Here is a 57,391-nt window from a genome sequence, read left to right on the forward strand (position 1 = left end):
GGGCGGCGATCTCGTTGTTGGCCAGCCCCTCGGCCACCAGCCGCGCGACGTCGCGCTCGGTCGGAGTGAGGGAGGCCCAGCCGCTCGTCGGGCGCTTGCGCTCCCCGCGACCGCGACGCGCGTAGGCGATGGCCTCGTCGAGGGACAGCCCGGCTCCCTCCGCCCATGCGCTGTCGAACTCCTGCTCGCCCATGGCGTCGCGCAGCGCGGCGACCGACCGCTCGTGGTCCGCGTCGTGGATGCGGAACCGCACCACGCCGATTCGCCGGCGGATCTGGTCGGCGGCGCCGTACAGGCGCGCCGCGTCGCGATGGCTCAGGCCGTCCGCGGCCAGCCGCCCGAGGCACTCGAGGATGTCGGGGACGGCCAGGTGCGCCTGGCGCTCCGCCGCGCAGCCGAGGGCCTTGTGCGCGTCGCGATCCGCTTGGTCGGGTTCGCCTTTGGCGATCGAGATGCGCGCCCGCGTGGTGAGCGCCCGGGCCAGGTGCCAGCCCGCCGACGCCGCGACCTGTTGGTCGGCCCAGCGCCGGGCCTCGACGAGATCGCCGCGGGCCAGGGCCACGTCGGCCATCGGGTTCACAATCGCGGCGCCGAGCTCGCCCTGCGCGCTCAGGCGTTGTTGGGCCGCCTCGATCGCCTCGGTCGCCGCCGCGAGGTCGCCGGCGGCCGCCGCCGCGGTGACCAGGACCGCATAGCTGAATCCCTCGTTATATGGCCACAGATCGGCGGCCGCATCCAGTGATGCGTGGGCGGTGGCGGTGGCCGCGCTGGTGTCGCCCCGGAAGGCGAGTGCGAGGCTGAGGCTCAGCCGGGCGCCCCACCGGAACAAGACGTCGTGCGCCGCGTCCGCATCGGCGGTCACCGCCTCGAATTGCTCGACGGCCCGGGCCAGATCGCCCTTCATCATCTGCGCCAAGCCCAGGGTCCAGCGGCACGAGCGCGCGTCGAATCGGTCGCCGATCGCATCGGCGAGCTCGCACCCCTCTCGGGAGGCCTCTTCGGCGGCGATCGGGTCGCCCGCGTAGAACGCGCCGTTGGCCTGCCAGGTCAGGATCTGGGTCAGCCGCCACTGGTCGTCGAGCGAGCGGGCGATGCCGATCGCCTCGTCCAGGTACGGCCGGGCCGCGGCGGCGCTGTAGGAAGCGATCGCGCCGCAGGCGGTGAGCGCGCGCGCCAGCAGCGCGGGGTCGTCGATCTCGCGGGCGATCGCCACGGCTTGCTGCGCCTGCTCCAGGTTGTCGCCGATGCTGCGCGACGCGTCGAGGACCGCCTTGTCGGCCAGCGCGCGCCCGCGCACCACCGCGGAGACGTCGGAGTGCCGCGCGCCGGGCTCGGCGAGAATGGCGTCGAACCAGGCCAGGCCCTCCTGGATGCGGCCCCGCGTCTGCCACAGCGGTTGCAGCGACGACGTCAGCTCCAGCGCCCGCTCGATGTCGCCGGTTCGGCGGCTCCACGCGAACGCCGCCCGCAGGTTGTCGATCTCGATCTCGACCTGTTCGATGCGGCGCTGGTGGTCGGCGTCAGCGGCGCTGTCCAGCAGGGCGGCCAGCGCCGCGTAGTAGTCGCGGTGCCGCGCGTGCACCTCGTCGGCTTCCCCGGATTCGGCCAGCTTTGCCGCCGCGTAGTGGCGCACGGTCTCGAGCAGCCGGAAGCGCGTGCGATCGCCGGCGTAATCGGCCACCACCAACGACTTGTCCACCAGCTGGGCGAGCCGGTCGAGCACCTGATGCTGCTGCACCGGATCGCCGTCGCCGATGACCCGCGCGGCATCGAGGTCGAAGCCCGCCCGGAAAACCGCGAGCCGCCGGAACAGGATGCGCTCCGGCTCGTTCAGCAGCGCGTGCGACCAGTCGACCGACTCGCCCAGGGTCTTCTTGCGCCGTGTCCCGGCCGCCGCGCCGGTCACCAGCCGGAACCGGTTGCGCAGGCCGTCGAGGATCTCGGTCAGCGACATCATCCGCACCCGCGCCGCGGCGAGCTCGATGCCCAGGGGCAGGCCGTCCACGCGAGCGCAGATCTCGCGCACGGCGGCGCTGTCGTCGACGGCGATGCTGAAATCGGGCCGGGCCAAGCGCGCACGGTCGACGAAGAGCTCGATCGCCTCGTCGGCCAGCGACAGCGACGGCACCCGCCAGGTCAGCTCGCCGGCCACCCCGATCGGCTCGCGGCTGGTCGTCAGGATCGTCAGCTGCGGGCAGGCGCCCAGGAGCGCGACGGTCAGTCGGGCGCACTCGTCGATCAGGTGCTCGCAGTTGTCCAGAACGAGGAGGACCGGGCGGTCACCGAGGAACCGCACCAGTGTTTCCGTCGCCGAGCGGCCCGGCTGGTCGGGGAGGCCGAGCGCCCGCATCGCCGCGACCGGCACCATCTCCGGGTCGGTGACCGGCGTCAGGTCGACAAACCACACGTCGCCGTCGAACTCGGCCGCCGCCTGGGCGGCGACCTGCACCCCCAGCCGCGTCTTACCGACACCACCGGCGCCGGCCAGGGTCACCAGCCGGTTCTCGTACAGCGCCTTGACGACGTCGTTCGTCAGCGTGACGCGACCCACGAACCGCGTCAGCTGCACAGGGAGGCCGTGCGGGACGACGCTTCCGGTGGTGCGCAGCGGCGGGAATTCGGCGTCCAGGTCGGAGTGGCAGAGCTGCGCCAACCGCTCGGGGCGGGGAAGGTCGCCGAGCTGATGGGTGCCGAGATCGGTCAGCCAGGTGTCGGCCGGCAATTGGTCGATGACCAGGTCGCGCGTGACGCCCGAGAGGAGAATCTGTCCGCCGTGCGCCAGCTCGCGCAGGGCGCCGGCCCGCTCGGGGGTCGAGCCGACATACTCGCCCCCATCGCCCAGCTGAACCTCGCCGGTATGCACGCCGACGCGCAGCCGGATGGGCGCCAGCTGCGCCCGCTGCAACGCCACAGCACACGCCACCGCATCCGTCGCGTGGGCGAAGGCGGCCATGAAGCCGTTGCCCGCGCCCGGTCCGGCCGCCAGCACGCCATCGTGGGCGGGAACGATCTCGGAGGCGGCGCGATCCAGCCGCGCCAACGCGGCCGTCGTTTGCTCCCCCTGGCTCTCCCACAGTCGTTCGGCGCCCTCGAAATCGGCGAGCAGCAGGGTCACGGTTCCTGTGGGCATCGGCTCCCTCACGCGATGGCCATGCCTCTTACATGACCGTAAATCCCCGCGCACACCAGTTTCGCTCATGCCAGCCACCGAGGGTCGAATACCAACCGAAAACTATTGAGGTCATCGGAGTGGTGAGGCCTGCCGGCGGCCGCCCCGGGCACCTGGGTCGACCATTTGCCGGGGGTGGTCCTACGACCCCGCACCTCGCCGCATTTACGACCCCTCATGCTGAGTATCTACGCGATTCGACCGACGTTAGTTCGACGTCGGACCCCGCATATTTGACCCGCTTGGAACTACAAGCCGGGACCGGGATCGCAATTCGCTGCGTTTCCACCGATCGTCCGGACGGCTTGGGAGCGGGAGGACGGCGATGTCGTACCTGATAGCGGCCCCGGTGGCGGTGGCGGTGGCGTCAGCGCATCCGGCGGACGTCCGTTCGGCGCCGAACGCGGCAAACGCGGCGGCCCCGACTGACGGCGAAGGACGGGTGTGATGAATTTCTTGGTGTTGCCGCCGGAGGTCAATTCGGCGCGGATTTATCTGGGTGCGGGGCCGGGCCCGATGCTGGCGGCGGCGGCGGCCTGGGAGGGGTTGGCCGGTGAGCTGGGTTCGGCAGCGAGCTCGTTCGGGTCGGTGACGTCAGGCTTGGTGGGGGCGGCGTGGCAGGGTCCGGCCGCGGTGGCGATGGTGGGCGCGGCGGCGCCGTATCAGGGGTGGCTGTCGGCGGCGGCGGCGCAGGCGCAGGGGGCGGCGGGGCAGGCGCGGGCGGCGGCAGCGGCGTTCGAAGCGGCGGCCTCCGCGACGGTGCATCCGGCGGCGGTGGCGGCCAATCGCAGCCAGTTCGTGTCGTTGGTGCGGTCAAACCTGTTGGGGCTCAATGCGCCGGCGATCGCGGCGGCCGAGGCGCAGTACGAACAGATGTGGGCTGCCGACGTGTCGGCGATGGTGGGCTATCACGGCGGGGCGTCGGCGGTGGCCGCGCAGCTGAAGCCCGTGGCGCAAACCCTGTCCGGGCCACTCGGTCCAGTGCAGGCGGCCCTCGCGAACTTCAACCTGGGCGCGGGCAACTCGGGTAGCGGCAACGTGGGCGGCGGCAATACCGGCAACCAAAACCTGGGCGGTGGCAACATCGGCAGCCAGAACGTGGGCGGCGGCAACATCGGCAGCGCCAACGTCGGCAATGGCAACAACGGCGTCGGCAACATCGGCGGCGGCAACCGCGGCAACCAAAACCTGGGCAGCGGGAACGCGGGCAACAACAACACCGGCTTCGGGAACGCGGGCCTCGGGAACATGGGCAGCGGAAACCTCGGCAACACCAACGTCGGCAACGGAAACCTGGGCAGCGGCAACGTCGGCAGCGGGAACCGGGGCGACTCCAACATGGGCGTCGGGAACCGCGGCAGCAACAACGTCGGCATCGCGAACACCGGCAACCACAACTTCGGCCTCGGCAATACGGGCAACAACGACATCGGCTTCGGGCTCACCGGCGACAACCAGATCGGCTTCGGCGCACTGAACTCGGGGACCGGAAACATCGGCTTCGGCAACTCGGGCACCGGCAACATCGGCTTCTTCAACTCCGGCAACCACAGCTTCGGTGTCGAGAACTCGGGCAGCTTCAACACCGGCTTCACGAATTCGGGGCAGGGCAACACCGGCTTTTTGAACAGCGGTTTCAGCAACTTCGGGGTCGGCAACGGCGGGGCCAACAACATGGGGATGCTGAACGGCGGTTCCCAGAATTTCGGGATGGGGAACTCCGGCTTCCAGAACACCGGCAGCGGAAACGCGGGCTCTCTCAACACCGGCGACTTCAACGCGGGCTCCATCAATACCGGTTTGGGCAACTCGGGCGCCAGCAACACGGGCGGCTTCGACTCCGGGAACTTGAACACCGGCTTTGGCAGCACGGTCACCCCGGTCGGCGTCAAGAACTCCGGCTTCGGCACCACCGGCCTGGACTCGTCGGGCTTCTTCAACTCCGGCGGCGACACCTCCGGCTTCCAGAACACCGGACTCGCGTTCGAGTCGGGCTTCGGCAACTCGGGCAACGGCAACAACGCCGGGATCAACAACACGGGCAGCTTCCTGGCCGGCATCGGAAACACGGGGTTCGACAACATCGGCATCGGCAACTCGAACGTCTTCAACTCCGGAATTGGCAACTCCGGCAACGACGACTCGGGCTTCTTCAACAGGCGCGACGCGCAGGCGGGTTTCTTCCAATAAGGAGCTTCTTCCAAAAGGATTGTGATGTCAGACTTTTCGTTGTTGCCGCCGGAGATCAACTCGGCGCGGATGTACGCCGGCGCCGGGGCCGGACCGTTGTTCACGGCGGCGACGGCCTGGGACGGGTTGGCGGCCGACGTGCGGGCGTCGGCCTCGTCGTTTGACTCGGTGATCTCGGGTCTGATCGGCGGCCCGTGGTCGGGCCCGGCCTCCGAGGCGATGGTGCGCGCCGCGGCGCCGTACGCATCGTGGCTGTCGGAGTCGGCCGCACAGGCCGAGGCGGCGGCGGCGCAGGCGCGGGCGGCGGCGACGGCGTTCGAGGCGGCGCAGACCTTGACCGTGCATCCGGCCGCAGTCGCGGCCAATCGCACGCAACTGATGGCGTTGGTGGCGACCAACTTTCTGGGCCAGAACACGCCGGCGATCGCGGCCACCGAGTTCCACTACGGCCAGATGTGGGCCCAGGACGTCGCCGCGATGGCCGGCTACCACGCCGGGGCGATGTCGGTGGCGGCGGCGCTGACGCCGTTCGCGGCGCCGCCAATCAGCCTGGCAGGCTTGGTGTCTCCCGCCATGCAGGGAGCCGCGGATGTAGTGACCGCCTTGCAGTCGCTGCTTTCCGGGGCGCCGCTGCAGTCGCTGTCGTCGCTTGCGCAAGTCGCGACGCTGCCGATCAGCATGCTGATGTCACCGATCATGTCGCTGGCGCAGGGCGCGAACGCCGGCACCGCGGGGCTGGCCGATGCCACGGCGGTCGGCGCGGACGTCCCGAAGTTTGTCAGCAGCGCCGCCCCGGCGATGACACCGTTGGGCGGAGGAGCGGGCCTCGGGCCGGCCATGTCGGCGGGCTTGGGCAAGGCCCGGCTGGTGGGCTCGATGTCGGTGCCCCCGACATGGCAGGGATCGATGCCGGCCCGCGTGGTCAGCGCGGCCACGTCCGCGCTGGGCGGCGAAACGCCCGCCGCCGCGGCGGGAGTCGGGGCCGGCATGGGCGGCATGCCGATGATGCCGATGCCGATGGGCGGCATGGGCGCCGGAGCGCCCGCCGGGATGCTGGGCCGGGGCGGGGCGAGTCCGCATGTGCTGCAGTCGCGGCCCACCGTGGTGCCGCGTGTCGGGGTCGGATAGGGCGGGGGTGAGCGGCCGGGCTTTGCGGACTCGCCGCCGAACGTGATGCGGCGGCAAGTGATCAGACACCAACAATCAATTGGGAGACGTCCTGCGCTCCAAGGAGGATAGATATGACGGTGCGGGACGGCATGGCCAATGGTCATGGCGCCGTTGGTTACGTGTTGTCCTGCCTCGCACTGCTGTACGGGATCGGCTTCACCGGAAACGTCGCGGTTCCGCGAAGCATGGACCACGCGGTGGCGGCCCCCCGGGGCAACGCGATCCTGGTCGATCTGGCCCTGCTTGCCCTGTTCGTGCTTGCGCAGAGCGTCATCCGGGATCCGGGGCACAGCCGGTGGCTGTTCGCGAGCCTTGCGTTGTGCCCGCTGTACTGGCAATGGCGCACCCTGCCAACGGTCGTCTGGAACGTGCCATCGCCGGTGGGCCGGCTGGGCCTGCACGCCTTGTTCTGGCTGGCATGGGCGATCGTCGTGTTCGCAGCGATCGGCATCCGGCGCATCGCCTGCTTCGAGCTACGGATCCGGTGGTTCCTGTGGCGTGAAAAACGCAGTGCCAACCGGGGATTCGGCCAATGGCGGGCGTATTCGCCGGTGCGGCACCCGATCGTGGCGGGCTTGGTCGTCGCGCTGTGGGCTACGCCGGCGATGACGGCAGGGCACCTGCTCCTCGCGGCCGCCGCCACCGGCTATGTCGTGGTGGTCGTGCGGGAGGAAGAACACGTTTCGCGGCGACAGTCGGCGTTGATCACCACGGTCATCGGCGAGCTGTCGGGAACCGTGTTTCCCGCGCTGCGGCAGGCAACGGTCTTTTCGGGCCCCCCGTCAGCTTTGCATCGCCGCCGCAGCCGTCTCGGCCGACATCACCTCGGCCGCCGCGCGCTCGCCGGAGCGGATCGCGCCATCGATCCACCCGCACATGATCGCCGAGCTTTCCGTCCCGGCCCAGTGGACGCGACCACAGGGCTCGCGCAGGGTGTAGCCGAATTGCGTGAGCACCCCGGTCGGTGCGTGGCTGATCATCCCGCCACCGGAGTGGCGATCGGTAGTCCAGTTCTGCTCGTGGAAGTCCAGCGGCGCGTTCGCCTTGCCGCCGAACCGGTCGACGAGCTCGCCGATGAGCACCGCTTTGCGTTCGGTGTCGTCGAGCCGCGTCAGCCGGCGCGCCGCGGGCCCCTCGGTGATGATGCACATGATCCCGGGGTTGGGGGTGTCGGTGCAGGCGTCGATGGTGAGGGTGGCCGGGGACCCCGGGGCGGCCGACTGGCCGGACAGCCCGTCGGCCCGCCAGAAGGGTTCGTCGTAGACGACCGAGGTCTTGATGACGGCGCCGCCGGGCATGCGCCGGTGCAGAAACGCGCGGTCCACCGGCAGCATCGGCTCGTAGACGATCGAGTCGGCGATCGCCAAGGGGATCGCGACGATGACGCGCCGGGCCCGCACCGTCATTTTGTCCGCGGTGATCGTCACGCCGCCGGCGTCCTGGGTGATCTGCCGAACGGGCTGCGAAAGATGCAGCGTCGCACCGAGTTCCGCGGCGATCGGGCCGTAGATGGCGCCCATCCCGCCCACCGGCCGCGCGTCCTGGGCGCCGCCCTTGCCCGAGATGACGAAGGTGGCACCGCCCCCGGATGACCCCATCTGCGTCAGCACCCACAGCAGTGACGTCTCCGAGGCCGCCGACGTGTAGGTTCCGGCCAGGGCCATGTCCAGCATCTCCCGCGCCGGACGGGACATTGTGTTCTTGTCGAGCCATTCCCCCAGGCTGATCCGGTCCCACTCCTCGGCCTTCTTCGCCTCCCACGGCGCTTCGCGCGGAATCGTCTTGCACATCTGGTCCACCTCGAGCAGACCGGCGCCGAGGTTGGCCACCGCCCACGGGCTCATGCTCCACGGGATGGTGCCGCCGTAGCGGTGCTTCTTGCCGTCGACGATCATCATGGCGTCGCCGTCGTGGTTCTGCTTGTATTCGGGCACGCCGAATTCGGTCATGAGGGCGTGAATCCGGTCCTGCCCCGGGCCGACCCACGCGCCGCCGCGGTCGACCCACGACCCGTCCGGGCGATACTCGGTGAACGTCCGGCCGCCGACCCGGTCGCGCGCCTCCAGCAAGGCCACCGTTCGGCCCGCTCGTTGCAATCGCAGGGCGGCCGTCAAACCTGCGAATCCCGCGCCGACCACGCAGTAATCGACCTCCGACACGACAGGCTCCTTCACCTGGTCCGCCCCAGCAGCAAACTACACCGCTCGCGGTAGCGGCAGAAGTGTGTTCACCCGGAATTCGCGGGCGATTCAAAGCCATCCATCCGCCAGTGACGGCAAACCCCTTGTGGCCCTTGGCTACTCAGAGATGATGGGCCTGGTTGCCGCCGCGGCGTTTGGCGGTGTACATCGCGCTGTCTGCGACCTCGACGAGTTTCTCGATGAGCCCCGGGATGTCGAAAGTGCCCGTGGGCGGCAGGTCGGCGGTGGCCGTACCGACGCTGGCGGTCAATCCCTGAGGAAGCGCGGCGATCGCAGCGCCCAACCGCGCCGAAATTTCCTCGGCGTTCGGCGACGGACCGGTCGCGGCGACGAGGAACTCTTCGCCGCCCGCGCGACAGAGCACCGCCGTCGGCGGCAGCTGCTGCCGCAGCACGTCGGCGACAGCGATCAGCGCGCGGTCACCCGCGGCATGACCGAAGGTGTCGTTGATGCGTTTGAACGCATCGAGGTCGATCATGATCATCATCAGGTGGGTGTCGTCGGCGTCCGGATCGCCGAGCATCCGGGTGAGGGCGGCGATGAACCCTCGGCGATTGAAGAGCCCGGTCAGCGCGTCTTCGTCGGCGCGCACCGCGTAGGTCCCCAGGGCCCGCGACATCCCTCGCATCGCCAGCGGGAAGGACAGGTTGAGAATGGTGATCACCCAGAACGCGGCGAGCCCGGTCCCCAAGTCGAACTCGCGGGCCAGATGCGCCGCGGTCGCGACGGACACGGTGACCGCCAGGGCGGCGCTGAAGACCAGGAGCCTGTTGCCGTGGAAGAGGGCCACATAGCCGCTGTTGGTGGCCATCGCGCAGCAGCCGACGGCCGCCAGGGCGGCGGTCGACTGGGTCAGGCTCCATCCCGCGATGCACGTCGCGGCGACCACCCCGAAGATCTCCGATTGGACCCGGGTCGGCCAGTGCGTCAGCCAGAACACGCTCACCGCCACGACGAAGATCGCCGCCATTGCGTCGACCAGCACCACCTCGGCCGTCGGGTGACGCGCGCTGAGCATGGTGGTCACCGGGACGAGCGCCGATATCGACGAGATGGCCGCCAGGGTCCACTGGGCCGCGCGAAGCACTCCGCGCTCGCGCAAGATATCCGTAATCCAATCGAACTGGTCGGGCTGACCCAGCCACGACCCGAATCGGGGCACGCCGCGCACCTCCTTTCAGGAGATAGCTCAGTATCCAACAGCCATTGACGGCGCACATGTGCGAAATCGACGAACCTTGCGGGGTTCGGTGCGGCCGCGCCGCCAGCTTGCCTAGGGTGCGCAGCATGTTGGTGCATGTGGTGCGGGCGCGGCGCAGTGCCGAACACTTCCCCCGCAGCGAACACCTGGCGTGGAAGATCGCGCAGGTCGCGGCCGACCCGGTCGCCGTGCCCGCGGACACGGCGGCGATGGTGATCGACCGCATCATCGACAATGCCGCCGTTTCGGCCGCCTCGGTCATCCGTCGTCCGGTGGCGGCCGCGCGGGCTCAGGCCCTGGCGCACCGCGGACCGGGGCGCGGGGCGAAGGTGTTCGGCGTCGAGGGCGACTATTCGCCGGAATGGGCGGCCTGGGCCAACGGCGTCGCGGTGCGCGAGTTGGACTTCCATGACACGTTTCTTGCCGCCGACTACTCCCATCCGGGCGACAACATCCCCGCCCTGGTGGCCGTTGCCCAGCATCTCGGGATCGGTGGCGCGGACCTGATCCGGGGCATCGCCACCGGCTACGAGATCCAGATCGACCTGGTCAAGGGCATCTGCCTGCACGAACACCAGATCGATCACGTCGCACACCTGGGCCCGTCGGTGGCGGCGGGCCTGGGCGCCATGCTGCGTCTCGAACCGGAGACGATCTATCACGCGATCGGTCAGGCTCTGCACCTGACGACGGCGACGCGCCAGTCGCGCAAGGGCCTGATCTCCAGCTGGAAGGCCTTCGCTCCGGCCTGGGCCGGCAAGGTCGCGATCGAGGCCGTCGACCGCGCCATGCGCGGGGAAGGCTCACCCGCGCCGATCTGGGAGGGCGAGGACGGGGTGATCGCCCGGTTGCTCTCGGGTTTCGAGCGCAGCTATCACGTTCCGTTGCCGGAGCCGGGTGAGCCCAAGCGGGCCATCCTGGAGAGCTACACCAAGGAGCACTCGGCGGAGTATCAGTGCCAGGCCCTGATCGACCTGGCGCGCCGGGTGCGCGGCCGAATCGGCGACCCGGGCGAAGTCGCGACGATCGTGCTGCACACCAGCCATCACACCCACCACGTGATCGGCACCGGATCCAACGACCCGCAGAAGATGGACCCGGACGCGTCCCGGGAGACGCTCGACCACTCGGCGATGTACGTCTTCGCGGTCGCGTTGCAGGACGGCGCGTGGCATCACGAGCGGTCCTACGCGCCGCAGCGCGCGCACCGCCCCGACACCGTCGAGCTTTGGCACAAGATCTCCACCGTCGAGGATCCCGAATGGACCCGGCGCTACCACTCCGCCGATCCGGCGGAAAAGGCGTTCGGCGCCCGCGCGGTGATCACCATGAACAACGGCGACGTGATCATCGACGAGATCGCCTTCGCCGACGCGCATCCGTTGGGGGCCAGGCCGTTTGAGCGCCCGCAGTACATCGGGAAGTTCACCGGGCTGGCCGAGGGCGTCGTCGGCCACGCCGAGCGGCGGCGGTTCCTCTCGGCGGTCGACGCGCTTCCGGGCCTGCCGCCCGGCGCTCTGGGTGCGCTCAACATCACGGTCGGGCCGCATGTGCTCGACGCGGCGCCGACCATCCCGCCTGGGATCTTCTGACGGGCGGCGGACGGGCTTCGACATCGGGACCCCGACAGCGCATTTCGTGATGCGCCGGCGCATGCCGCCGGCTCAGCGAGTATGTCGGGCCGCCGCGACGCTCTATCGTGATTAGCGTGTTAGCGAAAGTCCTGGTCGCCAATCGCGGGGAGATCGCGATCCGCGCGTTCCGCGCGGCCTACGAACTGGAAATGGCCACCGTGGCGGTCTACCCGTACGAGGACCGCAACTCTGTGCATCGGTTGAAGGCCGACGAGTCGTACCAGATCGGTGAGCCGGGGCATCCGGTGCGGGCCTACCTTTCCATCGACGAGATCGTCGAGACGGCGCTGGCCTGCGGCGCGGACGCGATCTACCCCGGCTACGGCTTTCTGTCGGAAAACCCCGACCTGGCGGCGGCGTGCGCGGCGGCGGGTGTGACGTTCGTCGGCCCGAGGGCCGAGGTGTTGGAGCTGACGGGCAACAAGTCGCGGGCGATCGCGGCGGCGCGGGCGGCGGGCCTTCCGGTGCTGAGCTCATCGCCGCCCTCGACGTCGGTGGACGAGCTGGTGGCCGCCGCCGAGTCGATGGCGTTTCCGTTGTTCGTCAAGGCGGTCGCCGGTGGCGGCGGCCGGGGAATGCGGCGGGTCAGCGAGCCGTCGGGCCTGGCCGAGGCGATCGAGGCGGCCAGCCGCGAGGCCGAGTCCGCGTTCGGGGACGCCGCGGTGTTCCTCGAGCAGGCGGTGCTCAACCCGCGCCACATCGAAGTGCAGGTGCTGGCCGACAACCACGGCAACGTGATCCACCTCTACGAGCGGGACTGCAGCGTGCAGCGGCGGCACCAGAAGGTGATCGAAATCGCCCCGGCGCCCAACCTGGATCCCGAACTGCGCGAACGGATCTGCTCGGACGCGGTGGCCTTCGCGCGCAGCATCGGCTACACGTGTGCGGGCACAGTCGAATTCCTGCTCGACGAGCGCGGCAATCACGTGTTCATCGAGATGAACCCCCGCATCCAGGTCGAGCACACCGTCACCGAGGAGATCACCGACGTCGACCTGGTGTCGGCGCAGCTGCGGATCGCGGGCGGGCAGACCTTGGAAGACATTGGTTTGAGCCAAGATTCGATCACTCCGCACGGCGCGGCGCTGCAGTGCCGGATCACCACCGAGGATCCGGCCAACGGTTTCCGCCCGGACACCGGCCGCATCACCGCCTACCGCACCCCCGGCGGGGCGGGAATCCGGCTGGACGGCGGCACGACGCTGGGCGCCGAGATCAGCGCGCATTTCGACTCGATGCTGATCAAGCTGACGTGCCGAGGGCGCGACTTCGCGACGGCCGTGCGCCGGGCCAGGCGTGCGGTGGCGGAGTTCCGCATCCGCGGTGTCTCAACGAACATTCCGTTCCTGCAGGCGGTGCTGGACGACGAAGATTTCCAGGCCGGCCGTGTCACGACGTCGTTCATCGAGCAGCGGCCGCAGCTGCTCACCGCGCGCAGTTCGGCCGACCGCGGCACCAAGATCCTGAACTACCTTGCCGACGTCACGGTCAACAAGCCGCACGGTGAGCGTCCGTCCACGGTGTATCCCCACGACAAGCTGCCCGACATCGACCTGTCGGGGACCCCGCCCGCGGGCTCCAAGCAGCGCCTGGCCGAACTGGGGCCGGAGCGATTCGCGGCGTGGCTCCGCGAGTCGCGGCGCGTCGGCGTCACCGACACCACATTCCGCGACGCGCACCAGTCCTTGCTGGCCACCCGGGTCCGCACCAGCGGGCTGGTCAAGGTCGCGCCCTACATCGCGCGGATGATGCCGCAGCTGTTGTCGGTGGAATGCTGGGGCGGGGCGACATACGATGTGGCGCTGCGGTTTTTGAAGGAAGACCCCTGGGAGCGGTTGGCGGCGCTGCGCGAGGCGATGCCCAACATCTGTTTGCAGATGCTGCTGCGGGGCCGAAACACGGTGGGGTACACGCCTTATCCCGAAACCGTGACGGCGGCATTCGTCGAGGAGGCCACCGGCACGGGAATCGACATCTTCCGGATCTTCGACGCCCTGAACAACGTCGAATCGATGCGGCCGGCGATCGACGCCGTGCGGGAAACCGGGACGGCGGTGGCCGAGGTCGCGATGTCCTACACCGGCGATCTGAGCGATCCGTCCGAGAACCTCTACACGCTCGATTACTACTTGAAGCTCGCCGAGCAGATCGTCATGGCGGGCGCGCACGTGCTCGCGATCAAGGACATGGCGGGACTGCTTCGCGCGCCGGCCGCCACGACGCTGGTGTCCGCGCTCAAGGCGCGCTTCGACCTGCCGGTGCATGTGCATACGCACGACACGCCGGGCGGCCAACTCGCCACCTACGTGGCCGCGTGGCACGCGGGAGCGGACGCCGTCGACGGCGCCGCCGCACCGCTCGCGGGCACCACGAGCCAGCCGGCACTGTCGTCGATCGTGGCCGCCGCGGCCCACAGCGCCTACGACACCGGGTTGTCGCTGACCGCGGTGTGCGACCTGGAGCCGTACTGGGAGGCGCTGCGCAGGGTGTACGCGCCGTTCGAATCCGGGCTGCCGGCCCCGACCGGCCGGGTGTACCACCACGAGATCCCCGGCGGGCAGTTGTCGAACCTGCGGCAGCAGGCCATCGCGCTCGGCCTCGGGGACCGGTTCGAGGACATCGAAAACGCTTATGCCGGCGCCGATGCCATCCTCGGGCGCCTCGTCAAGGTCACCCCGTCGAGCAAGGTGGTCGGGGACTTGGCGCTGGCCCTGGTCGGGGCGGGCATCACCGCCCGGGACTTCGCCGACGACCCGGCGCGTTACGACATCCCGGACTCGGTCATCGGCTTCCTGCGCGGTGAACTCGGCGATCCGCCCGGGGGATGGCCGGAGCCCTTGCGCACCAAGGCATTACAGGGTCGCGGCCCGGCGAGGCCGGAGCAGCAGCTTTCGGCCGGCGATGAGTTGGCGCTGGCCGCGCCCGGCGCCGAGCGCCAGGCAACGCTGAATCGGCTGCTGTTCCCGGGGCCCACCAAGGAACTCGAGGACCACCGTGAGCGATACGGCGACACCTCCCGGCTGAGCGCCAATCAGTTCTTCTACGGGTTGCGGCAGGGCGACGAACACCGCGTCGAACTGGAGCGCGGTGTGGAGTTGCTGATCGGCCTGGAGGCGATCTCCGATCCCGACGAACGTGGCCTGCGCACCGTGATGTGCATCCTCAACGGGCAGTTGCGGCCGGTGTTGGTGCGCGACCGCAGCATCGCCGCCGACGTGCCCGCGGCCGAAAAGGCCGACCGCACCAACCCCGACCACATCGCGGCCCCCTTCGCCGGTGTCGTCACCGTCACCAGCGACGTGGGGGAGGAGGTCGAAGCCGGCCAGACGATCGCCACCATCGAAGCGATGAAGATGGAGGCCGCCGTCACCACTCCCAAAGCCGGGAAGGTCGCGCGGGTCGCGGTCGCCCAGACCGCCCAGGTCGAGGGCGGCGACCTCCTGGTGGTGATCAGCTGACGGCGCCGACGTCGATCAGGGCGTGGAAGTTCTCCTGGCGACTTGACGGTATCCGGCGCTTAACTCGCGGGCAAAGGATTCTTTGCCCCAACCCAAGCCGCGCGCCTAGAACGCGTTCTAATCTGTCAAACCATGGGATTTCTCAAACCCGACCTGCCCCAGCTCGACATGGCGGAGTGGAACAAGGGCACCCGCAGCGAGAAGATCCGTCCGATGGCCCGGCACTGGGCGGAGGTGGGCTTCGGCACGCCGGTCGCGCTGCACCTGTTCTACGTCCTGAAAATCCTGCTCTACATCCTGGGCGGCTGGCTGTTCGCCTCGGCCACCAAGGGACTGGGCGGATTCACGAACGTCGCGCACTGGTGGTCCGAGCCGATCGTCTTCGAGAAGGTCGTGCTCTACACGATGCTGTTCGAGGTGATCGGGCTGGGCTGCGGCTTCGGCCCGCTGAACAACCGCTTCTTCCCGCCGATGGGCTCGATCCTGTACTGGATGCGGTTCGGCACCATCCGACTGCCACCGTGGCCGGACCGCGTTCCGTTCACCAAGGGCACCGCCCGCAGGCCGGTGGACGTCTTCCTGTACGCGGCGCTGCTGGTGCTGACGCTGTGGGCGTTGTTCTCCGACGGCACCGGCCCGGTGCCGGAGCTGGGCACCAAAGTGGGGCTGCTGCCGACGTGGGAGATCGTGTGGATCCTGCTGATCCTCGCCGCGGCCGGGCTGCGCGACAAGGTGATCTTCCTGGCCGCCCGCGGGGAGGTGTATGCGGCGATGGCCGTGACCTTCCTGTTCGGCGGCCCCGACATGATCGTCGGGTCCAAGGTGGTGTTCCTGGTGATCTGGATGGGCGCGGCCACCTCGAAGCTCAACAAGCACTTCCCGTTCGTGATCTCCACGATGATGTCCAACAACCCGCTGGTGCGCCCCCGGTGGCTCAAGCGGCGCTTCTTCGAAAAGTTCCCCGACGACCTGCGGCCCGGGCGGCTGTCCCGGCTCCTGGCCCACGTCAGCACCGCCATCGAGATGCTGGTGCCACTGCCGCTGTTCTTCTGCCACGGCGGCTGGCCGACGACGGTGGCCGCGATCGTGATGGTGTGCTTCCACCTGGGCATCCTGGTGTCGATCCCGATGGGCGTGCCGCTGGAGTGGAACGTCTTCATGATCTTCGGCGTGCTGTCGTTGTTCGTCGCGCACGCCAACCTGGGGCTCAGCGACCTGAGGCATCCGGTGCTGGTCGCGATCCTGTTCGTCGTCATCGCCGGAATCGTCGTGCTGGGCAACATGTTTCCGCGCAAGATCTCGTTCCTGCCGGGCATGCGCTACTACGCCGGCAACTGGGACACCACGCTGTGGTGCATCAAGCCGTCGGCCAACGAGAAGATCGGCCGGGGCATCATTGCGATCGCCAGCATGCCGCAGGCCCAGCTGGAGCGGTTCTACGGCAGCCCGGAGGCCGCGCAGATCCCCATCTACATGGGGTATGCGTTCCGCGGGTTCAACACCCACGGCCGGGCCCTGTTCACGCTGGCCCACCGCGCCATGGCCGGGCACAACGAGGACGACTACGTCATCACCGACGGCGAGCGGATCTGCAGCACCGCGATCGGCTGGAACTTCGGCGACGGCCACATGCACAACGAGCAACTCATCACCGCCATGCAGCAGCGCTGCCACTTCGAGCCGGGTGAGGTGCGCGTCGTCCTGCTCGACGCGCAGCCCATCCACAAGCAGACCCAGGCCTACCGGCTGGTGGACGCCGCCACCGGCGAGTTCGAGCGCGGCATCGTGCGCGTCGCCGACATGGTGACCCGGCAGCCCTGGGCCGACGACGTGCCGGTCCAGGTGCTGTCGGAACCGGCCGACGTGCCGGCCGAAAGGCCGGAGTCGCCGCGAGCGTAACCGCGCTGCGAAATTTCGGTCCCAGAATCTCAGCGTGGTTACGCTCGCGCCAAAGCTAGGCGCTCGCCCGGACCTCCTGGGCCGCGGCGACCATGTTGCGCAGCGACGCGGTCACCTCGTCGGGGTTGCGGGTCTTCAGCCCGCAGTCCGGGTTGACCCAAAGCCGTTCCGGTGGCACGGCTCTCAGCGCGGCGCGTAGCGACTCGGCCATCTCGCCGGCGCTCGGTACCCGAGGCGAGTGGATGTCGTAGACGCCCGGGCCGACGCTGTTGGCGAAGCCGACGGAGTTCAGGTCGTCGAGCACCTCCATGTGCGAGCGGGCCGCCTCGAGGGACGTGACGTCGGCATCCAGGTCGGCGATGGCGCCGATCACCTCGCCGAATTCCGAATAGCACAGGTGGGTGTGGATCTGCGTCGAGTCGGCGACACCGGAGGTGGCCAGGCGGAAAGCCGCCACCGCCCAACGCAGGTAGTCCTCCTGCTGGGCGCGGCGCAGCGGCAGCAGCTCGCGCAGCGCCGGCTCGTCGACCTGGATCACCGCGATGCCTGCGGCCTGCAGGTCCACGGTCTCGTCGCGAATGGCCAGCGCCACCTGGTTCGCGGTGTCGGCCAGCGGCTGGTCGTCGCGGACGAACGACCAGGCCAAGATCGTGACCGGCCCGGTCAACATGCCCTTCACCGGCTTGTCGGTCAGGGACTGGGCGTAGCTGATCCACTCGACGGTCATCGGGTGGGTCCGCGCGACGTCACCGTAGAGGATCGGCGGGCGCACGCAGCGGCTGCCGTAGGACTGGACCCAGCCGTTCTGCGTGGCGAAGAAGCCCTCCAGCTGCTCGGCGAAGTACTGCACCATGTCGTTGCGCTCCGGCTCGCCGTGCACCAGCACGTCGAGGCCCAGTTGCTCCTGCAGGGCGATCACGTCGGCGATCTCCCTGCGCATCTTGGCGACATACTCGGCCTCGTCGATCTCACCCGCCCGAAACGCCGCGCGCGCCTTGCGGATTGCGGAGGTCTGGGGGTAGGAGCCGATGGTCGTGGTGGGCAGCGGCGGCAGGTGCAGCCGCGCCTCCTGGCTGGCGCGGCGCTGCTCCGCGTCCCCGCGGTGCGCCCCCGCCTCGAGGATCGAGTCGATGCGCGCCCGAATCTCACCGTTGTGCAGCCGCGGATCGCCCTTGCGCGACGCCACGGCGGAGTTGGACGCCGCGATCTCCTCGGCGACCGCGTCACGTCCCTCGCGCAGTGCGCGCGCGAGGGTGACCACCTCGCGGACCTTTTCGGCCCCGAACGCCAGCCAGCTGCGCAGGTTGTCGTCGAGACCGGTTTCGGGCTCCAGCGAATACGGCACGTGCAGGGTCGAGCACGACGTCGAAACCGCGACCGCGCCAGCCGAACCCAGCAGGGTGGTCAGCTTGCCCAGCGCCGCCTGCAGGTCGGTGCGCCACACGTTGCGCCCGTCGACGACGCCGGCGACGAGCAGCTTGCCGGACAGCTCCGGGATGCCCGCCACCGCGGTGTCCGCGCCGGCCACCAGGTCGACGCCGATGGCTTCGACGGGCGTGCGGGCCAGCCCCGCCAGCGATGCGCCCGGGTCGCCGAAGTAGGTGGCGACGTGGATGGCGGGCCGGTTGCTCACCGCGCCCAGCGCGTTGTACACCGCCTCGGCCAGCGCGGGCGAGTCGGGCGAGATGTCGGTGACCAGCGCGGGCTCGTCGAACTGCACCCATCGCGCCCCGCCGTCGGCGAGCCGGGCGAGCAGTTCCGCGTAGATCGGAACCAGCTCCTCCAGCCGCTCGATCGGCGCGCCGCCGCCGTTGACGGCCTTGCTCAGCAGCAGGAAGGTGATCGGGCCGATGACGACGGGCCGAGCGGGAATGCCCTGCGCGAAAGCCTCTTTCAGCTCCGAGAGCACCTTGTCGGGGTTGAGCGCGAACGTGGTCGCGGGCTCGATCTCGGGGACCAGGTAGTGGTAGTTCGTGTCGAACCACTTGGTCATCTCCAAGGGTGCGACGTCGGAGTTGCCGCGAGCGAGGGCGAAGTAGCGGTCCAGCTCGTCGGGGACATCGCCGGCCCGCGTCGGCAGCGCGCCGAGCATGACGGCCGTGTCGAGCATCTGGTCGTAGTAGGAGAAGGTGTTCACCGGGACCGAGTCCAGGCCTGCCGACGCCAGGTGAGACCACATGTCGCGGCGCAGCGAGGCGGCGACGGACTCCAAGTCCGCTCGGCTGGTGCGTCCGGCCCAGTAACCCTCGGTCGCGCGTTTGAGTTCGCGTTTCGGGCCGATGCGCGGGGAGCCGGTAACCGTTGCCGTGAAGGGTTGAGAGGTCACGATTTCGTCCTATCGATCGACGGGGCGCTCACCGCCGCGGACGCGCAGCCGATCCGAACACGGTGAACGCCTTCGGGTTACACCGCACCGGTACGGCCAAACGCCCATTCCACGAGGCGGTGAGCCGGCCGGACGCGGCGCGCCCGGCACCGCTGGCAGGTCTTCGGACTCGCAGGCGCGCACCGCGGTGGTGCTCCTAGTGGCCGTCGCTTCCCGGTCTCCGATGTTTCTCAGACCAGTGCTTGTGACGGCGGTCGTTCCTGCATACCGCTGCGGGACAGTCCCGGACTCCCACCGGGTTCCCTCTCGCGACGCACGTCTAACCTGCCTCGCTCGATGCCGGCGCCGCGGTTGCGGCGACGGCAGACCAGCTGCGCAGCGGAGTTTACCGCGTGAACGTCCGAACGAGGCGGTCGCTCGAGGTGAGCCGTAACCGATCCTCTGTTAGCGTGCCCGTCATCAGAGGTCGGCGGGGCAGACGCCGCTAACGAGCGGGGCCTTCCAGAGAAAAGGAATCCCAACATGAAGACGAGACGATTGACGGCCACGTTCGGCGCTGCAGCGGCGGCCTTGGCCGCCGGTGTTGTGTGGACCGCGCCATCGGCCTCGGCCGGCTCCGACTATTGCAATGCGCTCCCGCCCAAGGACGCTCGCGATTGCAACTGCGGCTTCGACTTCGCCCCCGGTAGTCCGGAGCTTCAGCAGTGCCTGTCGGGAAAGGCGCCCGCGCCCGGTCCCGCGCAACCTTGAGGACGGGGCGCCGACCGGTACTAAGCCCTCGTCACCAGCGGTAGCTCCGGCAGCCACAACGAGCTCTCGGTATTCGGGAACCCGGCCACCGGCCGGAAACCGGGCACCAGCCCGAGGTGCCCGGCCCGGTCGACCCATTCCTCGACCAGCACGCGCAACACCTGCCGGACGATGTGCCCGCCGCGGCACCGCATCGACCCCGCACCCAGACTCCAATGCCGGTGCGCCCTAACGCCGATGACAAGGTCATCGGTGGACATGGCGTCGCTGCCGTCCCGCTGCACCGCGGCGATACACAACATCACCACCATGCCGGGCGGCAGCTCTACCCCACCGACGGTCGTCGGCTGGGTGGTGAAACGTTGGCAGCCTTGCACCATCGGCTCCAACCGCAGGACCTCTTCAACGAACCCGCGTATCAGCTCAGGCTGACCTCGAAGCAGTTCGCACAAGTCGGGGTGGCGCGCCAACTCGAACAGGTGCCAGCCGGCGTGTTTGAACAGATTGCGGCAGGCCTCGAGAAAGACGTGGCCGGATCGCCCCGCCAGGTGTTCAGCGGGCAATAGCCGCAGGCGTGCCACGATGTCGAAAAGGGCGCCGGCCATCGGCGTGATCACGGCGGCCACCGCGTCTCCGCCACCGGCGGCGGCGAAACGATCGATCAGCGCGGCGGCGGTCGGACGGAATGCCGCCGCAATGTCATGGGCTGCCTTCGGCGCGAACAGCTGCTGGTGGACCTCGAGGTCGCGGTCGGGAACAGCGCGGGCGCGATCCAGCCTCGCATCGTCCAGATGCGCCAGCACCTCCTCCCGCCCGACGACAAACACCCAGTTGGCTCCCGGGTCTTGCAGAACCGGGCCGGCCTGTCGTGCCAAGCGCCAACCCAAGCCGCGGTCCGTGCTGAGGGCGGTTCCCGCCTCGGCGGGAAAGACGGGGCAGTCGGAAAGCTTCAGATGCCTCCTCCTTCCATGCCTGAGAGCAAATCCGCGCCCCGAAAGCCTCCGCGGCAGCGGAGTTTACCGGTCAGCCAGCGCCTCGGCGATGGGGACGCCGTTCCCACCGGCACCGTTGTTGAAGTCGATGGTGCGGCCGATGGTCGAGTCGTCGTGCAGTGTCGCGGCCACCACGAGCGCGACATCTTCCCGGGAGACCTCGCCTTTCCCCTTGCCGATGACGATTCGGCCGGTGGCCGGCTCCAGCGTTAGATGGCCCGGACCCAGTACCGTCCAAGCCAGGTCGCTGGCGCGCAGATGCGCGTCCGCGGCCGCCTTGGCCTCCGCATACGGGAAGAACGAATTGTCGCTCGGCACACCATGATCCGGCCCGGCGCCGAAGTAGGACACCATCACGAACCGCCTGACACCCGCCCGCGCGGCGGCATCGATCACCCGGATCGCCGCGTCGCGGTCGACGGCGTAGGTCCGCGCCGGGTTGCCGCCGCCCGCCCCGGCGGAGAAGACGACGGCGTCGTGCCCGGCGCTGAGCCGGGCCAGCGCGTCGGTGTCGAGCCGCTCGATGTCGGCGACGACCGGCTGCGCGCCCGTCGCGGCTACGTCGTCGGTGTGGTCGGGGTTGCGGAAAACCGAACTCACCTCGTCGCCGCGGCCGGCCAGGATGCGGGCCAGCTGCAGCGCGACCTTGCCGTGGCCGCCGATGATGATGACTCGCGCCATGCCTTCGACGGTAGCGTCGTACCCGCTTCTACAGCTTCACCCGCCCCATGATCAGGTCGATGATCGGCTTGCCGGGCGGGTAAGCGCCGGTGAGCGACGCCATGGTGTGCCCGTAGTCGACCAGCAGCGTGATCCCGTTGACGCCGAAGGCGGCGGCGCTGTTCAGGAACGCCATCACGTCGCCCATCTGCTCCGGGGTGTGGACCTTCGAGCCGGTCTCGTCGCGGTAGTCCTGGGCGAAGGTCAGCCAGAGGTCGGCATTGGCCTGGGCCAGCGGGGTGTCGGTGGGGCCCGGGCAGATCGCGTTGATCCGGATGCCCTTCTTCAGCAGCGGGTAGCCCTGGGTCGCGACGTAGGCGTTGACGACCTTCTTGGAAAAGCCGTAGTGGATGATGCCTTCCGCTTCGTGCGCCTTGACCCAGTCCCGGGCGGCCGCGAAGTCCGGTGTGGCGAGGAACTCCGTGAGCAGCTCCAGGTCGTTCTCCCAGCCCATGCCGGCCACCGAGGAGATGAAGCAGATCGCCGAGCCCGCGGGAAGCTGGTTCTTCGCGAGCAGACGGTCGATGAGATGGCGATGGCCGATGAAGTTGATGGCCATCAGGTCGGTCGTCCCGTCGGCGATGCCGGCGGCCGAGAACAGCGCGTGGATCGGTCCGTCGAGCTGCTCGACGGCGGCGTCGATCGATGCCGGGTCGCGCAGGTCCACCTGGATGGACTTGGCGACGTCGTAGTTCACCGGCGCGTAATCCATCACGATCACCTCGGCCCCCAGCTCGCCCGCCGACTTGGCCGCCGCGGCGCCCATGCCGGTGGCGCCGCCGACGACGAGAGCCCGTTTGCCGTCGTAGCGCAACCGATCGACAACAGTCATGGAAATCTCCTTCTCGTTCACTGCCAACCCGGTTCTAATTGCCCAACTGTATGGGTAACAGTTTTTTGGCTCAATACCTAGGTGCCGCGAACGGCGACGCCACGCAGAACCGTGTCGCGGACATGCACCAGCGCCGCGCGTTTCCCGACGGCGCGAAGGATGTTCTCCGGTATCCACTGCAGGCCGACGACGCACCGCGCCAGCATCGTGATGGACGGGGCGTCGATGCCGATCTCCCCCGAACGGATCCCTTCGGAGAGCAGCGATTTCATTTGCCGAAGCCGAGTGGCGTACAGCCAGCCGGGGTTGGGCGTATCCGGCGGTGATTGCCGCATCCAGGCCAGCTGGATCCTGAACTCGTCGGGAAACCGATCGAGCGCGTTGACGTTGACCCAGCTGAGCGCGTCGAGCTTCTCGATGACCGTGGCATCCGAGCCCAGCACCCCGACCCAGCCGGCCTCGACCTTTCGTCCGAAGGATTCCATGATCGAGGCGAGGAGTTCGTCCTTGGACCCGATCACCCGATACACCGTCCCGGTGCCGAGACCGGCCGCCGACGCGATGTCCCTGATGGTCGTGACCTCATACCCCCTGCGGCCGAACTCCGTTCGTGCCACCGCGAGGACGTGGGCCGCCTTGTCGTCGGAGGCCGTTTCGCCGTCCTCGGCCCACGTGTCGATGACCGCGTTGGCGGCCGCGAAAGCCCTGGACCGATCCAATGCCGCGTCGGTGGGCGGGCGGACCCCCAACCCCTCCAAGATGATTCGGCACAGCAGCCCGGCCACCTGTTCGGCGGGGGACTTGTGCCGCATGACGGCGAGCCCGACCTGCAGCATCGTCTGGCAGATCCGGTCGGCCAGGGTGGGCAGGTCGATGTCGGGTTTGATGTAGCCGCTCCACCGGCCGGCGCGCAGCGTTTGCAGCATCGCCCCCTGAACGGCGTGGGGCGCCTCCCGGGTCAGCCGCATCAGCTCCGGATCGTCGTTCGGCCCCTCGTAGAACGACATCTGCAGCGCCGCCCCATGTCGTACGGCGCAGTTGGCGATCGCCTTTCCCAGCTCGACGATCTTCTCGGAAGCGGGTCGCGCATCCGGTTCGTCCAGCCTCGCCTGGGCGTCTTGCCCGATGCGGTTCAGATCCTCCTGGTAGCGGCGGGTCAACTCGACGAGGATCGCTTCCTTGGACTCGAAATGGTGGTACAGGCTGCCGGGCAGAATGCCCGCAGCGTCCGCGATCTCCTGCAAAGAGGTGCGCAGTCCGGACGACGCGATCAACGACGCCGCGGTCTGCAGGATCTCCGTCCGGCGCGTCGGGGAGTCGTCGTCGGCGCCCACCCGCAGCGGATGCGCTTTCGCCATGGTCAGCGGCTGGCGGCTCTGGACGATTGCGGATTCGCGAGCATACGCATCGTCCTTTCGCTCCGAAACAAATCTTTGTTAGAGGCTATCAGACCTGGGAGAAACGAACGCGCCGCGCAAAGTGCTGCCAACTTCAGACCGCGGGGCCGTCCCAGCCGTCGCGCGCGGCCACCTCCTCGATGGGCCGGCGGCGGGCCGGCCGGAAGGCGTGCCCGGCGCGCAGGCGCCCGACCGGGAGCAGGCAGCCCTGGGTGTAGGCCTGCGGGATGCCGAGCAGTCGGCGGACCTCCTCCTCGCGGTGCAGGTGCAGCGTCGTGATGCAGGTCCCGTATCCGCGGGTGTGCAGGGCGAGCTGAAAGTTCCACACCGCCGGGAAGATCGAGCCGTACAGCGTCGCCTGGTGAAACGACTCGTCGCCGTCGATGCGCGGGAGGTAGGGCTGATAGCAGGGGATTACGAGCAACGGCACGCGCGCCATGTTGTCGACCAACCACTCCGTCGACGACATGATGCGACTCTCCGGTGTGCCCGCCGGCAGCAGGCCGGCGATCAGCTGCCAGCCCACGCGCCGCAGATACGCCTCGCGGTACAGCGCGGCGATCTCGGCCCGCAACGACGGGTCGGCGACCACCAGCCACCGCCACGACTGCTGGTTCGAGCCGTTGGCCGCCTGTAGGCCGACGCGCAGGCAATCCCGGATGTCGTCGAGGTCGACGGGTGCGTCCAGGTCGAGTGACTTGCGCGCCGAGCGGGTGGCGGTGAGCAGGTACTCGATGTCCATCACAGACGACCTCTCTTGGCAAGGCGCGCACCGAGTTCGGTGAGGTAGCGGTCGGGCCTGCCCAGATACCCGCTCCAGCTGAGCAGGCGCTTGAGGTAAAGGTGGGCGTCGTGCTCCCAGGTGTAGCCGATGCCGCCGAACACCTGGATGGCGGTGTCGCCCACGGTGGCCAGCCGCCCGGCGAACGCCTTCGCCCGCAGGGCGGCCAGGTGCCGTTCGTCGGGCGCGGCATTGTCCGCCGCCCACAGCGCGTGGATCACGCCGCTGCGGGCCAGCTCGACGGTCTCGTACATGTCGACGCACAGGTGTTGCACCGCCTGAAAGGAGCCGATGGCCTGACCGAATTGCCGCCTGACTTTTGCGTATTCGACGGCGAGCTGCATGACCGCCCGGGCCGCGCCGAGCGCGTCGGCGGCGGTTGCGATGAGCAAATCGTCGACGACGGCCGCCACGTCGTCGGGGGACACCGTGGCCAGTCGCTGCGCGGGTGCCCCGTCGAGGTCGACGCGAAAGCGCTTGCGGGTCTGGTCAATCCCGGGCTCGGATGTCAGGGAGATCCCGGGAGAGCCGGTCGTCAAGGCGAAAAGCCCCGCGCCCGCCGGCTCGGCGGCGAACACCAGCAGGGTGTCGGCCGCCGCGGCGTCGGGCACCCCGGCGAGCTGGCCGCGCAGGGCGATGCCGTCAGCTCGCCCGGCCACCCCGACGGAGTCGTCCACGGTGGCGACGGTGGCGATGGTAGTTCCGTCGGCGATCCCCGCCAAAATCGTTGCGGCACTGTCGTTGCCGTCCAGCCGCGTCAGTGTGCGCGCGGCGGCGACCGCGCTCGACAGCCACGGGCCCGGGTGCAATGCGGAGCCGAGCTCCTCGGCCACCACGCCGGCCTCGACCATCGTCATCCCGGCGCCGCCGTATTCCTCCGGGACCAGCAGGCCGGTCACGCCGAGGTCGGCCAGGCCGCGCCAGACCGCCTCGTCGACGCCGGTCGGATCGTCGAGCAGTTCGCGCACGTGACCCGAGATCGGTGCCTTTTCGGCGAGGAAGCGCCGCGCCGTATCGCGCAGCGCGACCTGCTCGTCGGTGAGTTCGAGGTTCATTTGCGGGGTAGTCCCAGCACGCGCTGCGCGGTGATGTTCTTGTTGATCTGGGTGGTTCCGCCCGCGATGGTCAGCGAACGCGAACTGAGGCGGTAGTTGGCCCACGGGGCGCCGGTGCCGGTGGCGCCGAGCACGTCGAACGCGAGGGCGGCCATCTCCTGTCCGATCTCACCCCACACGGTCTTGGCGAGGCTGGCCGACGCGAACGGGTCGCCGCCGTGCAGCGTCGCCGAGATCGACCGCTGGCAGAGCACCTCGAGATACTTGATGCGAACGGCGATTTCGCCGAGGCGCCGCAGCGTCACGGGATCGTCGATCGCGTCGCTCTGGGTGGCGATGTCGTCCACCAGCTCCTCGAGCCGTACCTGCATCTCGGCGTACAGCCGGGCGGCCCCGGCGCGCTCGTGGCTGAGCGTGGTGGTGGCCACCTGCCAGCCGGCGTTGAGCGGTCCGAGCAACGCGTCGCCCGGCACCCGGACGTCATGGAAGAACACCTCGGCGAAGTCGGTGTCGCCGTTGAGCGTGACGAGCGGGCGGACCTCGATGCCGGGCAGCGCCATGTCGACGATGAGGCAGGAGATCCCCTTGTGCTTCGGGGCGTCGGGATCGGTGCGCACGTAGAGCTGACACCAGTGGGCGCGGTGCCCGAGCGAGGTCCAGATCTTCTGGCCGTTGACGACGAAGTCGTTTCCATCCCGCACCGCGCGCGTGCGCAGCGCGGCGAGATCGGAGCCCGCCTCGGGTTCCGACATGCCCTGGCACCAGATGTCGTCGGCGCGCATCATGCGGGGAAGCAGCGTCGTCTTCTGTTCCTCGGTGCCGTACTGCATGATCGCGGGGGCGATGTTGTTCATCCCAATGACGTTGAGCGGCATGGGGGCCCGGGCGCGGGTGGTTTCCTCGGTATAGACCAGCTGCTCGAGAATTGTCGCGCCGCGGCCGCCGTATTCACGGGGCCAGGAGACGGCGGCCCATCCCGCGTCGGCCATCGTCGCGCTCCAGGCGCGCAGCAGCTCGATTGCCGCGTCGTCGCGTCCGGCGGGCCGGCGTGCGGCCACCAGCTCGTCGGTCAGGGTCGCGGACAGCCAGTCGCGCAGCTCGCTGCGGAACCGCTCCACTTCCGCGGGGTAGGAGAAATCCATTTTTCCGGACTTTACGGTTGACCAGATAGTGGGTCAATGTTGCGGTGCGGTTCGGGAAAGGCGACCTCGGCGTCGTCGGGCATCGCGCTGATGCCGCGCCGTCCACACACTTCCAGCACCTCGTCGACGATCGACGTGGGCACGTAGAACCTGTCCGTGGAAGAGATCTGCTCGAGGTGCGCGTCGATGTCTTCGGCCGTCGGCTCGCTCTCGGCGTCGGCCAGCCAGCCTTCGCTCAGCCCGACGAACACCCGCGCGTAGCGTCCGGCGGTGGCCGAATAGCTGCGGTGGGTGAACGTGCAGGCCTCGCTGGCGAGGAACGTCACCAACGGCACGACGAGTTCGGGCCGGATGGCCCGCATGAAGCCGGATGCGGCGAGGAATCTCTCGTCGCCGACCGTCTCGGTCACCATGCGTGAGAAGCCGGTCGGCATAACGCAATTGGCGGAAATGCCGTGTGCCTCGCCTTCGATGGCGATCACGTTGGCCAACCCCACCAGGCCGGCTTTGGCCGCGGCGTAGTGCGCCTCCATAGGCTGGCCGAAGACCCCGGCCGAAGAGGAGACGAACACGAATCTTCCGCCCCCGTTGTCCTTCATCACGCGGTACGCGGGCTGAGACAGGTAGAAGCCGCCGTCGAGATGCACGCCCAGCATGCGCGCCCACTCGTCGTGCGAAAGATGTTCGAACGGCACGCTGCCGAAGATTCCCGCGTTGCTCACGACCGCGTCGAGCCGCCCGAACGCCCCGACGGCCGCGTCGACGATCGCCTGCGCGCCCTCGGGGCTGTCGACCGAGTCATGGGAGGCGATCGCGGTGCCGCCCGCCTTCGCGATCTCGTCGGCCACGTCGTCGGCGACGGCCGAGTCGGCGCCCAGGCCGCGCATCGAGCCGCCGAGGTCGTTGACCACCACCGCGGCGCCCCGGCGAGCCAGGTCCAGCGCGTAGAGCCGTCCGAGCCCACGACCGGCCCCCGTGACGATTGCCACCCGATCGGTGAAGTCGATCATGCGTCCCCTGATTGACGGCGGTTTCACCGGACCATACTGTGGAACAGATATTTGGTCAACAAACTCCCCGGGTTCGGAGGTGGGCGTGGCGGACGACCGGTTGCAGGGCCTCGGCATGCTGGCCTCCGCGCTCGCGGGCCGACCGGTGACCGTGGCCGAACTGCGACCCGGCGAACCCCCGTGGACGGACGGCCGGACGATCTACGTCGACGCGGCCTGGCGGGCCCGCAAGAGGATCGAAGCGGTTGCCGTGCAGGCGTCGATGATCGCGGCAGGCAGCCTCGACCCCGATGCGGTGCGCCCGCTGGTCCGCCACCCCCGACTGGCCAAGCGCTACCTGGCCATCGAGGCCCACCGTGCGCTGGTCGCCAACGCCGACGTGCTTCCGGGCATCCTGGCGTTGTTGGGCGACCGCGAGATCGCCTGTCGCACTTGCTCGCCCGCCGCCTCGCTGAGCCTCGCGACGGGACGGGCGGCGATCGACGGCCCGGCGGCCGAATTCGGCGTGATCCGCGCGGCGAAGGTGCTGGCCGCGTCCCGCGCGGCCGACCGCGCGGACCGGGCGAATCCCGAGCACGTTGGGCGGCGCGGGGGCGCGGGCGAACTGGAGGAGCTCGACGACGGCGCGGTCGACGACTCCGACGATCCGGACCTGTTCACCAGCCCCGTCGGCGGGGGAGGCTTCATCGGCAAGTGGTTGAAGAGGCTGCTGTCTTCCGCCCGCAAGACCGGCCGCGGCGGGGGGCCTCCCGGCGCGGACACCCCCACGCACCGCACGAACTCGGGAATCGCTGGCGCGCATGCCGTCTCATCGCTCGTGTCGGCCTCGAGCGAGGACATCGACGACGAACCGACGGCGGCCGCGGACGGCGTGCGGTACCCGGAATGGGATGCCGCGCGCAGGAGCTACCGGCCCGCGTGGTGCACGGTGCGCGAGGTCGAGCCGACGATCAAGGCCTCGGCGACCCAGCAGATCGAGGCCGCCATCGGCGTGCGGCGGCCGCTTTCGCGGCTCGGCATGGGCTTGCACCGCCGGCGCCGGCAGCCGCAGGGCGACGACATCGACATCGACGCCGCGGTGGAGGCCCGCGTCGAGGTGCGGGCCGGGTCGATCCCCGACGAGGCGGTCTACCTGGACAGCCTGCGCCGGCGCAGGGACCTGTCGGTGCTGCTGCTTCTCGACGTGTCGGGCTCCGCGGCCGAGCCCGGAACGGCCGGGCGCACGGTGCATCAGCAACAGCGCGCGGCCGTCGCGAACCTCACCGTCGCCCTGCACGATCTGGGTGACCGCGTCGCGCTGTACGCGTACTACTCGCAGGGCCGGCGGGCGGTCAGCATGATTCCGGTCAAACGGTTCGACGATCACCTCGACTCGCACGTCATCCGGCGGCTGAACAGCCTGGAACCCGGCGCCTACTCGCGTCTCGGTGCGGCCATCCGGCACGGGTCGACGGTCCTGGAAGCGCGCGGCGGCACGTCACGACGGCTGTTGGTGGTGCTGTCCGACGGACTCGCCTACGACCACGGATACGAACGCGCCTACGGCGCCGCCGACGCGCGCCGCGCCCTGACCGAGGCCCGCAGGCGGGGGACCGGCTGCGTGTGCTTGACGATCGGCGCGGGCACCGACGTGCGGTCGCTGCGCAGAGTGTTCGGCAGCGCGGCGCATGCGACGGTCGCGCGCCCGGATCGACTCGCCGGGGTGATCGGCCCGCTGTTCCGGTCCGCGCTGCGCTCGGCGGAGGTTCGGCGGCGCGCGCGACCATTGAAACAAACATCTGTTCCGGATAGGCTCGCGTCGACAGGAGGGAAGCCATGGCCAGCGGGAGCGGGCTCGCTCACCGGAACGGCATGACCCCCGAGGCGGACGGCGTGCGGCCCTACTACCAGGCGATCGGCAATGAGGAGGCCGTCTTCAAGGCCGCCTACCGCCAGGGGCTGGCCCTGGTTCTGAAGGGCCCGACCGGTTGCGGCAAGACGCGCTTCGTCGAGGCGATGGCCCACGACCTCGGCCGGCCGCTCATCACCGTCGCCTGCCATGACGACCTCACCACCGCGGACCTGGTCGGCCGGTATCTGCTGCGCGGCGACGAGACTGTGTGGGTGGACGGCCCGCTGACCCGGGCCGTGCGCGAGGGCGCGATCTGCTACCTGGACGAGGTGGTGGAGGCCCGGCAGGACACCACCGTGGTGCTGCACCCGCTCTCGGATCACCGGCGGCAGCTGCCCCTCGAGCGGCTCGGCGTCACGCTGGATGCCGCGCCGGGGTTCGGCCTGGTGGTGTCCTACAACCCCGGCTATCAGAGCGTGCTCAAGGACCTCAAGGATTCGACGCGCCAGCGGATGGTCGCCATCGAATTCGGCTTTCCCGCAGCCGACGTCGAAGAGCGGATCGTTGCGCACGAGGCGCGCGTCGACGGTGCCACCGCCGCCGAGCTGGTGCGCCTGGGGCATGCCATCCGCCGGCTGGAAACCGGCGGGCTGCGTGAGGTCGCCTCGACCCGCGTGCTGATCGCGGCGGGCCGGCTGGTCGCCGAGGGCCTGACCATGCGGGAGGCCGCCCGGGCGGCGATCGCCGGGCCGCTCACCGACGACGCGGCGGTCGGCAAAGCGCTGGGCGAGATGATCGAGATCTACCTCGGCGCGGCGGGTGAGTGATTGACGCTGCCTAGCCGCGCGGCTAGTGTCTGAACAAATATTAGGTTTCTGATCCGGAGGCCGGATGTCCTACGAAAGCAGCGCCGAACCCATCAAGGTGGGCTACCTGATGGACTTCGCCCTCCCGCCGGGCTTTCCCGGGGAGTTGATGGCGAGCTTCACCCGGTGCTTCGACCTCGTCTTCGAGGAAGCCCGCGAACAGGGCCTGATCGATCGCCCGGTGCAAATGATCTACCGCGAGGTGGAGGGGTTGCCCAAGGGATCGGTCAAGTCGGTGATCGATGCCTTCGGGGAGCTGGTCGACGAGGGCTGCCTAGTGGTATTCGGGCCGCACATCACCGACAACTGCGTGCCCGCCCGCGAGGCGATCGAGGAGCGATTCAAGATCCCCGCGATCAGCGTCACCGGCACCGACGACTGGTTGGGCGAATGGACGTTCGCCTTCCCGCAAGGCTCGATGACCGACGAGCCGATCTTCATCGCGGACCTCGTCGCCAAACGCGGGCTCGCCGAGGTCGGGGTCCTCGTCGAGCAGAACCTGATCGGCGAGAGCTACCTGAAGAATCTCCGAAGCGCCTGCCGGCGCAAGGGCATTCGCATCGTTGCGGAGGCGGCGATCGCGCAGACCGCGCAGGACATCAACGAGGCCGTGCGCACGCTGCACGACGCAAAGGCCGAAGCGATAGTGCACCTGGGCTTCGGCTTCGGGATCGTGTTCATCAACCCCGCGCTGCAGGCCGTCGATTGGGACCCGCCGCGCTTCACCACCACGGCCTTCCAGAACGCCTGGGTGAACCCGGTCATGTGGGAAGCCTTCATGGGCTGGGTCGGGGTCGACCAGTACGACGAGGGCAACCGAGTCGGCCAGGGTTTTCTCGATCGTTACGCCGCCAAGTACGACGGCAGCCGTCCCGAATATTGCGTGCTGGTGGTCAACCATGACGTCGCCGCCACACTCGCGCGCGCCTTCGCCGACGCGCACCCCCTCAGCCCGCGCGGCGTCAAGGAGGCGCTTGAGCGTGTGAAGATGATGCCCGCCGCCTCGGGCGCGGCCGGCACCCGGGTGTCGTTCGGCAAGTGGACTCGGCGCGCCTGGATGGGCGCCGGCTATCTGGTGGCCCGAACCCTCGATGCCGACGGCGTCAACTCGCACCTGGTCGATCGTTTCGGAGAGGACGGCTGACGTCATGGCGACGGAACAGTCCACACCTCTGAAAACGGAGGATCCCCCGCGGCGGACAGGCAGGCGCGGATGGGGCGGCTGGATCGCGGGCGCCGCGCTGGCGGCGTTCGCGCTCTTCTTCATCGCGAATTGCCGCGTCGCCCTCGACCCGCGCGTCGCCAACCCGAACGTGCAAGGGCGGCCTCGCCCGGTGAAGTTCCTCTTCGGCCTGGATTACATTGCCTTCCTGCAGATCTCGACCGTCGTCATGCTGCTGGTGCTGCTGGTGGTGTTCATCAGGGGCTGGCGCCGCAATCCGGGCAGTCCGGTGATGCTGATGTTCTTGTGCACCACGCTGATCGTGTGGCAGGACCCGATCATGAACTGGGCGCCGTTCGCGGTGTACAACCCCGATCTGATCCACTGGCCGGAGTCGTGGCCTCTGGTGTCGTTGTCGCCGACCGTCGAACCGTTTGTGGTATTCGGTTACGTCACTTTCTATTTCGGTCCGTACTTCCCGGCGATCTGGATCCTGCGCAAACTGCAGGCGCGCAAGGGGCCCGAGGCCTTCGTGTCGCGGCACCCGCTGGTCAGCCTGGGCGTGCTGACCTGCGCCATCGGCTTCGTGTTCGATGCGTGGCTGGAGATCCAGCTGGTCCACATGGGCATGTACATCTACTCGCAGGTGATTCCGTGGGGCTCGGTGTTCACCGGCACGACGTTCCAATTCCCGCTGATCTGGGAGTCCTTCTCGGTGACGTTCGTGATGGTGCCCGCGGCGATCCTGTGCTATCGCGACGACACCGGTAAGTCGGTGGCGGAAAAGCTTGCGGCGAAGGCGAGGATCTTCCCGGGCCACCCGGTGCTCGGCACGTTCCTGGTGATGTTCACCATCATCAACGTGTCCTATTTCGCCTACGGGGCATGGTTCGCCGTCATCAAAGCCACCAAGGCTGCGACCTCGGTCGCGTGCCCGTGGCCGTACCCGGAGGCCAAGGTCTATGACCCGCAAGGGTTTTACGAAAAGGCCGGCGCCCAGGGCCCGTACTCGGTCGGCATCTGGTCGACGTGGATGAGCGGGCAGCCGAACGGGCGGCCCCACGTCGAACCGCCACCGCCCGGGGTGGGCGCGTGTGCGAGCAAGAATGGCTGAGCCGCGCACAGTCGTCGTCACCGGTGCGTCGCGCGGACTGGGGTTCGCGTCGGCGCTGCGGCTGTATCGCGAAGGATGGCGCGTGGTCGCGGCGATGCGCACGCCCGACCGGGGAATGGCGTTGCTGCGCAGGGCCATCGGATCAGCGGGAGCCGGTGCGGACGACGATCGATTGATCGGCGTCCAGCTCGACCTGACGGACGCCGCGTCGATCTCCGCGGCGGCCAAGGCGATTGAGGAGGCCGTGGGCGCGCCCTACGCGCTGGTGCACAACGCGGGCATCTCCGCCGCCGGCGTGGTGGAGGAGACCGACATGGCGCTGTGGCAGCGCATGTTCGCCACCAGCGTCCTGGGCCCGGTCGCGCTCACTCAGGCCCTGCTCCCCTCGATGCGGGCGGCGGGCGAGGGCCGAATCGTGTTGGTGTCCAGCGCGGCCGGCGTGCGCGGGCAGCCGGCCACCGCCCCGTACTCGGCGGCCAAGGGAGCGCTGGAGCGGTGGGGTGAATCCATGGCCTGCGAGATCGCGCCCTTCGGTCTCGGTGTCACCGTCCTGGTGGCCGGCACGTACGACACCGATATCATCACCGACGCGGGCACCACCGATAATCGCAATTTCGGCGGCCCCTACGCCCGGATCCACACCACGATGAACACTCGCGGGCGCTTCGCCATGAAGCTGGCCCGGCCGCCCGAGCGGTTCACCGACGGCCTGCTCAAGGCGCTGGGCGACCGGGGCCCGTTCCGTCGCCGTGGGGTCGGCCCGGACGCCTCGATGCTGTTGGCCGCCAACCGGATTCTCCCGGCATCAGGCATGCACCATGTGTCGCGGATCGTGCTCGGCATTCCGCCACAGGGCTCGATGCGGGGCGGGGCGTGGCCGTTGACGACCGCCCAAAAGGCGATGGTGCTCGTCGCCCGCATTCTTCCGCAGGCGGTGCTGCAGCGCCTGGCCGCACGACGTCAAGGATCTTGAGGAGCACCGATGGAACAGCTTTTCGACGACCTGGCGGACTTCGGCGCCTTCGACGACGCGATATCCGGTGACGTGCGTGACCCGTACACCGAACTGGCGCGGCTGCGCCGCGAGGAACCGGTCCAGCGACTCGAGACGTCGGGAGCGCTTCCGCACGAGGAGTCGCTGCCGATGTTCATCGTGCATCGCCACGAGGATATCCAGCAGATGCTGCGCGACAACGAGACGTTCTCGTCGGCGGCCGTCATCGCCGCGTTCGGCCCGGTGCTTGGCGAAGGCGTGATGCTCGGGATGGACGAACCGATCCACGGCCGGCTGCGCTCGCTGGTGTCAAAGGCGTTCTCGCAGAAGTCATTGGCGCGCTGGCAGGACGAGTTGGTCGGCCGCGTGGCCAATAAGCTGATCGACGACTTCGCGCCCAACGGCAAGGCAGATCTGGTGAAGGAGTTCACCTTCGACTACCCGAGCCAGATCATCGCGGGCCTGCTGGGCTTACCGGAGAACGACTACCCGCAGTTCCAGCGGTGGTCGATTTCGCTGCTGAGCTGGCTGATGAACCCGGAGCGGGGGCTCGCCGCCTCGGCCGCGCTGTGCGACTACTTCGCCCCGATACTCGAAGCCCGCCGCGTCGAGCCGCAGGACGACCTGATCAGCGCGCTCGGCGCGGCCGAGATCGACGGGGAGAAGCTGGCGGACGAGGAGATCTTCTCGTTCCTTCGGCTGCTGCTGCCCGCCGGCGTGGAGACGACCTACCGGGCCCTGGGGAGCCTGCTCTTCGGGCTGCTGTCGGATCCGGCGCAATTGGACGCCATCCGCGCGGACCGGTCGCTGCTGCCGCAGGCCATCGAGGAAGGGGTGCGGTGGGAACCGCCGCTGCTGACCATCACCCGGGTGGCGACCCGCGATACCGAACTCGGCGGGGTCGCGATCCCGGCCGGTGCGACAGTGATGCCGATGCTGGGCTCGGCGAATCGCCAAGAAGATCGCTATCCCGAGCCGGATACGTTCGACATCCACCGGACGCAAAAGCCGAATCTCGCGTGGGGCCACGGCGTGCACGTCTGCCTCGGCATGCACCTGGCCCGCCTCGAGATGCGCACCGCGGTCAACCTTCTGCTCGACCGGCTGCCGAATCTCCGGCTGGACCCCGACGGGGACGACCCTCACATTCGCGGGCAGGTCTTCCGGTCGCCGACCGCGCTACCGGTGCTTTTCGATCCCCGGTAGCGGTTGCACCTTGCCAATCGGCTAGTTTCCGGTAAGGCTCTCCATAGCCCCTCCGCGACTCAGAAGAGAGTGACAGTTATGACCGAGGCTGTAAAGGTTCGTTTCGAGCCGAAGATGATGATCGACGGCAAGCTCGTCGACGGCCAGGCCGGCACCTTCACCAACATCAACCCCGCCACCGAGGAGGCACTCGGGGAGGTCGCCGACGCGTCGAAGGAGGACATGCACCGCGCCATCGACGCCGCGCGGCGCGCCTTCGACGAGACCGACTGGTCGACCAACCGCGAGCTGCGCAAGCGCTGCCTGCTGCAGCTGCACGAGGCGATCGAATCGGAGAAGGAAGAGCTGCGCGAGGAGCTCATCCTCGAGGTCGGCTCCCCCCGCGCGATCACGTTCGGCCCCCAGCTCGACGCCCCGCTGGAAGACGGATTGCGCTACCCCGCCCGGCTGATCGACGAGTACGCCTGGGAAACCGACCTGGGCGACAAGGTGATCAGCCTGACCGGAACGCTGACCACCCGCAAGGTCTGGCGCGAGCCGGTGGGCGTGGTCGGCGCGATCGTGCCGTGGAACTTCCCGTTCGAGGTCACCATCAACAAGCTCGGCCAGGCGCTGGGGACCGGCAACACCGTGGTTCTCAAGCCGGCGCCCAACACGCCGTTCAACGCGACCCGGCTCGGCCGGCTCATCGCCGAGAAGACCGACATTCCCGCGGGCGTCGTCAACGTCGTCACCGCGTCGGATCACTTCGTGGGCGAGGAGCTCACGCTCTCGCCGAAGGTCGACCTGATCTCGTTCACCGGGTCGACCGTGGTCGGGCAGCGGATCATGGAAAAGGGCGCCGCGACGATGAAGCGGCTGTTCTTGGAGCTCGGCGGTAAGTCGGCCACCATCGTCTTGGAGGACGCCGATTTCGGGGCGGCGTGCGCGATCGGCATCGCGCCGTGCATGCACGCCGGGCAGGGCTGCGCGAACCCCACCCGCATGCTGTTGCCGCGCTCGCGCTACGACGAGGGTGTGGAGATTCTGAAGAGCATCTACGAGAACGTCACGTGCGGCGACCCGCAGGACCCCGGAACGCTGTGCGGCCCGGTGATTTCGGAGGTGCAGCGCAACCGGGTGATGGGCTACATCCGCAAGGGCGTCGAGGAAGGCGCCACCGCGCTGGTCGGCGGACCGGATGCGCCCACCGGCTTCGACAAGGGATTCTTCGTTCGGCCAACGCTTTTCACCGGCGTCGACAACTCGATGACGATCGCGCAGGAGGAGATCTTCGGCCCGGTGTTGGCCGTCATCCCGTTCGACGACGAGGAGGACGCGATCCGGATCGCCAACGACAGCAGGTACGGGCTGGCGGGCAACGTGATGTCGGGCTCGCTGGAGCGCTCGCTGGCGGTAGCCCGCCGGATCCGGGCCGGCTTCATGGGCGTCAACGGCGGCGCCCCCTACGCCGCCGACACCCCGTTCGGCGGCTACAAGTACAGCGGGGTGGGCCGCCAGAACGGCGTGGTCGGGTTCGACCAGTACACCGAAGTCAAGTCGGTGGGGTACCCCGCCGGGTAGGTCCGCGCCGCGAGCGTGCGCGTCTGCACCGCGACACGCCGCGCGGAGCGACATTCTGCGCACGCTCGCCGGCGGCTGCCCGCACCCCGGCCTCGGCCCGTCCAACCCCTTGGTTGACAATCGACGCAAGACCCACACGTCAAAGGAGACCCCACCATGGCTGAAGCCGTCATCGTCGAGGCTGTCCGCTCACCGCTCGGCAAGCGCAACGGAGGCCTGTCGGGCGTGCACCCGGCCGACCTGTCCGCGCAGGTGCTCAACGGGCTGGTCGACAAGGCCGGTATCGACCCGGGAATCGTCGATGACGTCATCTGGGGCTGCGTGATGCAGGCCGGTGAACAGGCCCTCGACATCGGCCGCACCGCGCTGCTGGCCGCCGGCTGGCCCGAGACCGTGCCCGGCGTGACCGTCGACCGCCAGTGCGGGTCGAGCCAGCAGTCCATCCACTTCGCCGCGGCGGGCGTGGTCGCCGGACACTACGACGTCGTGGTCGCCGGCGGTGTCGAGTCGATGTCGCGCACCCCGATGGGCTCGTCGCTGGCCGGTGGCGGCAACCCCTACCCGCAGGCTTTCAAGGACCGCTATCACAAGACGCCCAACCAGGGCCTCGGTGCCGAGATGATCGCCGAGCAGTGGGGCTTCGACCGCACCGCGCTCGACGAGTTTTCGCTGGTATCACACGAAAAGGCCGCTGCGGCACAGGATTCGGGCGCGTTCGACGACCAGATCGTGGGCATCAAAGATCAGGACGGCAACGTGGTGCTCAAGGACGAGGGCATCCGCCGCGGCACCACGATGGAGAAGATGGCGTCGCTGAAGCCGGCCTTCAAGGAGGACGGGGTGATCCACGCCGGCAACTCCTCGCAGATCACCGACGGCTCGGCGGCACTCTTGTTCATGTCGGCGGAGAAGGCGAAGGAACTAGGCCTCACGCCAATCGCCAAGGTGCACACCGCTGTACTGGCGGGCGCCGACCCGGTGATCATGCTGACGGCGCCCATCCCGGCGACGCAGAAGGCGCTCAAGAAGTCCGGCCTCTCGATCGGCGACATCGGGGCGTACGAGGTCAACGAGGCTTTCGCGCCCGTGCCGCTGGCGTGGCTGAAGGACATCGGGGCCGACGAGAAGAAGCTCAACCCCCACGGTGGCGCCATCGCGCTGGGCCACCCGCTCGGCGGATCGGGGGCGCGGTTGATGACGACGCTGCTGTACCACATGCGGGACAAGGGAATTCGCTACGGCCTGCAGACGATGTGCGAGGGCGGCGGCCAGGCCAACGCCACCATCGTGGAACTGTTGTGAGCCAAGGGGACAACGGCCAACCGGGAGCGCTCGTCGAGCGCCGCGGCAACGTGATGGTGATCACCATCAACCGGCCGGAGGCCCGCAACGCGGTCAACGCGGCCGTCAGCATCGCCGTCGGGGACGCGCTCGAGGAAGCCCAGCACGACCCCGACGTAAGGGCGGTGGTGATCACCGGCGCCGGCGACAAGTCGTTTTGCGCCGGCGCCGACCTGAAGGCCATCTCGCGCCGGGAGAACCTGTATCACCCCGATCACGGCGAGTGGGGCTTTGCCGGCTACGTGCATCACTTCATCGACAAGCCCACGATCGCGGCGGTCAACGGCACCGCGTTGGGCGGTGGCACCGAGCTCGCGCTGGCCAGCGACCTGGTGGTCGCCGATGAGCGGGCCAAGTTCGGGTTGCCGGAGGTCAAGCGCGGGCTGATCGCGGCCGCCGGTGGCGTCTTCCGGATCATGGACCAGCTGCCCCGCAAGGTGGCGATGGAGCTGTTGATGACCGGCGAGCCGATCACCGCGGCCGACGCCCTCGGCTGGGGCCTGATCAACCGGGTCGTCGGCCCGGGGGAGGTGCTCGACGCCGCGCTGGCGCTGGCCGCGCGGGTGACGGCCAACGCGCCGCTGTCGGTGCAGGCCAGCAAGCGCATCGCCTACGGCGTCGACGACGGCGTCATCACCGGCGACGAGCCGGGCTGGGAGCGGACCGTGCGCGAGATGCGCGTCCTGATCAGGTCCGAGGACGCCAAGGAGGGACCCCTCGCGTTCGCCGAGAAGCGGGAACCGGTCTGGCAGGCGCGCTAGAGAGTGTTACGCGAGCAGACGCAAAAGCCCCCGACACGCCGAGGCGTGGGGGGCTTTTGCGTCTGCTCGCGGTACCTGCGTCAGTGGGCCAGAACGTTCACGGCCCGGCCGAACACGGCGGGCAGCGTCGCCGACGCCGGCACGATGGCGCGCCGCAGCAGCGGCGGCGCGCTGGCCAGCACCAGCCCCCGGGTGAGCAGCCGGTAATTGCGGGTGACCCGATGCCACGCGGCCTCGTACGACGACGGCGCATCGCGGGCGATGGCGTCCACCGCCGCGGCCGCCTGCTTGACCGCGAGGCTGATGCCCTCGCCGGTCAGCGCGTCCTCGTAGCCGGCGGCGTCGCCGACCAGCAGCACCCGCCCCGCGACTCGACGGGACACCACCTGACGCAGCGGGCCGCAGCCGCGGGCCTGCCCGCGCGGTGCGCCCTCCAGGTGACGGGCCAGCCACGGGAACCAGGCCAGGTCGGGCCGCCCGCCGGACAGGATCGCCACGCCGACCAGATCGGGCTCCACCGGCGTCACGTACGCCTCACCCCGGCGGGACCAGTGCACCTCGACGAACTCCGACCACGCCGGCACCTTGAAGTGCCACCGCACGCCGTGGCGGCGCGGCGTTCCCGCGGTGGCTTTGATGCCGACGGCGCGCCGCACCGCCGAGTGCAGCCCGTCGGCGCCCACCAACCATCTCGCGCGCACGCCCGCGGCGGTCACGCCGTGCGCGTCCTGCTCGACGCTGGTCACCCGCGCCCGAATCCATTCGGTGTCTTCCTCTTTGGCCCGCGCCGCCAGCGCGGCGTGCAACGTGGTGCGCCGCACGCCCCGGCCCGGCCCTCCGCGAAACAGCGCCTCCGCCCGCCGACGCTCGCTGACATAGGCGATGCCGCGAAACGGCATGCCGGCCGGGTCCACCCCGAGCGACGTCAGCTCGGCCAAGCCGCCGGGCATCAGCCCCTCACCGCACGCCTTGTCGACGGGACCCTCCCGCGGCTCCGCGACGATCACCGAAAGCCCGAGCCGCCGAGCGTGTAACGCGGTCGCGAGGCCCCCGGGGCCGCCGCCGACGATCAGCAGATCGGTGTCGTAGGTCATGACGTGTAGCCCAGGGCCGAATTCTCCACGTGCAGACGCACCCCGAGCAGCGCCGCGTTGGCCAGCGTGAAGACGGCCGCGGTCAGCCACGCCGTGTGCACCAGCGGCAGCGCGAACCCTTCGGCCACCACCGCGACGTAGTTGGGGTGGTGCAGCCACCGGTAGGGGCCCTGCCGCACCAACGGGGCATCCGGCAGCACGATCACCCGGGTGTTCCACCGCGGCCCCAGCGTCGTGATGCACCACCAGCGCAGCACCTGGCTCAGCGCCGCGATGGCCAGCATCGGCCAGCCCAGCCACGGAAGGAACGGCCGGTGCAGCGCCCACGGCTCGATGAGGCAGCCGAGCAGCAGCGCGGTGTGCAGGACGACCATCACGGGGTAGTGCGACTGGCCAACTTCCTTGGCGCCCTGGGCAAAAGACCACTGCGCGTTGCGTTTGGACACCACCAGCTCCGCGACCCGCTCGATGGCGACCGCAAGGATCAGCAGGTAATACATAGCTCTATCCGGCCCTACCAGCTCAGCAGGACGAATTCGGCGGAGAAGCCCGGTCCCATCGCGATCATCAGCCCGATCGAACCCGGCGACGGTGGGTCGGCCATGGTGGCGTGCAGTATATCAAGTACCGAAACCGACGAGAGGTTTCCGTTGTTGCGCAACGAGTTTCTGGTGACCGCGAGCGCATCCGGCGGCAGCTCCAACACGGCTTCGACCGCGTCGATCACCTTCGGGCCGGCGGCGTGCAACAACCACGTCGAGACGTCCGTGGTGGCCAGCCCGTGGTCGGCCAGGAACGCGCGGATGTCGTCGCCCACGAACTTCTCGACGATGGTCGAGATCTCGGCGGACAGCACGATTCCGAACCCGTTGCTGCCGATGTTCCAGCCCAGCACGTCCTCGGTGTCCGGGTAGGTCCGGCTGCGGGTGGCCAGCACCTTCGGCCCCGCCGCTGCCCGGTCGGCCCCGGTCGCGACGACGACGCCGGCGCCGTCCCCAAACAGGCTGGAAGCGACCAGGTTTGGGATCGAATTGTCCTGCCGCTGCACGGTCAGCGAGCACAGCTCGACCGCCAGCAGCGCCGCCACCTCGTCGGGAAACGCGCGCAGATAGTCGTGCACGCGGGCCATGCCGGCCGCACCGGCCACACAACCCAGGCCGAACAGCGGGATGCGTTTGACGTCCGGGCGCAACCCGATCCGCGTCGCCAGCCGCGCCTCCAGCGACGGCACGGACAACCCGGTCACCGTCGTCGAGAAGACGGCGTCGACCTCCGACGGCTCGATCTTCGCCTGGTCAAGCGCGTCGAGCATCGCCTGCTCGGCCAGGTCGAGGGCGATTTCGATGTAGGCGTCGTTCGCCTCGGTGAAGCCGCTCAGCTTGCCGTACCGCGACAGCGGCAGCGCGATGTTCCTGAACTCCACCCCGCTGCTGAGCGCGAAACGCCGGAACTCCGGACCGGCGAAGTCGGTCAGCGCCCCGATGGTTTCGTCCTGCGTGTAGCGGTTCGGTGGGAATGTGACGGCGACGCCCGCGATGGACGGGTCCGCTGTTGGTTGTTTGGTGCTCAGGCGTGTGGAACTGCCCCCGGTGATCTCCTCCATGTGGGGGTCACGGTGCGGACGGCGCATCGGTTCAAAAGTCTGGCTAGTGTCGGGGTATGCGGATCTTGGTCACCGGCGCCACCGGCTATGTCGGATCGCGTCTGGTCACTGCGCTGCTGGGGGATGGGCATCAGGTCGTGGCGGCCACCCGAAACCCGAAGCGCCTCAAGCGTTTAGGTTGGTTCGACGACGTCACCCCGGTCACCCTCGACGCGTCCGATCCGGCGTCGGTGCGGGCGGGCCTGGCGGCTGCGGGCCCGGTGGACGCGCTGTATTACCTGGTGCACGCCATCGGCCAGCCCGGCTTCCGCGACGCCGACAGGGCGGCGGCCCACAACCTCGCGGTGGCGGCCCGCGACGCCGGCGTGCGGCGCATCGTCTACCTCGGCGGCTTCGTGCCCGCCGACGAGGCGCTGTCCGAGCACCTGACCAGCCGGGCCGAGGTGGCCGAGGCCCTGACGGTCGAGGACGGGCCCGAACTGGTGTGGCTGGGGGCGGCGATCATCATCGGCGCCGGGTCGACGTCCTTCGAGATGATGCGCTACGTCGGCGACCGGTTCCCGCTCATTCCCATACCGAGCTGGATGGACAATCCGATCGACCCGATCTCCATCCGTGACGTGCTGCACTATCTCGTCGCCGCGGCGGACCCGAGCCGGGTGCCCGCGGGCGCCTACGACATTTCCGGTCCCACCACCACCACCTACCGCGGGCTGCTCAAGACGTATGCGCGCGTCTCCCGCAGGTGGCATGCCCCCGTCCCGGTCGGCAGGGTCGACACCGCGCTGGCGTCGCTGGTCACGGGCGTCGCCCTGCCGGTGCCTCCGGGACTGGCCGCGGACCTGGTCGAGTCGCTGGACCATCCCATGGTGGCGTCCGTCAGCGGCCTGCGCGACCGCGTGCCCGACCCGCCCGGGGGGCTGCTCGGCATCGAGGATGCCATCGCCCTGGCGTTGGCCGGGTCGGGGTGCCGGCCCCGGCCCGTCAACGCGTTGATCGATCCGCACCAGCTGGCCGACAGCGATCCCGCGTGGGCCGGCGGCGACGCGCTGCGCATCCGCCGGCTCGCCCGCGCCGTCACCCCGGCCGTCGCGCGGCCCACCCTGCGGCTGGTCAACAGCGTCCCCGGCCCGGTCGCGGGGGCGCTGCGCACCGGCCTCGACCTGCTGTTCGCCCTGAACGCCAAGGTGCGGCCGGCATGAGCCAGTCGACCGCCCCATACCGGACCGGCGTCTTCTCGGAGTTCCGGCGCGCGATCACCAACGTCGCGGTGCCGTGCAACGAACCGCCCGGCGTGGTGCGGCGCCGGCGCGTCGTCGTCGCGATCACGCTGGTGATCGGCGCCGCGGTGGTCGGGTTGTCGTTGCGCCGGCACCCGGGCGAGTCGAGCTTCTACTGGCTGACATTGGTGCAAGCGGCGGTGTGGATCGCCGGCGGGTTCCTCTCGGGCCCGTTGCACCTGGGGGGCATCTGCTGGCGCGGCCGCAACCAACGGCCGGTGATCACGGGCACGACCGTCGGGCTGTTGCTCGGCGGCGCCTTCCTGGTCGGCGGGCTGATCGCCCGGGAGATACCCCCCGTTGCGGCGCTGATCACCCGGGTGCTGCTCTTCGCCCACCACGGCTACCTGCCGTTCATCGTGGCGATCACCCTGATCAACGGCATCGCCGAGGAGATCTTCTTCCGCGGCGCGCTCTACACCGCGCTGGGCCGGCACCGGCCGTTGCTCATCTCGACGCTGCTCTACACCTGCGCGACCCTGGCCAGTGGCAACCCGATGCTGGGGTTCGCGGCGGTCATCCTCGGGGCGGTCTGCGCCGTGGAGCGCCGGGCCAGCGGCGGGGTGCTGGCGCCGGTGCTGACCCACTTCGTGTGGGGCCTGATCATGGTGCTCGCCCTGCCCCCGCTGTTCGGCGTCTGACCGCGGCGGCGACATCGCGCGCCAGCGCGCGCAGCGCGGCAATCCGCAACGGCCGCACGGCAATCCAATACAGCCGCCCCGGGAGGCCGCGCGGCACGAAGATCGCCCGCTGCGTGTATACGCTGCCCCCGCCGTGCCGGGGCGCGACGCTGACCTCGAGCCACCCCTGGCCCACCGAGCGCGCCCCGGAGCGCAGTCGCAGCCGGCGGCCGGGTTCGCGCTGCTCCACGCTCCAGTCCCGGAACGGGCGGCGTCGGGCGATCGCCTCCTCGGCGGCCCCACAGACCTCGCCGGCTTCGGCGGCGACCTCGGCGGTCCGCACGTCGGAGTGGATGATCTCGCCGGCCCAATCCGGGTCACTGGGCAGCGGCTCGGCGGGGTCCGAGTCGAGCGACGCCCAGGTGGCCTTGGTCAGGCCGCGCGTCCCCCGGTCGAGCGCCAATTCGACGGCTCGGCGGTAGCTCGTCAGGCCGCCCGCCGGCGGCGCGATGATGCCGTCGATGCCCGAATTGCGCATCACGGCGTCGCATTCCAGCGATTCGATCAGCGGGCGCGCCAGCCCGGGCGGGATCGGCGTGACGGCGCCGATCCACAGGCTCGCGATCGTCGGGGTCAGGAAGGGCAGCACGATCAGATAGCGCCGCCCCAAACCCGCGACGTCGGCGTAGACGCGCATCATGTCGCCGTACTCCAAGACGTCGGGGCCGCCGATGTCCCACGTCCGCGAGGACGGCACGGGTGCCGTTGCGGAGGCCGCGAGGTAATACAGCACGTCGCGTGCTGCGATGGGCTGGATCCGGTTGTGCACCCACTTCGGCGTGGTCATCACGGGCAACCGGTCGGTGAGGTGGCGGATCAGCTCGAACGACGCGGAACCCGACCCGACGACCACCCCGGCCTGCAGCACCACCGTCTCGATACCGGAGTCGATGAGCGCCTGGCCGACGGCAGCGCGCGATTCGAGGTGCTCGGACAGCCTGCGGCCCTCGGGGTGCAGCCCGCCCAGATACACCACCCGTCGTACCCCGGTGCGGCGTGCGGCGGTCACCACGTTGCGCACGGCGCGGTCCTCCTCGGCGGCGAAGTCCTTGGCGCCGCCCATCGAGTGCACCAGGTAGTAGACGACGTCCACGCCGTCGAACGCCGCGATCAGCGACTCGACGTCACCGAGATCACCCCGGGCCACCTCAACCCGCTCGCGCCACGGCACGTTCGCCAGCTTGTCCGGATTGCGCGCCAGGGCACGCACCTGGTTGCCCTCGTTGAGCAGCCGCGGCACCAGCCGCGCGCCGATGTAGCCGGTCGCCCCGGTCACCAGGCAGCGCACCATCGCCCCTCCGTTCCTCGGATCTCTATTCGGAACCCAACGCGAGTAAGGATTGCCGGTTCTGGGGGAGTAAGCCTCTCAGCGGTCGGTGAAGTTGGGGCCGCGGCGCTCCTGGAAAGCCGTTGTGCCCTCCTTGAAGTCGTGCGACACCAGCAGGCGTGACTGGCCTTCGTACTCGCGATCCAGCGCGGCATCCAACTCGGTGAGCGTGGCCGCGTTGATCGCCTGCTTGGTCTTGGCGAACGCCACGGCGGGGCCCGCCAGCAGCCTGCCGATCACCTTGTCCACCTCGGCTTCGAAGTCGTCGGCCGGATAGACCGCGCTGACCAGTCCCCAGGACAGCGCCTCGGTGGCCGGCAGCCGGTCGGGCAGCAGCGCCATCTGCATCGCCCGGATCCGGCCGACCGCGGCCGCGATCAACGCCGACGCGCCGCCGTCGGGCATCAGGCCGATCTTGGTGAAGGCGAGCATGAAAAACGCTGCGTCAGAAGCCAATACGACGTCACAGGCCAGGGCGATGGAAACCCCCACGCCGGCCGCCGGTCCCTGAACCACCGCGACCACGGGGTGCGGCACCGCGGCGATCGCCCGGATCAGTCGGTTGATCTCCAGCACGATTTCGTCCGGCGGGACGCCGCCGCTGCCGGCCATGTCGTCGGCGCTGATGCCGGCCCCCGAACTGAAGCCGCGGCCCGCGCCGCCCAGCCGCACCACCCTGACCGCGGGGTCGGTGGCCGCCCGCTCCAGCGTGTCCGCGATCCCGGTGATCACCGGGACCGTCAGGGAGTTCAGGCTGTCGGGGCGATTGACGGTCACCGACAGCACGCCGTCGGTCAGCGTGACGTCGAGACCCGCAACCGGTGCGAGCGTGGCGATTCCAGAATCCGGCATGCGCCTCACACTACGGCCCCCCTCGTGGCGACCCGCTTCACCCGGCTTCGCCGCGTTCGCGATCACCACCGGCCCCCTCGTGGCGACCCGCTTCACCCGGCTTCGCCGCGTTCGCGATCACCACCCGCCCCCTCGTGGCGACCCGCTTCGCCCGGCTTCGCCGCGTTCGCGATCACCACCGGTGACCGGCCTGCGCGGCCGTCGGGCACGGCTGAGAGGATGCCAACGACGTCAAAGCGGACGAAGGGGCAACATCATGGCTGGACCGCTGCAAGGACTGCGCGTCGTCGAGCTGGCCGGCATCGGGCCGGGGCCACACGCCGCGATGATCCTGGGTGACCTGGGCGCGGACGTGGTGCGCGTCGACAAGCCCTCGGGGCCTTCCGGCGGGGTGGTCAAGGACGCCATGAGCCGCAACCGGCGCATTGTCACCGCCGACCTCAAGTCCGACGAGGGCCGCGAGCTCGTGCTCAGGCTCGTCGCCAAGGCCGACGTGCTGATCGAGGGCTATCGCCCCGGCGTCACCGAGCGGCTGGGGCTGGGCCCCGAGGACTGCGCGAAGGTCAACGACCGGCTGATCTACGCCCGCATGACCGGCTGGGGGCAGACCGGCCCGCGCAGCCAGCAGGCGGGCCACGACATCAACTACATCTCTCTGAACGGGATCCTGCACGCCATCGGCCGGGTGAACGAGCGGCCGGTGCCGCCGCTGAACCTGGTCGGCGACTTCGGTGGCGGCTCGATGTTCCTGCTGGTCGGCATCCTGTCCGCGCTGTGGGAGCGGCACAGTTCCGGCAAGGGTCAGGTGATCGACGCGGCGATGGTCGACGGATCCAGCGTGCTGGTCCAGATGATGTGGCAGATGCGCGCCTCGGGGATGTGGACCGACGTGCGCGGCACCAACATGCTCGACGGCGGCGCGCCCTACTACGACACCTACGAATGCGCCGACGGCCGCTACGTCGCCGTCGGCGCCATCGAGCCCCAGTTCTACGCCGCCATGCTGGCCGGGCTGGGCCTGGACGGCGCCGACTTGCCGCCGCAGAACGACGTCGGCCGCTGGCCCGAGCTGCGGACGATCCTGACCGAGAAGTTCGCCGGGCACGACCGCGACCACTGGGCCAAGGTGTTCGCCGACTCCGACGCCTGCGTGACCCCGGTGCTGGCCTTCGGCGAGGTGCAGACCGAGCCGCACATCACCGAGCGCGACACCTTCTACGAGGTGGACGGGGCCCTGCAGCCGCTGCCGGCGCCGCGGTTCTCCCGCACCGCGCCGGACACGCCGCGCCCGGCCGCGCCCGCGACCGGCATCGAAGCGGTGCTCGAGGACTGGGTATAGTCCCCAACCAACTGGTTGGCTGGACGTGGAGGGAAGGACTCGCATGGAGATCAAGGACTCGGTAGCCGTCGTCACCGGGGGAGCGTCGGGCCTGGGCCTGGCCACCACCAAGCGGCTGCTCGACCGGGGTGCCCAGGTGGTGGTGATCGACCTCCGCGGTGAAGAAGCGGTCCGCGAGCTCGGCGACCGCGCGCGCTTCGCCGAGGCCGACGTCACCGACGAGGCGGCCGTCGCCAAGGCGCTGGACGCCGCGGAGGCGATGGGCCCGCTGCGCATCAACGTCAACTGCGCGGGCATCGGCAACGCCATCAAGACGCTGTCCAAGGACGGCCCGTTCCCGCTGAGCGGGTTCAAGAAGGTTGTCGAGGTCAACCTGATCGGCACGTTCAACGTGTTGCGGCTGGCCGCCGAGCGGATCGCCAAGACCGAGCCGCTCGGAGAGGAGCGCGGCGTCATCGTCAACACCGCCTCCGTCGCCGCGTTCGACGGCCAGATCGGCCAGGCGGCCTACTCGGCGTCCAAGGGCGGCGTCGTCGGCATGACGCTGCCGATCGCGCGCGACCTGGCGCGTGAGCTGATCCGGGTGGTGACCATCGCGCCGGGGTTGTTCAAGACCCCGCTGCTGGGTTCGCTGCCCGAGGAGGCGCAGAAGTCGCTGGGCAAGCAGGTGCCCCACCCGGCCCGGTTGGGTGATCCCGACGAGTACGGCGCCCTTGCCGTCCACATCATCGAGAACCCGATGCTCAACGGCGAGGTCATCCGGCTCGACGGCGCCATCCGCATGGCCCCGCGTTAGGCGGACAAACGAAAGCCCCCCGCGGTGAGCGGGGGGCTTTCGTTCGTAAGCAAGACCAGTGGTTATCGACGGAACCATCGACTGACGGCGGGTTCGGCCATGAGGAGCCGCGCTAATACGCTCATGGCGGTCAGCTCGCCGTCTGCAGCGGGTGCCAGTCTTCGAGCTGCTCCGAGGTCTCGCCTTCCACCAGCATGTCGCCGTGGTAGAGGGCGTCGAAGTCAGCCTTGATGACGTCTGCGCTCGAGTCGTCGATCCACATGACACTGAGCGTATGGGCCGCCTCTAAGGATTCCTTGAGTCACGATTCGGAAAATGGTGGCAATTTACCCGCGGGTAGGTTTCCGGCGGGTAAGGACGGGTCGTCGGGCGCCGTAACCGCCCTGAGCGGCTTAGATGCGGGCCAGTTTCTTGGCGAAATCTTAGGGCGGAGCCAGTTTGAACCATCCGCCCACGCCGAACCGTACTAGTGGGTAAGGTTGTTTTACACCTGTCAGTTACCGCTGATGAGTTCCGCAGACGGGGGCGGTCCAGCGTAGCGGGCACGGCGGCGGGGAGGACCGGGGAATATGTTGCAAGCGATCGCTCGACTGGCCATTGCCGCGCCACGGCGAATCATCGCGATCGCGATCCTCGTCTTCATCGGCGCCGCGATCTTCGGCATACCCGTCGCCAAGAGCCTGTCGCCGGGGGGCTTCCAGGACCCGAACTCGGAATCCGCCCACGCCATCAAAATCCTGACCGACAAGTTCGGCCAGAGCGGTCAGCAGATGCTGATCATGGTGACGTCGCCCGCGGGCGCCAACAGCGAACAGGCGCGCAAGGTGGGCACCGATGTCGCCCGCGACGTGGGTGGGTCGCCGCTGGTGTACAACGTGACCTCGGCCTGGACCGCGCCACCGCAGGCCGCCGCCGACCTGTTCAGCAAGGACGGTAAGTCGGGGCTGATCGTCATCAACCTCAGGGGCGGCGAAAACTACGCGCAGAGCAACGCCCAAACCCTGGCGGACCAATTCGTCCACGACCGCGACGGCGTCACCGTTCGCGCCGGCGGACCGGCCATGCAGTACGCCCAGATCAACAAGCAGAACCAGGATGACCTGGTGTTGATGGAGATGATCGCGCTCCCGCTGAGCTTCCTGGTGCTCATCTGGGTGTTCGGCGGGCTGCTGGCGGCGGCGCTGCCGATGGCCCTCGGGGCGCTGGCCGTCGTCGGCTCGATGACGGTGTTGCGGCTCATCACGTTCACCACCGAGGTGTCGATCTTCGCGCTGAACCTGAGCACCGCGCTGGGCCTCGCGCTGGCCATCGACTACACGCTGCTCATCGTCAGCCGCTACCGCGACGAGTTGGCCGAGGGCAGCGACCCCCACGAGGCGCTGATCCGGACCATGGCCACCTCCGGCCGCACGGTGCTGTTCTCGGCGGTCACCGTGGCGTTGTCGATGTTGGCGACGGTGGCGTTCCCGATGTATTTCCTGAAGTCGTTCGCCTATGCCGGCGTTGCCACCGTGGCCTTCGTCGCGACCGCGTCCATAGTGGTGACCCCGGCCGCGATCGTGCTGCTGGGTTCCCGGCTCGACGCGCTGGACGTGCGCCGGCTGATCCGCCATGCCCTACGCCGCCCCGACCCGCTGCACCGGCCGGTCGAGGAGTGGTTCTGGTATCGGTCCAGCAAGTTCGTCATGCGTCGCTGGGCGCCGATCGGCCTGGGCGTGATGGCACTGCTGCTGTTGCTCGGGCTGCCGTTCTTCTCGGTCAAGTGGGGCTTTCCCGACGACCGGGTGCTGCCGACGTCGGCGTCGTCGCATCAGGTCGGCGACGAACTGCGCACCGGTTTCGCGCACGACTCCGCGACCGCGGTTCCCGTCGTCGTCCCCGACGTCCGCGGGCTGAGCGCGGCGGCCCTGGACACCTACGCCGCCGACCTGTCGCGGGTACCCGACGTATCGGGCGTCTCGGCACCGGACGGGACCTTCGTGGGCGGCAACCGGGTGGGACCGCCGTCCGCGGCCACCGGGCTGGCCGACGGCAGCGCGTTTATGACCGTGAGCAGCACCGCCCCGCTGTTTTCGCAGGCCAATGACACCCAGCTCAGACGGTTGCACCAGGTGCCCGGGCCGGGCGGTCGATCCGTGGAGATGGGCGGGGTCGCGCAGGTCAACCGGGACAGCGTCGACGCGGTGACGGATCGGCTTCCGCTGGTGCTCGGGCTGATGGCCGCCGTGACATTCATTCTGCTGTTCCTGCTCACCGGCAGCGTGGTGCTGCCGGTGAAGGCGCTGATGTGCAACGTGCTCTCGCTGAGCGCGGCGTTCGGGGCGCTGGTGTGGATCTTCCAGGACGGCCACCTCGGCGCGCTGGGCACGACGCCGAGCGGGACGCTGGTGGCGAACATGCCGGTGCTGCTGTTCTGCATCGCCTTCGGGCTGTCGATGGATTACGAGGTGTTCCTGATCTCCCGGATCCGCGAGTACTGGCTGGAGTACCGGCCGGCGAAACCCACCGCCAAAGAGGCGCACGCCGCCAACGACGAGGCGGTGGCGCACGGCGTCGCCCGCACCGGACGGGTGATCACCGCGGCGGCGCTGGTGATGTCGATGTCGTTCGCCGCGCTGATCGCCGCGCACGTGTCGTTCATGCGCATGTTCGGCCTGGGCCTGGTGCTTGCCGTGTTCGCGGATGCGACACTCGTGCGGATGGTCCTGGTTCCCGCGTTCATGCACGTGATGGGCCGCTGGAACTGGTGGGCGCCAAAGCCTTTGGTGTGGGTGCACGAGCGGTTCGGCATCAGCGAGGCGCCCTCCGAGATCGCCCTCCGGGCTGAGCCGGGCGGGGAGCCGGTGCAGCACAACGGGCGCCCGGTCACGGAGTCGGTGACCCGTATTGGCTGACGCGTCGGTTGGAGGTCCGCGTCGGGCCGGGGCGTTCGCCGACCGGGCGCTGGCGTCGGTATTCTGCGGGCACTTGGTGATGGGGCATTGCGGCCGGGACACCAACACGTTGGCGGCATGGGTCGCGGCGCACCGGCCGCGGGAAGGCGCTCGGATATGACGCAGGTAGCGGAGTCGGCGCTCGACCATCCATTCTTCGCGCGCATCTGGCCGGTCGTCGCCGCCCACGAGGCCCCGGCCGTGCGGGCGCTGCGCCGGGAGAACCTGGCCGGCCTGTCGGGCCGGGTCCTGGAAATCGGCGCGGGCGCGGGGACGAACTTCGCCAACTATCCGCCGGCGGTCGAACAGGTGATCGCGGTCGAGCCGGAGCCGCGGCTGGCCGCCCACGCCCGCGCCGCGGCCGCCGTGGCGCCCGTTCCGGTCGCGGTGATCGGGCAGACCGCCGAGGCCTTCAGCGACGCGGAGCCCTTCGACGCGGTGGTGTGCTCGCTGGTGCTGTGCTCGGTGCGCGACCCGGGCGGGGTGCTGCAGCGGGTCTACTCGTTGCTGCGGCCCGGTGGTGAGCTGCGTTTTCTCGAGCATGTGGCCAGCGCAGGCGGTCGGGGACGCGTGCAGCGGCTCGCCGATGCGACGTTGTGGCCGAGGCTGTTCGGCAACTGTCACACCCACCGCGACACCGAGCGCGCCATCATCGACGCGGGGTTCCGGATGGACACGTCGCGGCGGGAATGGACGTTGCCGGTGTGGGCGCCGTTGCCGGTGTCGGAACTGGCGCTGGGCCGGGCGCGTCGGCCGTAGCCTTTACCCGCCGATTTCGCCGAGCCTGCGCTCAGCGCGCGATTTTCTGGACCGACAGCGATCTGTGCGCAGGCTCGATGCGCGTGATCCCCGCGCATCTCCAACGCGCCGGACGATGTCGGGTTCGTGGTCGGTTGCGGTCACCCGGATGACGATCCAGCCGACCCGGGCCAGCGCCTCGCTGCGGCGAATGTCCCATGCATATTGCCAGCGGTCCAGGCGGTGTTGTTCGCCGTCATACTCTGCCGCGACCATGAGGTCCTCCCAACCCATGTCGAGGTAATACACCTGTCCTCCGTGTGCCAGCACGGGAATCTGGGTCGCCGGGCGGGGAAAGCCCGCGCGGATCAACAACAGTCGCAGCCACGTCTCCTTCGGCGACTGTGAACCGGGATCCACCAGCTCCAGCGCCGTTTCCAGCTGCCTGATCCCGCGTGCGCCGCGATGCTGGTCAGCCAGCGCGAGGATTTCGCTCGGTTTCGTTTCGGTCGCCCTCGTCAGCGCATCCAGGCGAGCGATCGCCGTACCGATCGGCGCGCGGCGCCCGATGTCGAAGGCGGTGCGCTCGGCTGTGGTCGCGGGAACGCCCGCGACCAGCCGCGATTCGTGCGGGAGAAGTCGGACGTCGTAGGTCCGCACGCCGCGCGGCGGCCGCGCGTTCGACCACACCAGCTCGACCGGCAGGCACTCGTCCACCCACTTCGAGCCGTGCCACGCCGCCGCGGTCAATCCCGCGAGCACCCCCTGACGGTGTGACCACAGCCAGGCCGCCACCGCGCGTTCGCACAACGTCAGCCGCTGATCGCGCCGAACGTAGACGTCGGGGTACACGGCGCGGAACCCGCCCCGCAGCTGGTGCTTCCGCAGCGTTCCGGCTTTCACTGCCTCGCTGCCGATGAAGGGTTGGTGGCTCGTCATTCCGGCACCTTCGCGGACCGCGCCGACGCATGCGCATCGAAACTGCGCTCAGTGCGCGATGTTGTGGACCAACAGCGATCTGTGCGCAGGCTCGGCGAAGGCCTACTGCAGCAGCGCGGGCAGCCGTTGCAGCAACTCGGGCAGCGCCTGGCTGGCGCCCTCGCGGATGCTGATCGTGGCGGTCGGCGTGAGCGGCGTCGGCTCGGGATTGACCTCGACGACGACCGTGCCACGGGACAGCGCCAGGTCCGGCAGGCCCGCGGCCGGGTAGACGATCGCCGAAGTGCCCACCACGACCATCACGTCGGCGGACTGCGTCGCCTCGACCGCGCGCTGCCACGGCTCGTCGGGCAGCGGCTCACCGAACCACACGATGTCAGGCCGGATCAGGCCGCCGCAGTGGCACACCGGTGGTTCGACCTCCAGGGTCGGCTCGGACAGCCGGGGAAGCGGACCCGTGTAATCCATATCGCAACGGTCGCAACGGAATTCGAAGAGGCTGCCGTGCAGGTGGTGCACCGCGGCGCTGCCTGCGCGCTCGTGCAGGTCGTCGACGTTCTGGGTGACGACGGTGACCTCGGCGTGGTCCTGCCAGGCGGCGATCGCGCGGTGCCCGGGGTTGGGTTCGACGTCGGCGACCAGGTAGTGGCGCCACAGATACCAGCCCCAGACCCGCTCGGGGTTCTTGCGCCACCCTTGCGTGCTGGACAGCTCGTAGGGATCGAAGCGCGCCCACAGTCCGTTCTTGTCGTCACGGAATGTCGGCACTCCGCTTTCCGCGGAGATCCCCGCGCCGCTGAGCACAGTTACTCGCATCCCACAAAGATAGTCGTGCTTGGGACATACTGAAGACGTGGAGCTGCGGGACTGGCTGAAGGTCGATGTCAAGGCGGGCAAACCGCTGTTTGACCAGCTCAGAACCCAGGTCATCGACGGCGTCCGGGCCGGCGCGCTGCCGCCCGGTTCCCGGCTCCCGACGGTGCGCGACCTGGCGGGTCAGCTCGGCGTCGCGGCAAACACCGTGGCCCGCGCCTACCGCGAGCTGGAGTCCGCGGCGATCGTCGAAACGCGCGGGCGCTTCGGCACTTTCATCTCGCGCTTCGATCCCACCGACGCGGCGATGGCCGCCGCGGCCAGGGAGTACGTCGACGTGGCGAAGGCGTTGGGGCTGACCAAGTCCGACGCGATGCGCTACCTCACCAACGTGCCCGACGACTGAGCGCGCTTGGCGCGCCGGGCTTTAGCGCAACACCTTGGCCAGGGTGCGCAGGTTGCGGGTCGTCGTCGAGGACTTGTAGCGCGGCTTGCCCATCGTCTTGCCGATCGTGCTGTCCAGCGTGTTGCCCTTGGGCACCTGCCAATAGAGCGCGCCGTCGCCGCGGGCGATCTTCTCGTCGGAGCCCGCGCCCTTGTCGAGCCCCGCGAGCTCGTCGAGCACCGCTTCGTCGGCGACGAAGGTGACGTAGGACTGGTAGCCGTCGACCTCGCGCTCGAAGGGATAGGCGCCGACGACGCCGCGCACGGTGCCGATGTCGTACACCAGCACCCACGCGTCGTAGCCGAACGTCGCGCGCAGCGCGGCTTCGGCCTTCTTGCGCACGGCGGCCGCCCCGGCCGACGCCTCCAGCAGCACGTTGCCGCTGGCCAGGATCGTGCGGACGTTGGCGAATCCGGCGTCGGTCAACGCCCTCGCGACCTCGGCCATCTTGAGGTTGACGCCGCCGACGTTGACGCCCCGCAGGAACGCCGCGTATGTGGTCATACCCCGATTTCACCACGACGTAGGCTCTCTCCCATGGGACGCCAAGTCTTCGACGACAAGCTGTTGGCCGTGATCAGCGGGAACTCCCTCGGCGTGCTGGCCACCATCAAACGCGACGGGCGACCCCAACTGTCGAATGTCAGCTACCACTTCGACCCGCGGGAAATGGTAGTGCGGGTGTCCATCACCGAGCCCCGCGCCAAAACCCGCAACCTGCGCCGCGACCCGCGGGCCTCGATCCTGGTCGACGCCGACGACGGATGGTCGTACGCCGTCGCGGAGGGCACCGCGGATCTGACGCCCCCGGCCGCCGCCCCCGGCGACGACACCGTCGAGGCGCTGATTGCCTTGTATCGCAACATCGCCGGGGAGCATCCCGACTGGGACGACTTTCGGCAGGCGATGGTCACCGACCGCCGGGTCCTCATGACGCTGGGGATCTCGCACGTCTACGGCATGCCGCCCGGCAAGCGCTAAAACCGCGAGCCGGGCCGCACATTGCAGGCTAGGCTGCCGTCATGGCCGAATCTGACCCCCAACAAGCGGACGACACGAAGCGCAAGTTCCGCGAAGCCCTCGATCGCAAGAAGGCCAAGTCGGCGGGCGCATCCGATCACAAGGACGGCGGCGACAAGCACACGCGGGCGCACGGTCCGCTGGAAAGCCGCCGCGAATTCCGCCGCAAGAGCGGGTAGGGGTTGCGCTAAAGCCGCTGCGGTTCAACCCGAGGGCGATGCGAACAGGCCGATCGACGGGTCGGCTTGGCCCGGTTCGCCGCGCAGGCTGCCCCGCGTGCTGGGGTGTCCGAAGTCCACCCGGGACGGGTCGTTGCGGTATGCCCAGTCCGCGACGATGGTGCGCTGGCGGAACTTCCAGCGGCCGTCGTGTTTCGCGTAGCCGTCCAGGTAGCGACCGCCGATGATCACGTCCAGGTCGTGTTCGGGACCGGCGAAGGTGTGAAACACCAGGCAGTAGATCTCGCCGCGGGCCGTGTCGCCCTCGATCACGAAGTTCGTCGTCGTGACGTTGTGTTGGGAGACACGCACATACGGTTCGGCGGCCCGCAGTTGCGCGATGAACTGTTCGACGCCGCCCGTCGAGAACGAGCCGTGCGAGTCCGTCGCGTCGGGGTGGTACAGGCCCCGGAGCGCTTCGTAATCGGCGCGGTCGACGGCCCGGCAATAGGCATTGACGAGCCGGTGCAGTTCGTCTCGGGCCAGCATCAGTGTCAACTCGGCTTCATCCACCAGGTAAGTGTCGAACCATTGGGCCCCGGTCGTAGGGTGTTCAGCGGAAGGAAGGTCGTTGAGAGTGAAACTTTGCCTTGCCCAAGACCCGGCCGCCGACGCGCTGCTGGACGACGACCCGTTCGCATTGCTGGTCGGCATGCTGCTCGATCAGCAGGTGCCGTTCGAGACGGCGTTCGCCGGCCCGAAGAAGATCGCGGACCGGATGGGCGGCCTGGACGCGGGACAGATCGCCGCGTACGACCCGGACAAGTTCGCCGCGCTGTGCGCGGAAAGGCCTGCGGTGCACCGCTTTCCGGGATCGATGGCCAAACGGATCCAGGCCCTGGCGCAGATCATCGTGGACCGCTACGACGGCAACGCGGCCGGGTTGTGGACGGCCGGTGACCCCGACGGGCCCGAGCTGCTGCGGCGGCTCAAGGGGTTGCCCGGTTTCGGTGAGCAGAAGGCGAAGATCTTCCTGGCACTGCTGGGCAAGCAGTACGGCGTGACGCCGGCGGGCTGGCGGGAGGCGGCCGGCGACTTCGGCAAGGCCGGCACCCACCTGTCCGTCGCCGACATCGTCGACGCCCGTTCGCTGGGCGAGGTGCGGTCGTATAAGAAGCAGATGAAAGCAGCAGCGAAGGGAAAGGCGGCAACGTGAAGACACACATAACGTGTCCGTGCGGCGAAGCCATCGTCGGCAAGGACGAGGACGAACTGGTCGAGCTGACCCAGGCCCACCTTGCCAGCGCCCATCCGGGCCTCGAGTACGACCGCGACGCCATTCTGTTCATGGCGTACTAGCCGCCGTCGGCGGCCGACAGCTGACGCAGGGCGCGCAGGAACGCGCGACGATCGTCGGCCGACAACTTCCCCAGCCAGCGCTCCTCGCCGCGCTGGATGTCTTCCTGCGTGGCGTCTTTGGCGGCCCGGCCCGCCTCGGTGAGCGCGAGCAGCCGCACCCGCCGGTCGTCCGGGTCGGGGTGGCGCTCGATGTAGCCCCGGCTCTGCAACTCGTCGAGGGTGGGGATGATGCGCGTCTTGTCCGCCCCGATCGCCTCGGCCAGCGCGGCCTGGGTGCGGACCGGCGAGCGGTCGAGCGCGTTCAGCACGATATAGCCCCACATCGACAACCCGTGCGCTTCCAGCACGGGGACCTCGGCGGCGATCATTTCGCGAACGAGCGGCCCCATCATCGCCGCGAGGTCGGGACGCCGTGCCCTCGGAGCCATGCCGGAAGCGTAGCGTTGACAGATAATAAGCGCAGGCTTATCGTCTACGAATGCATACTATTTCGGATGTTCGACCATTCCACCGGGCCGCCATACAGGCGTCCGTCGACGTCGTCGCGGCCGTCACCCGCGAGGATCTGCGCCGCCCGACGCCCTGCGCGGGCTGGAACCTGCTCGACCTGCTCTCCCACATGACCGCAGAGCACCACGGGTTCGCCGCGGCCGCACGCGGCGGCGGCGACAGCCCGGCCGTGTGGGCTCCGGACCGCGTCGCCGGCGACGTCGCGGCCGATCCCGGCGGCACCTATGCCGCGGCCGCCGCCGAGGTGCTCGATGCGTTCACCGCAGACGGGGTGCTCGACGCGACCTTCGCGTTGCCCGAGTTCGGCCCCGGGGCGAGATTTCCCGGGGCGATAGCGATCGGCTTTCACTTCGTGGACTACGTGGTGCACGGCTGGGATGTCGCGCGGAGCGTCGGCATCCCGTTTGCGCTGCCGGACGAGGTCCTGGCCGCCGTGCTACCCCTGGTCTTCGTCATTCCGGATGGCGATTACCGCACCACGGCGGGCGCGCCGTTCCGCCCGGCCGTGGCCGCGCCCGACGGCGCGGCCGACCTCGACCGCATTCTCGCCCACCTCGGCCGCTCACCCGGCTGGAAACCCTGACGGCACAAGCGAATACGCTACGGCACCACCGTCGAGCCGATGGTGGGCATGAACTGACACTGCTTTTCCTTGGTGGTGACCTGGCCGAAGATCGTCGACATGATGCTGCCCGAGCCGGTGTCGACGATCGCGGTCAACGTCGTCGGCCCGTCGCCGT

The 57,391-nt window shown here is 69.3% G+C and carries 49 protein-coding genes, 1 pseudogene and 1 riboswitch (2 of these 51 only partly in view); of the genes and pseudogenes, 26 read left to right on the forward strand and 24 right to left on the reverse strand.

The genetic code is table 11. From position 1 onward, the window contains the following. On the reverse strand, window positions 1-3,142 hold the 5' portion of the coding sequence (locus A5696_RS01055; protein ID WP_067872036.1) for a LuxR C-terminal-related transcriptional regulator. Its footprint begins 110 nt before the window's first position; the window shows 3,142 of its 3,252 coding nt (coding positions 1-3,142); its start codon is at window positions 3,140-3,142; its stop codon lies off the left edge, out of view. 474 nt (window positions 3,143-3,616) lie between these two features. Here A5696_RS01055 and A5696_RS01060 point away from each other — a divergent pair, with 474 nt between their 5' ends. Next, window positions 3,617-5,359, forward strand: a complete 1,743-nt coding sequence (locus A5696_RS01060; protein ID WP_067872039.1) for a PPE family protein — start codon at window positions 3,617-3,619, stop codon at window positions 5,357-5,359. Between the two features lie 21 nt (window positions 5,360-5,380). Continuing rightward, a complete protein-coding gene (locus A5696_RS01065) occupies window positions 5,381-6,487 on the forward strand; it encodes a PPE family protein (protein ID WP_067872042.1) in 1,107 nt (368 codons plus the stop codon). 824 nt (window positions 6,488-7,311) lie between these two features. Here the strand turns inward: A5696_RS01065 and A5696_RS01075 are convergent. Both A5696_RS01075 and A5696_RS01080 read right to left on the reverse strand, forming a co-directional pair. Further along, entirely contained in the window at window positions 7,312-8,688 is a 1,377-nt protein-coding gene (locus tag A5696_RS01075; RefSeq protein ID WP_067872048.1) for an FAD-dependent oxidoreductase, read from the reverse strand. Between the two features lie 142 nt (window positions 8,689-8,830). Continuing rightward, window positions 8,831-9,892, reverse strand: coding sequence for a diguanylate cyclase (locus A5696_RS01080; protein WP_156738204.1), 1,062 nt, complete (start codon window positions 9,890-9,892; stop codon window positions 8,831-8,833). A gap of 125 nt (window positions 9,893-10,017) precedes the next feature. Between A5696_RS01080 and prpD the strand changes: the two genes are divergently transcribed. The 3 genes from prpD (at window position 10,018) to A5696_RS01095 (ending at window position 16,922) form a co-directional block, all read left to right on the forward strand. Continuing rightward, on the forward strand, window positions 10,018-11,523 hold the full coding sequence (prpD, locus tag A5696_RS01085; protein ID WP_067872182.1) for a 2-methylcitrate dehydratase PrpD: 1,506 nt from the start codon (window positions 10,018-10,020) through the stop codon (window positions 11,521-11,523). A 116-nt stretch (window positions 11,524-11,639) separates the two neighbouring features. Continuing rightward, window positions 11,640-15,023 (forward strand): pyruvate carboxylase, encoded by a 3,384-nt coding sequence (locus tag A5696_RS01090; RefSeq protein WP_067872054.1) that lies wholly within the window; start codon window positions 11,640-11,642, stop codon window positions 15,021-15,023. A 132-nt stretch (window positions 15,024-15,155) separates the two neighbouring features. Further along, entirely contained in the window at window positions 15,156-16,922 is a 1,767-nt protein-coding gene (locus A5696_RS01095; RefSeq protein WP_067872057.1) for a DUF3556 domain-containing protein, read from the forward strand. Between the two features lie 55 nt (window positions 16,923-16,977). On the opposite strand, the gene metE is transcribed toward A5696_RS01095, so the two are convergent. The 9 genes from metE to A5696_RS01140 all read right to left on the reverse strand — a co-directional run bounded on the left by metE (window position 16,978) and on the right by A5696_RS01140 (window position 27,927). Beyond that, the gene (gene metE, locus A5696_RS01100; protein WP_067872060.1) at window positions 16,978-19,248 is read right to left on the reverse strand and encodes a 5-methyltetrahydropteroyltriglutamate--homocysteine S-methyltransferase; all 2,271 of its coding nucleotides are present in this window, start codon (window positions 19,246-19,248) and stop codon (window positions 16,978-16,980) included. A gap of 136 nt (window positions 19,249-19,384) precedes the next feature. Continuing rightward, a riboswitch (cobalamin riboswitch) is annotated at window positions 19,385-19,591 on the reverse strand. 427 nt (window positions 19,592-20,018) lie between these two features. Continuing rightward, window positions 20,019-20,873: a cytochrome P450 gene (locus tag A5696_RS01105; RefSeq protein ID WP_067872063.1), complete on the reverse strand. Its 855-nt coding sequence runs from the start codon at window positions 20,871-20,873 to the stop codon at window positions 20,019-20,021. A gap of 141 nt (window positions 20,874-21,014) precedes the next feature. Further along, a complete protein-coding gene (locus tag A5696_RS01110; protein ID WP_067872066.1) occupies window positions 21,015-21,671 on the reverse strand; it encodes an SDR family oxidoreductase in 657 nt (218 codons plus the stop codon). A 28-nt stretch (window positions 21,672-21,699) separates the two neighbouring features. Beyond that, window positions 21,700-22,542, reverse strand: coding sequence for an SDR family oxidoreductase (locus A5696_RS01115; protein ID WP_067872184.1), 843 nt, complete (start codon window positions 22,540-22,542; stop codon window positions 21,700-21,702). 77 nt (window positions 22,543-22,619) lie between these two features. Next, entirely contained in the window at window positions 22,620-23,900 is a 1,281-nt protein-coding gene (locus A5696_RS01120) for a TetR/AcrR family transcriptional regulator (protein WP_067872070.1), read from the reverse strand. Between the two features lie 133 nt (window positions 23,901-24,033). Then, entirely contained in the window at window positions 24,034-24,681 is a 648-nt protein-coding gene (locus A5696_RS01125) for a nitroreductase family protein (RefSeq protein WP_067872073.1), read from the reverse strand. Further along, window positions 24,681-25,775 (reverse strand): acyl-CoA dehydrogenase family protein, encoded by a 1,095-nt coding sequence (locus A5696_RS01130; RefSeq protein ID WP_067872077.1) that lies wholly within the window; start codon window positions 25,773-25,775, stop codon window positions 24,681-24,683. The genes A5696_RS01125 and A5696_RS01130 overlap by 1 nt, the downstream gene beginning before the upstream one ends. After that, the gene (locus A5696_RS01135; protein WP_067872080.1) at window positions 25,772-26,917 is read right to left on the reverse strand and encodes an acyl-CoA dehydrogenase family protein; all 1,146 of its coding nucleotides are present in this window, start codon (window positions 26,915-26,917) and stop codon (window positions 25,772-25,774) included. Before A5696_RS01135 ends, A5696_RS01130 begins: the two co-directional genes overlap by 4 nt. Before the next feature lie 11 nt (window positions 26,918-26,928). Continuing rightward, window positions 26,929-27,927, reverse strand: a complete 999-nt coding sequence (locus tag A5696_RS01140) for an SDR family NAD(P)-dependent oxidoreductase (protein WP_067872083.1) — start codon at window positions 27,925-27,927, stop codon at window positions 26,929-26,931. Window positions 27,928-28,042: 115 nt separating this feature from the next. On the opposite strand from A5696_RS01140, the gene A5696_RS01145 reads away from it, so the two are divergent. The 9 genes from A5696_RS01145 (at window position 28,043) to A5696_RS01185 (ending at window position 38,765) form a co-directional block, all read left to right on the forward strand. Continuing rightward, complete coding sequence (locus tag A5696_RS01145) at window positions 28,043-29,782, forward strand: nitric oxide reductase activation protein NorD (protein WP_082968870.1); 1,740 nt, start codon at window positions 28,043-28,045, stop codon at window positions 29,780-29,782. Beyond that, window positions 29,743-30,585, forward strand: a complete 843-nt coding sequence (locus tag A5696_RS01150) for a CbbQ/NirQ/NorQ/GpvN family protein (RefSeq protein WP_067872086.1) — start codon at window positions 29,743-29,745, stop codon at window positions 30,583-30,585. The genes A5696_RS01145 and A5696_RS01150 overlap by 40 nt, the downstream gene beginning before the upstream one ends. A gap of 64 nt (window positions 30,586-30,649) precedes the next feature. Then, window positions 30,650-31,768, forward strand: a complete 1,119-nt coding sequence (locus tag A5696_RS01155; RefSeq protein ID WP_067872090.1) for an ABC transporter substrate-binding protein — start codon at window positions 30,650-30,652, stop codon at window positions 31,766-31,768. 4 nt (window positions 31,769-31,772) lie between these two features. Continuing rightward, entirely contained in the window at window positions 31,773-32,900 is a 1,128-nt protein-coding gene (locus A5696_RS01160; RefSeq protein WP_067872093.1) for a spirocyclase AveC family protein, read from the forward strand. Continuing rightward, window positions 32,893-33,873, forward strand: a complete 981-nt coding sequence (locus tag A5696_RS01165; RefSeq protein WP_067872096.1) for an SDR family oxidoreductase — start codon at window positions 32,893-32,895, stop codon at window positions 33,871-33,873. The genes A5696_RS01160 and A5696_RS01165 overlap by 8 nt, the downstream gene beginning before the upstream one ends. 9 nt (window positions 33,874-33,882) lie before the next feature. Then, on the forward strand, window positions 33,883-35,100 hold the full coding sequence (locus A5696_RS01170; RefSeq protein ID WP_067872099.1) for a cytochrome P450: 1,218 nt from the start codon (window positions 33,883-33,885) through the stop codon (window positions 35,098-35,100). A gap of 78 nt (window positions 35,101-35,178) precedes the next feature. Beyond that, window positions 35,179-36,663, forward strand: coding sequence for an aldehyde dehydrogenase family protein (locus A5696_RS01175; RefSeq protein WP_067872102.1), 1,485 nt, complete (start codon window positions 35,179-35,181; stop codon window positions 36,661-36,663). Between the two features lie 156 nt (window positions 36,664-36,819). After that, window positions 36,820-37,965, forward strand: a complete 1,146-nt coding sequence (locus A5696_RS01180; protein WP_067872104.1) for a thiolase family protein — start codon at window positions 36,820-36,822, stop codon at window positions 37,963-37,965. Continuing rightward, window positions 37,962-38,765, forward strand: coding sequence for a crotonase/enoyl-CoA hydratase family protein (locus A5696_RS01185; RefSeq protein WP_255380884.1), 804 nt, complete (start codon window positions 37,962-37,964; stop codon window positions 38,763-38,765). The genes A5696_RS01180 and A5696_RS01185 overlap by 4 nt, the downstream gene beginning before the upstream one ends. 80 nt (window positions 38,766-38,845) lie before the next feature. On the opposite strand, the gene A5696_RS01190 is transcribed toward A5696_RS01185, so the two are convergent. The 3 genes from A5696_RS01190 to A5696_RS01200 are packed head-to-tail and all read right to left on the reverse strand — an operon-like array spanning window position 38,846 to window position 41,462. After that, complete coding sequence (locus A5696_RS01190; protein ID WP_067872107.1) at window positions 38,846-39,859, reverse strand: NAD(P)/FAD-dependent oxidoreductase; 1,014 nt, start codon at window positions 39,857-39,859, stop codon at window positions 38,846-38,848. After that, window positions 39,856-40,359, reverse strand: coding sequence for an isoprenylcysteine carboxyl methyltransferase family protein (locus A5696_RS01195; RefSeq protein ID WP_067872111.1), 504 nt, complete (start codon window positions 40,357-40,359; stop codon window positions 39,856-39,858). The genes A5696_RS01190 and A5696_RS01195 overlap by 4 nt, the downstream gene beginning before the upstream one ends. Window positions 40,360-40,373: 14 nt before the next feature. Then, window positions 40,374-41,462, reverse strand: coding sequence for a type III polyketide synthase (locus A5696_RS01200; protein WP_067872114.1), 1,089 nt, complete (start codon window positions 41,460-41,462; stop codon window positions 40,374-40,376). Window positions 41,463-41,518: 56 nt separating this feature from the next. Here A5696_RS01200 and A5696_RS01205 point away from each other — a divergent pair, with 56 nt between their 5' ends. Next, window positions 41,519-42,664, forward strand: a complete 1,146-nt coding sequence (locus A5696_RS01205) for an NAD(P)H-binding protein (protein ID WP_067872117.1) — start codon at window positions 41,519-41,521, stop codon at window positions 42,662-42,664. Then, window positions 42,661-43,383, forward strand: coding sequence for a CPBP family intramembrane glutamic endopeptidase (locus A5696_RS01210; RefSeq protein WP_067872121.1), 723 nt, complete (start codon window positions 42,661-42,663; stop codon window positions 43,381-43,383). The genes A5696_RS01205 and A5696_RS01210 overlap by 4 nt, the downstream gene beginning before the upstream one ends. Here A5696_RS01210 and A5696_RS01215 read toward each other — a convergent pair. Together A5696_RS01215 and A5696_RS01220 are read right to left on the reverse strand one after the other, a co-directional pair. Further along, window positions 43,346-44,713 carry a DUF2867 domain-containing protein gene (locus A5696_RS01215; protein WP_067872125.1) on the reverse strand — a complete coding sequence of 456 codons (1,368 nt, stop codon included), beginning with the start codon at window positions 44,711-44,713 and terminating at the stop codon, window positions 43,346-43,348. The two genes, A5696_RS01210 and A5696_RS01215, sit on opposite strands and share 38 nt — an antisense overlap. A 75-nt stretch (window positions 44,714-44,788) precedes the next feature. Next, the gene (locus A5696_RS01220; protein WP_067872127.1) at window positions 44,789-45,601 is read right to left on the reverse strand and encodes an enoyl-CoA hydratase; all 813 of its coding nucleotides are present in this window, start codon (window positions 45,599-45,601) and stop codon (window positions 44,789-44,791) included. A gap of 256 nt (window positions 45,602-45,857) precedes the next feature. Here A5696_RS01220 and A5696_RS01225 point away from each other — a divergent pair, with 256 nt between their 5' ends. Further along, window positions 45,858-46,940: a CaiB/BaiF CoA-transferase family protein gene (locus A5696_RS01225; RefSeq protein WP_067872131.1), complete on the forward strand. Its 1,083-nt coding sequence runs from the start codon at window positions 45,858-45,860 to the stop codon at window positions 46,938-46,940. A 43-nt stretch (window positions 46,941-46,983) separates the two neighbouring features. Beyond that, window positions 46,984-47,736 carry a 3-hydroxyacyl-CoA dehydrogenase gene (locus tag A5696_RS01230; RefSeq protein WP_067872134.1) on the forward strand — a complete coding sequence of 251 codons (753 nt, stop codon included), beginning with the start codon at window positions 46,984-46,986 and terminating at the stop codon, window positions 47,734-47,736. Between the two features lie 130 nt (window positions 47,737-47,866). On the opposite strand, the gene A5696_RS28605 is transcribed toward A5696_RS01230, so the two are convergent. Beyond that, window positions 47,867-47,998: a hypothetical protein gene (locus A5696_RS28605; protein ID WP_255361745.1), complete on the reverse strand. Its 132-nt coding sequence runs from the start codon at window positions 47,996-47,998 to the stop codon at window positions 47,867-47,869. 307 nt (window positions 47,999-48,305) lie between these two features. On the opposite strand from A5696_RS28605, the gene A5696_RS01235 reads away from it, so the two are divergent. Both A5696_RS01235 and A5696_RS01240 read left to right on the forward strand, forming a co-directional pair. After that, the gene (locus A5696_RS01235; RefSeq protein ID WP_067872137.1) at window positions 48,306-50,630 is read left to right on the forward strand and encodes an MMPL family transporter; all 2,325 of its coding nucleotides are present in this window, start codon (window positions 48,306-48,308) and stop codon (window positions 50,628-50,630) included. 156 nt (window positions 50,631-50,786) lie between these two features. Further along, window positions 50,787-51,428, forward strand: coding sequence for a methyltransferase domain-containing protein (locus A5696_RS01240; protein ID WP_067872140.1), 642 nt, complete (start codon window positions 50,787-50,789; stop codon window positions 51,426-51,428). 3 nt (window positions 51,429-51,431) lie between these two features. Here A5696_RS01240 and A5696_RS01245 read toward each other — a convergent pair whose 3' ends face one another. After that, a complete protein-coding gene (locus tag A5696_RS01245) occupies window positions 51,432-52,346 on the reverse strand; it encodes a hypothetical protein (RefSeq protein ID WP_067872143.1) in 915 nt (304 codons plus the stop codon). 102 nt (window positions 52,347-52,448) lie between these two features. Next, complete coding sequence (locus tag A5696_RS01250) at window positions 52,449-53,162, reverse strand: NAD-dependent deacylase (protein WP_067872146.1); 714 nt, start codon at window positions 53,160-53,162, stop codon at window positions 52,449-52,451. A gap of 37 nt (window positions 53,163-53,199) precedes the next feature. On the opposite strand from A5696_RS01250, the gene A5696_RS01255 reads away from it, so the two are divergent. Continuing rightward, entirely contained in the window at window positions 53,200-53,565 is a 366-nt protein-coding gene (locus A5696_RS01255) for a GntR family transcriptional regulator (protein WP_067872149.1), read from the forward strand. 21 nt (window positions 53,566-53,586) lie between these two features. Here the strand turns inward: A5696_RS01255 and A5696_RS01260 are convergent, their stop codons facing one another. Continuing rightward, window positions 53,587-54,108, reverse strand: coding sequence for a DUF1697 domain-containing protein (locus A5696_RS01260; protein ID WP_067872152.1), 522 nt, complete (start codon window positions 54,106-54,108; stop codon window positions 53,587-53,589). 33 nt (window positions 54,109-54,141) lie between these two features. Between A5696_RS01260 and A5696_RS01265 the strand changes: the two genes are divergently transcribed. Both A5696_RS01265 and A5696_RS27895 read left to right on the forward strand, forming a co-directional pair. After that, a complete protein-coding gene (locus A5696_RS01265) occupies window positions 54,142-54,585 on the forward strand; it encodes a PPOX class F420-dependent oxidoreductase (protein WP_067872155.1) in 444 nt (147 codons plus the stop codon). A 41-nt stretch (window positions 54,586-54,626) separates the two neighbouring features. Next, a complete protein-coding gene (locus A5696_RS27895; RefSeq protein WP_197516864.1) occupies window positions 54,627-54,803 on the forward strand; it encodes a DUF5302 domain-containing protein in 177 nt (58 codons plus the stop codon). A gap of 24 nt (window positions 54,804-54,827) precedes the next feature. On the opposite strand, the gene A5696_RS01270 is transcribed toward A5696_RS27895, so the two are convergent. Beyond that, window positions 54,828-55,331, reverse strand: coding sequence for a nuclear transport factor 2 family protein (locus A5696_RS01270; protein WP_067872190.1), 504 nt, complete (start codon window positions 55,329-55,331; stop codon window positions 54,828-54,830). An 88-nt stretch (window positions 55,332-55,419) separates the two neighbouring features. Between A5696_RS01270 and A5696_RS01275 the strand changes: the two genes are divergently transcribed. Beyond that, window positions 55,420-55,998 (forward strand): HhH-GPD-type base excision DNA repair protein, encoded by a 579-nt coding sequence (locus tag A5696_RS01275; RefSeq protein ID WP_067872158.1) that lies wholly within the window; start codon window positions 55,420-55,422, stop codon window positions 55,996-55,998. Next, complete coding sequence (locus tag A5696_RS01280; protein ID WP_064952447.1) at window positions 55,995-56,141, forward strand: hypothetical protein; 147 nt, start codon at window positions 55,995-55,997, stop codon at window positions 56,139-56,141. Before A5696_RS01275 ends, A5696_RS01280 begins: the two co-directional genes overlap by 4 nt. Here A5696_RS01280 and A5696_RS01285 read toward each other — a convergent pair. Next, entirely contained in the window at window positions 56,138-56,569 is a 432-nt protein-coding gene (locus tag A5696_RS01285) for a MarR family winged helix-turn-helix transcriptional regulator (protein WP_067872161.1), read from the reverse strand. The genes A5696_RS01280 and A5696_RS01285 overlap by 4 nt on opposite strands. A gap of 50 nt (window positions 56,570-56,619) precedes the next feature. Here A5696_RS01285 and A5696_RS01290 point away from each other — a divergent pair, with 50 nt between their 5' ends. Further along, window positions 56,620-57,234, forward strand: coding sequence for a TIGR03086 family metal-binding protein (locus A5696_RS01290; protein ID WP_067872164.1), 615 nt, complete (start codon window positions 56,620-56,622; stop codon window positions 57,232-57,234). Between the two features lie 17 nt (window positions 57,235-57,251). Here the strand turns inward: A5696_RS01290 and A5696_RS01295 are convergent. Then, window positions 57,252-57,391: pseudogene (locus A5696_RS01295) on the reverse strand (hypothetical protein); its annotated part runs 373 nt beyond the window's last position; the annotation flags it as partial.

It is taken from the genome of Mycobacterium sp. E2699 (genome assembly GCF_001666745.1).
In the GTDB taxonomy this organism is placed as follows: domain Bacteria; phylum Actinomycetota; class Actinomycetes; order Mycobacteriales; family Mycobacteriaceae; genus Mycobacterium.

Excerpts from the sequence above, each read along its gene's own strand:
- A5696_RS01060 (WP_067872039.1), top strand. The coding sequence starts at position 3,617 with ATGAATTTCTTGGTGTTGCCGCCGGAGGTCAATTCGGCGCGGATTTAT.
- prpD (WP_067872182.1), top strand. The coding sequence starts at position 10,018 with ATGTTGGTGCATGTGGTGCGGGCGCGGCGCAGTGCCGAACACTTCCCC.
- A5696_RS01095 (WP_067872057.1), top strand. The coding sequence starts at position 15,156 with ATGGGATTTCTCAAACCCGACCTGCCCCAGCTCGACATGGCGGAGTGG.
- A5696_RS01110 (WP_067872066.1), bottom strand. The coding sequence starts at position 21,671 with ATGGCGCGAGTCATCATCATCGGCGGCCACGGCAAGGTCGCGCTGCAG.
- A5696_RS01115 (WP_067872184.1), bottom strand. The coding sequence starts at position 22,542 with ATGACTGTTGTCGATCGGTTGCGCTACGACGGCAAACGGGCTCTCGTC.
- A5696_RS01120 (WP_067872070.1), bottom strand. The coding sequence starts at position 23,900 with ATGGCGAAAGCGCATCCGCTGCGGGTGGGCGCCGACGACGACTCCCCG.
- A5696_RS01125 (WP_067872073.1), bottom strand. The coding sequence starts at position 24,681 with ATGGACATCGAGTACCTGCTCACCGCCACCCGCTCGGCGCGCAAGTCA.
- A5696_RS01130 (WP_067872077.1), bottom strand. The coding sequence starts at position 25,775 with ATGAACCTCGAACTCACCGACGAGCAGGTCGCGCTGCGCGATACGGCG.
- A5696_RS01135 (WP_067872080.1), bottom strand. The coding sequence starts at position 26,917 with ATGGATTTCTCCTACCCCGCGGAAGTGGAGCGGTTCCGCAGCGAGCTG.
- A5696_RS01140 (WP_067872083.1), bottom strand. The coding sequence starts at position 27,927 with ATGATCGACTTCACCGATCGGGTGGCAATCGTCACGGGGGCCGGTCGT.
- A5696_RS01145 (WP_082968870.1), top strand. The coding sequence starts at position 28,043 with ATGCTGGCCTCCGCGCTCGCGGGCCGACCGGTGACCGTGGCCGAACTG.
- A5696_RS01150 (WP_067872086.1), top strand. The coding sequence starts at position 29,743 with ATGGCCAGCGGGAGCGGGCTCGCTCACCGGAACGGCATGACCCCCGAG.
- A5696_RS01155 (WP_067872090.1), top strand. The coding sequence starts at position 30,650 with ATGTCCTACGAAAGCAGCGCCGAACCCATCAAGGTGGGCTACCTGATG.
- A5696_RS01160 (WP_067872093.1), top strand. The coding sequence starts at position 31,773 with ATGGCGACGGAACAGTCCACACCTCTGAAAACGGAGGATCCCCCGCGG.
- A5696_RS01165 (WP_067872096.1), top strand. The coding sequence starts at position 32,893 with ATGGCTGAGCCGCGCACAGTCGTCGTCACCGGTGCGTCGCGCGGACTG.
- A5696_RS01170 (WP_067872099.1), top strand. The coding sequence starts at position 33,883 with ATGGAACAGCTTTTCGACGACCTGGCGGACTTCGGCGCCTTCGACGAC.
- A5696_RS01175 (WP_067872102.1), top strand. The coding sequence starts at position 35,179 with ATGACCGAGGCTGTAAAGGTTCGTTTCGAGCCGAAGATGATGATCGAC.
- A5696_RS01180 (WP_067872104.1), top strand. The coding sequence starts at position 36,820 with ATGGCTGAAGCCGTCATCGTCGAGGCTGTCCGCTCACCGCTCGGCAAG.
- A5696_RS01190 (WP_067872107.1), bottom strand. The coding sequence starts at position 39,859 with ATGACCTACGACACCGATCTGCTGATCGTCGGCGGCGGCCCCGGGGGC.
- A5696_RS01195 (WP_067872111.1), bottom strand. The coding sequence starts at position 40,359 with ATGTATTACCTGCTGATCCTTGCGGTCGCCATCGAGCGGGTCGCGGAG.
- A5696_RS01200 (WP_067872114.1), bottom strand. The coding sequence starts at position 41,462 with ATGGAGGAGATCACCGGGGGCAGTTCCACACGCCTGAGCACCAAACAA.
- A5696_RS01205 (WP_067872117.1), top strand. The coding sequence starts at position 41,519 with ATGCGGATCTTGGTCACCGGCGCCACCGGCTATGTCGGATCGCGTCTG.
- A5696_RS01210 (WP_067872121.1), top strand. The coding sequence starts at position 42,661 with ATGAGCCAGTCGACCGCCCCATACCGGACCGGCGTCTTCTCGGAGTTC.
- A5696_RS01215 (WP_067872125.1), bottom strand. The coding sequence starts at position 44,713 with ATGGTGCGCTGCCTGGTGACCGGGGCGACCGGCTACATCGGCGCGCGG.
- A5696_RS01220 (WP_067872127.1), bottom strand. The coding sequence starts at position 45,601 with ATGCCGGATTCTGGAATCGCCACGCTCGCACCGGTTGCGGGTCTCGAC.
- A5696_RS01225 (WP_067872131.1), top strand. The coding sequence starts at position 45,858 with ATGGCTGGACCGCTGCAAGGACTGCGCGTCGTCGAGCTGGCCGGCATC.
- A5696_RS01230 (WP_067872134.1), top strand. The coding sequence starts at position 46,984 with ATGGAGATCAAGGACTCGGTAGCCGTCGTCACCGGGGGAGCGTCGGGC.
- A5696_RS28605 (WP_255361745.1), bottom strand. The coding sequence starts at position 47,998 with ATGTGGATCGACGACTCGAGCGCAGACGTCATCAAGGCTGACTTCGAC.
- A5696_RS01235 (WP_067872137.1), top strand. The coding sequence starts at position 48,306 with ATGTTGCAAGCGATCGCTCGACTGGCCATTGCCGCGCCACGGCGAATC.
- A5696_RS01240 (WP_067872140.1), top strand. The coding sequence starts at position 50,787 with ATGACGCAGGTAGCGGAGTCGGCGCTCGACCATCCATTCTTCGCGCGC.
- A5696_RS01245 (WP_067872143.1), bottom strand. The coding sequence starts at position 52,346 with ATGACGAGCCACCAACCCTTCATCGGCAGCGAGGCAGTGAAAGCCGGA.
- A5696_RS01250 (WP_067872146.1), bottom strand. The coding sequence starts at position 53,162 with ATGCGAGTAACTGTGCTCAGCGGCGCGGGGATCTCCGCGGAAAGCGGA.
- A5696_RS01260 (WP_067872152.1), bottom strand. The coding sequence starts at position 54,108 with ATGACCACATACGCGGCGTTCCTGCGGGGCGTCAACGTCGGCGGCGTC.
- A5696_RS01265 (WP_067872155.1), top strand. The coding sequence starts at position 54,142 with ATGGGACGCCAAGTCTTCGACGACAAGCTGTTGGCCGTGATCAGCGGG.
- A5696_RS27895 (WP_197516864.1), top strand. The coding sequence starts at position 54,627 with ATGGCCGAATCTGACCCCCAACAAGCGGACGACACGAAGCGCAAGTTC.
- A5696_RS01270 (WP_067872190.1), bottom strand. The coding sequence starts at position 55,331 with ATGCTGGCCCGAGACGAACTGCACCGGCTCGTCAATGCCTATTGCCGG.
- A5696_RS01285 (WP_067872161.1), bottom strand. The coding sequence starts at position 56,569 with ATGGCTCCGAGGGCACGGCGTCCCGACCTCGCGGCGATGATGGGGCCG.
- A5696_RS01290 (WP_067872164.1), top strand. The coding sequence starts at position 56,620 with ATGCATACTATTTCGGATGTTCGACCATTCCACCGGGCCGCCATACAG.